This window comes from Bacteroides sp. 11BF (genome assembly GCF_019633765.1).
Classification (GTDB): Bacteria; Bacteroidota; Bacteroidia; order Bacteroidales; family Bacteroidaceae; genus Bacteroides; species Bacteroides hominis.
Window position 1 is genome coordinate 1 of the sequence record NZ_JAFKPJ010000024.1, and the last position, 56904, is coordinate 56904.

Genomic DNA, 56904 nt, shown 5'->3' on the forward strand with positions numbered 1-56904 from the left:
ATCTATTGAAAAGAAAAGAGTTATTAACGAAGCAGGATAACGGACAAGCCGTTCCCTGCTGAACCATTAGATATAAAGACATGAGAATATTTGTATTGTATTGTTTGTTCCTTTTCCCACTTAGCTATGTTATAGCGAAAAACGGCTATGTGGAACAAAATTCAGTAAAGTATCATTTTTTGACTGAACAAGATACCCTTTATATAGAAACAGAAAAAACAGAATTTGAAACTCTATATAGGCTGTGTTTTAATCAGCACGATGAAAAGAAGGTCATTTTTGAGTTGAAAGCGGTAGATGATAGCAATATTGACTTCGTGCAAAGCTATACAATCAATGGAGTGAGAAAGTTTGATTGCTTTGCTGTGTATGATAATGTGGCAGACGGAAACCGTTTCCTGTTCTTTGATTATGAAAATCAAGCAGCTTACATAACGCCTACTTGTTTTTCCGGTTTCTATCCGATATGCAGTTCTGTGGACTTTTCAAAAACGGAAGTTTTATTACAAAATGAGCACTCCCATTTGAAACAGCTAAACGACACATTAAGTATTGATAGTAAAGTGGCTTATGTACCATTTAACTGTAATAATCGAATTATAAAGGCAACTTTAGTTCCATATCCTCAAGCGAGAAAGGGCAATAGATATCTAATAACGAAAGATAGCATCTAACGATGCTCCTTTCTAAGCATTAGCTGTAATTATATGACATGAAAATCTATGAGAATAAAATATTGAGAATACTTGGATTTATTTTTATTTGGATTTATGTATTCGGTGTGGGCATTTGTTTTGCCGGAAGGTGGTATGCCATTGGAATACCGGGAGTGGTTTTATTGCTTGTATGGTTAAATCACAATCTTATAGGTGCTGCTATTCGTAGATATAGAGCAAGGCAGGCAATCAAACAGATAAAAAAGCATGGAACACGATTATCGGTTGATTTAAGCCAATGTAAAGTCAGTGCGCAGAAATGGAGTAGCAAGAAGTCAAGGATGCAAGAGCCAGTCTTTAAGGTATTCAATTCATGGGAAACCCAGTTTTGGAATGGTGTTAGCGGCTCTTTGTTTCCTGACATTTATCATAGTGAACAAGTAGTGTCCACTGCAATATGCACCGTGACGTACACCACCCCATACAAAGGAAAGACAAAAACATTTCGCAGTGATGCAATTTTGAAGGAAAAAGTTTCATTGGAAATGCTATTGCAATATTATGGAGTGGCAACGATTTACATAAATCCGAAGAATGACAATCAATATTATTTTGATTTGGATTTTCTAAAATAGATACAGCTAACAACGCAGGATAACGGACAAGCCGTTCCCTGCTAACCATTAACAATAGTGCGATGAATAAAACTGTTCAATCCATAATAGCATTGACAGCTTTCAGTGCTTTGCTGATAGCCATAACATTATTTTGTGGTGGCTTAGGCTTTGGTCGTCTGTTCGGAATATATGGCATTATGGAATATTGTCTTTTGGGTATGCTTGTAATAATAGATATACTGGTAATCTACAAGGTCTATAAACTATATGCAATGCAGCCTAAAACCATAATGTTATTGTTGGGTTTGGAATGTTGCTCTATCCTTTTGTGGCTTGCCTTTATCTGTATAGACCAAAGTTTATTGGATTGGCAAATTACAAACTTCATATTGCAAGCTGTTTGTTTAGACGGCTTCACGGGAGATGAACGAGGATTGAATATGCTTGCAGTCTTATGTGGCATTGTTTATCCCCTTATTGGGATTGGGTGTTTATTCACCGGATTGGGATTTGTAAATAAGTTAGTAACAACGAAAGATAGCATCTGACGGCGTTCCTTTCCAAGCCATTATGAATAAAGGAATAAAAAATACAGATAACTATTTTGAACGAGTGAAGCAACGTGCAAACCGGACGAATTACAGATACTATTTTTTTGACTACCTATATTTCAAGGGAGAGGTTTGGGGCAAGAAGATAGGGCGGATGTCAGGTTTTATACTGCTGTTTTGGTATTGGTGGTGGGTAGTAGTTCTGCCCGGCAACTTTCTCCTGATTAACAGTGTACCGGAATGGTCGTCCTTACATCTTGGCTATTTAGGTGCAATGTTTTTGCTTATTTGTGTATTTATTCTTGCACGATACAGGAAAGCCCGTGTACAGGCATTGTTGAACCGCTACCGCCGCTCTAAGCATATCAGCGCAGTACAGGCATATTTTCTGTTCCTGCTGCCCTTTGTACTTTTCTTCTTAGAAACATGGCTGTTCGATGAATGGGGTTGGACGGATTGCGTGAGGTGGAACAAATGATATGTCATTCATATATAAAACATCAGATATGGAACAACGGATTACATCATTATTGCTTCCCGCTCCCGAAGCGGAGTTGGAAGCGTCCTGCAAGGAACTGGACGAAAAGGTAACATGGCTGCTGCACAACAGCCGGAAAATGGACAACTACTTGGAACTTGAACCGTTCAGCAAGGACGTGCGGCTGTGCGCCCACGTATGCGACACGCTCAAAAGCCTGCCGGAAACGCCGACACTGGCGGCATACAAGGACTACAAGGCAATCATTATCCTGCTGGGTATGTCCACCACCCATTACGCCATACTGGACGAACTGGCGGAACAGCACCGCAAGCGGGACGAGATACCCGAACTGACCGCCTACTGCGATGCGCTCCACTGGATGCGACCGGGACGGCAGTACCTCTGCAACGTGTACAACACGGTATGCCACGCTTTCCACCTGCTACGGAGAAACCCGGTAAGGGACAACCGCCTGCTGGTGACGGAAAAGGAACTGCGCCACGCCGAACGGATGCTGCCGGAGCTGGGCAGGCAGACATTCACCGAAATGGTGCGTCTGAAAGGCTACATGGTCTATGATGCCGAGCAACTGGCGGACAAATGCGGCATGGAATACGGCTCGTTCCGACGGAAGGTAAAGAAAATGACCGGGTACACGGCTAAGGAATGGGTGATAAAGGAGCGTGCAAAGGACGTGGAACACTACCTGAAGAACACCAACCTCACACTTACGGAAGTGGCGTTCACCACGGGGTTCGCATCGACATCGAACCTGAACGACTTCTGCAAGGCTTACTTGCTGGACACACCGGGCGAGATACGCAGAAAAGCGCAGGAAACAAGAAAATGCACAGTTACAAGAACGTAATGTGAAAAATCAAGAATAAAACAGATTTTTTATGCCCGTAACTTTGTGCTTCATAAAAGATAAGCACAAGGTTATGGAACATAAGATACCGTTGGAAACATACTTCGCCGGACTGCTTCAAAAAGTGGAATGGCAGATACAGGAATACGAGGACACCGCAGCGGACACGCTGACGCTCTGCCGCCTGTGCGTGGACTACCTGCAAGAGATACTGGGCGAACTCAAAAACTTTATAATCTCCTACCCGTTCGCCAGCACGGAAGAGGAAATACACTTCTTCAAGGAACTGAAACCGCTTTTAGCGAGCAAAATCATCTATTACAACACCGTTTACAAGATAGAGGTGCGCTTCCCCAGCGGCAGCGAGGAAGTGCAAAGGGACTACCTGCTGTCGGAAACCGACCGGATTTCAAAGTCGTTCCAGCGGAACTTGGCGTTCTACCAGTACCACCGAACGAAAGCCACCTACTTGGACAGGCAGTATTTCATGCGTGGGAAGCCTGACATACAAATCATCGTGGACAGTTTCTATTACGAAACAGACCCACAGTTCAGCACCAGTCACGATTTCAAGGTAGCCAAGATTTTAGCCAACGAACTGCTGGAAATATACCTCACCAACCGTCTGCACGAGCTGGAACGCCGGGAACAACGCAAGCGGGTGAAGAACGGCTTCATGGGAAAGGTGTTGCGCTGGACGGGGACGAAAAGGGCGTTGGTGGAACTTATCTACGCACTGGACGCCTGCGGCTGTCTGAACAAGGGGACGGTTGATATTAAGGAGATTGTAGCCTACTTTGAATACGTGTTCGACATCGACCTCGGCGACTTCTACCACACCTACATGGAACTAAAAGCCAAGACCAAAGACCGAACGGGCTTCCTCTCCACCCTGAAAGACAGGTTGCTGATGCGCATGAGGGAGCAGGATTAGGCAACCGTGCTTTAACAAAATTTATTTCGCCACAGGTGGGTACATCTGTGGCGTTTTATTTTTCAGGACACCCGAACTTTGCGGCAAATCAATCAGTTACCGTTATGGAAATAATAACATTCGAGTCCAAAGCCTACAAGGAACTGGACAACAAGATTACCGCCATTGCCGACTACATCTTCAACCACATGGAAACGGCAAGGCAAAGCGAGGAAGACATGTGGGTGGACAGCTACGAGGTCTGCACGTTCCTGAAAATAAGCGAAAAGACCCTGCAACGCCTGCGGGTGTCGGGAACTATCGCCTATTCCAACATCAGGGGACGCTACTTCTACAAGGTCAGCGAGATACGCCGGATGCTGGAAGAACGCCTGATAAGGAGCAACAAGGAGAACATCGACAACCTGATAACCAACCACCAGTTGTATGCTAAGGAAAGAGGAAATCTTAGAAAGAACAAGTAACGGGCTGGCGGTGTTCAAACACTACCTGCCCGGCAATTGGCGCATAGGTCGCAACTTCCTTAACCCGCTGTACGAGGACAGCAAGGCTTCCTGCAACATCTATTTCGACCGCCGGGGCGGTATCTACAAGATGAAAGACTTCGGCAACGACAGTTACAGCGGCGACTGTTTCTTCCTCGTGGGGCAGTTAAAGGGGCTGGACTGCAACCGGGCGGCTGACTTCGTGGAGATACTGGAAATCATCGACCGGGATTTGGGCTTGGGGCTGGCTTCCGGCATTCCGGTTTCCGTTCCCCCGGCAACCGTCTGCCGGGCAGTGCCGGACAAACCCGAAGAAACGCCCGAAAAGCCCGTCAAGCCCTACCAGTTCCGGGAACAGAAGTTCCCGCTTGCCGAACTGGTGTACTGGCAACAGTACGGCATCACGCCCGAACTGCTGGAACGTTACAAGGTCTGTTCGCTCCGGGAATACAACAGTGAAACGGCAGAGGGCAAACCGTACACCTACACTTCATCGGTGGCAGAACCCATGTACGGCTACAAGGGCAAACAGCACATCAAGCTGTACCGCCCGTTCTCCACGCCCCGTTTCCTCTACGGCGGCAGCTTCGGTGAGAACTACTGTTTCGGGCTGGAACAACTGCCAGCCAAAGGCGACACGCTATTCATCACGGGCGGCGAGAAAGACGTGCTTTCGCTGGCGGCGCACGGTTTTCACGCTATCTGCTTCAACAGCGAAACGGTGACAATACCGCCCACGCTGGTTTATCGGCTGACATTCCGGTTCAAGCACATCGTCCTGCTCTTTGACATGGACAAGACGGGCAGGGAAAGTTCATGCAAACAGGAAAAACTACTGGAAGAATTTGGAGTGAAACGCCTGCTGCTCCCGCTTCCGGGAACGAAAGAGGAAAAGGACATATCCGACTACTTCAAAGCCGGGAACACCCGTGAAGATTTCCTGAAACTGTTTATCGAATTTTTAGACAACCTGTATAGCGACACATTGATTATGCTTAAATCGTGCGAAATAGATTTCAACAACCCGCCCGCCAAAGCGCAAGAGATTATTTCGGCGGGTGACGTTCCGCTGGGGACACAAGGCAACCTGTTCGGCATCACCGGGGGCGAGGGAACGGGAAAGAGCAATTATATAGCCGCAATCGTGGCGGGCTGCATCTGCCCGGCTGGTGCGGAAGTAGATACGCTGGGCATACAGATAACCGCCAACGGCAAACACAAGGCGGTCTTGCTCTACGACACCGAACAGTCGGAAGTGCAACTGTTCAAGAATGTAAGCAACCTGCTGGCACGTGCCAAACAGCCGGACAAACCCGATGAACTGAAAGCGTTTTGTCTTACCGGCATGTCACGCAAAGAACGCCTGAACGCCATTGTACAAAGCATGGACAAGTTCTACTACCAGTACGGCGGCATCCAGTTGGTCGTCATTGACGGCATCGCAGACCTTGTTAAGAGTGCCAACGATGAAGCGGAAAGCGTGGCGGTGATAGATGAACTTTATCGGCTGGCGGGTATCTACAACACGTGTATTCTGTGCGTGCTGCACTTCGTCCCCAACGGATTGAAACTGCGGGGACATTTGGGTAGTGAGTTGCAGCGTAAGGCGGCTACAATCCTTTCGATAGAGAAAGACGAAGAACCCGCCCAGTCGGTCGTGAAAGCCTTGAAAGTAAGGGACGGAAGCCCGTTGGACGTTCCTTTGATGCTCTTTGCATGGGACAAGGAAGCGGGGATGCACGTGTACAAGGGCGAGAAGCCCCGTGAGGAAAAGGAGAAACGCAAGGAAAGGGAACTGGTGAATGTCGCACATGACATCTTCGGGCGGCAGACACGCATCACCTACATAGACCTTTGCGAGCAGTTGCAGCAGGTATTGGACATCAAGGAGCGCACCGCAAAGAGCTATATCCGCTTCATGCGGGAAAGGGACATCATCACCAAAGACACGGCGAACCAAAGCTGTTTTGTCATCGGTTCATATCATCTTCAAAGGAACGCAAGCTGCCCGTAGGCGTATGGGCTGAACTTGTGTATTTTTAGGTGCTTGTGTCCTGCCCTGTTGTGATAACACGGCAGGATTTTTTCTGTTTGCACGTGATTTTTCAGGGTATTTGCTTAACTTTGCAGAAGTTACACGGAAAAGTAACGGCAGTTGGACGGCGGTTGCCGGAATATTGCCTTTATATATAACATATACGTTCGCCGAACGTCCCAAAGTAGAAAACTGGCACTTTTCAAAATGTGGGGATATTCAGCGCAGGATATGCTATGCGTTTGTCATAGCGTGGCTGCACTGTTTCCACATTTGGGTATGCCAGTACCTCTACTTTGAAACAGCGTCATGCCACGCTTTCTTTTTTGGGGTTGCGGCTAACGTGCCAAGACAGTAGGGATTTATATCACTTTAATACCTGACAATATGGAACAAATCAAAGCGCACATCGCCGTATCGCTGGACGGGCATACCGCCACGCCGGACTATGAACTGGACTGGATGCCCCGTGAGGTCAAGGAACTGGCGGCAAGGGAACACGCCGCCGCAAGCTGCCTGCTTATGGGGGCGAACACCTACAACTACATCTTTGAACACTGGGGCGGGTGGCCGCACAAAAGCAAACGGTCTTTTGTGGTGTCACACTACGACACCAACGTTACACCGGACTGCGGGGTGGAGTTCCTGACCGAAGAACCGCTGCAAAGGGTCTATGAACTGAAACAGGAAACCGACATGCTGGTGGTGGGTGGCGGCAAGCTGCTTACTTCATTGATTAAAGCCGGACTGCTGGACAGCCTGACAATCTACACCGTCCCGGTCATGGCGGGCAAAGGCATCGGTTTTGTCGGGGAAACATCCGGCTCGCTGTGGAAGCTCTCGGAAAGCAGGGTGCTGGATAACGGGGTGGTCTGTTCGACCTACCTGTTTGGCGGGAACATATAAAAAATGCGCCCGGTTTCCCTCCGGGCGCAACCACTAAAATTTCAATTATTATAAGCTGTAAAACCTATCACAATGAAATTTCAGCGGCAAAGATAGGCTATTTCTTCGGTTTCGCTTTCTTTTCGGGGAATGAAAAACCGACATTGAACTGCTCGTCCAGTACCAGCGAAGCATCGAAAGCCTTGCCGTTCTTGCCCTTGAAGCCCTTGATTAGCCCGGTCTTGCGTTTAGTCACCAGCTCGACAATCTGCTTGTCGGAAAGCTGCTTGTCGCACTTGTTGCGGAATATGGTAAGCGTGCAGTCCACGTTGGAACACTTCGCCACTTTCGGGTAGAACAGGATGCGCCCGCTGCCGCATTTCGGGCAGGGGCAGGTTTCACCAGTAGCGACAGATAGCTGCACCGATAGCAGTTCTGCGGTGATTTGCGTTGCGTACACCTCGATGCCCTTTCGGAACGTGTCGCCCTGCTGGGGCAATACTCCCGCTTTGCCGGGTGTGCCGTCCAGCCCGGCGGCATACCCGGCAAAGCGGGAGTATTGCCCCAGCAGGGCGACACGTTCCGGCATTTCATCGAAAACGTCCTCCGGGATATAGCGGCTTCCGGTTCGGGGATAGGACATCACTTTCTTTTCATACAGGCTTTGCGCTATGGAAAGCGTCTTGTCAGCCGAGAAGTTCAGCTTCGTGTTCGCTTCCTTTTGCAGCGTGGTAAGGTCGTACAAAAGCGGCGGTTCTTGGCAGGCTTCTTTCCTCTCAACGGATTTAACCACAAGTTGCCCGGCATCCTTTACCCGTTGCAGGGCGGCTATGGCTTCGGGCTGCTGTTCCCACTTGGCGGTCGATTGGGCGGTAAAATTTATTCCCCCGCTGGCGGTCACCGCTTTGAGTTGCCAAAACTTGGCGGGTACGAAATTCCTGTTCTCCAAATAGCGGCCGCATATCATCACGAGCGTGGGTGTCTGTACCCTGCCCAGCGAGAACACCCCCTGCCCGGCAGCTACGCTCAACGCTTGGGTGGCGTTTATCCCTATCAGCCAGTCCGCTTCGCTGCGGGACTTGGCAGAGAGGTAAAGGTTATCGTAACGCTCTCCCGGCTGCAAGTTATCCAGCCCCTCACGGATTGCCTTGTCGGTAAGGCTGCTTATCCACAGGCGCACAAATGGTTTCCGGCAGTTCAGGTAATGGAAGATATAGCGGAAGATTAACTCACCCTCACGCCCGGCATCGGTGGCGACAATAATCCGGTCGCACTGGTCGAACACTTCCTTTATCACTTTCAACTGTTTCAGCACGCCGGGGTCTGCCTTGTACCCTTTCTCCGCTTTCACCTGACGGGGGATTAGCTGGAAATCGGGCGGCAGTATGGGCAGGCTCTCCCTGCGGAAGTTCGCCACGCCGTAGGCTTCCGGCATGGCAAGCTGGATTAAGTGGCCGAACGCCCATGTCACCATATACCCGTTGCCGGAAAGATAACCGTCATTACGCCCGGTCGCACCGATGATGCGGGCGATGTCCTTTGCCACGCTGGGCTTTTCTGCTATCAATGCAATCATAATTCTTTACTTTTTAATGGTGGATATTACATTTTCATTCCTCTGGACTTCTTGGGCTTGTCAGCTTTCAGGCTCTTGTCCTGCGCTTTCTCCTGCTTCTCTTTCTGCTTGGGGGTGGGCTTGTCCTGACCCTGTTTCAACGGCTCTTTGCCCTGCTTGGTGGCTTCGTTGGTCTTGCCCCCGGAATTGACCGCTACCTGCGTCCGGTTCTCGGCGGCGGGGGTAACGTCTTTCGGCTGCACCTTGTCGTGGGATTTGCCCTGTGCGCCGGGCTGTACATGACCGTTGAACTCAACGCCCTTGCCGTCCTTTAGCCCGGCTACCTGCTGTTCTGCGGGCTGCTGCCCCTGCTGCAAGAACTGGACGGCGGCACGGGGCAGGAACTCCAAGCCACGCTCCACCGCACTGACCTGCAAATAGGCACTGCGCTTCGTGCCGTCCCTGAATTGCAGGTTTTCCATTTTCACCGCTTGCCCGGCTTCAAAGGCGGCTTTCTGTTCCGGGCTGACTTGCACGTTACAGATTGTATCGGGGCATTTCCATTTGTCAGCCCGCATGTATTCCAGTTCGTGCGTGTACCTGTCCCGGCTGACAAACACGGGGATTTGCTCGCCGCTTTTCGGGTCTTTGATTTCAGCGATGCCGCCCAAGTTGCCAGTGCCTTGCAAGTTGCCCTGTTCCTGCTTGGTGAACCCGTGTTCATGGAACGGGCGTTGCAACAGCTTTTCGTCCTGCTGCACGCCGTGCAGCTTGGGTACTACCGTGCCGTCCTTTGCCTGATAGAAAGAGAGCTTGACATCGGTAGGTTTGAGGTAGAAGCCGCCCACCGTCCCCGAAACGGTGTAGGTATTTCGGGACTTGTAGCCACGCATCACCCGGTCGAAGTCCTTCGTGTTTTTCAGGGTGTCGGCGGTGATGCCGACTTTTTTCAGGTTCTCCCAGTCGATTTTTGCCGGGTCGAAGCGGTAACCCTGCTTGAACTCGTGGAAGTCGGGCTTCGGAACTCGAAGCATTTCAGCCCGCTTGTCGCCCTCCGGTGTAGGGTTGCGGTGGTTTTCCTCGATTGCCTTTGCGTCCCGCTCCGCTTCGGAAGCCTTGACGCTGAACAGTTCCAGCCCGGAAGTGTCCTGATACTTGCGGTAGAAGTTGGAAATGAAGTTGCTGAACACATCGCTGTTCTTGTCCACCTGCATGAACTCGCCACCGTGTGTTGGCGGTACGGTCTGCAAATTGCCCTCCTTGTCAATACCCTTAACGGCACTCACCTTTCCCTGCTGTTTATCCAAGACCAGCAGCACGTCTTTTTCCTGCCCCTCTGCGGGCGGGGTCATTCTGTTTGCCATAAATAATTGAAATTTTAGCGGTTACGGGAATAGTCCCGCCCAAAGGTAGCGACTAAATATGCTATATTTGGACGGGCGGCAAGGGCTGTCCGAATTTGTCCTGCGGTGTCCCGATTTGTCCGGGTGGGATGAAATTCCGCAACCATTGGTTGCAGAATTGAAAAGGGCATAAAAAAAGAGAGTGAATGATTTCACTCTCTTTCGATGAACCCTTTGTGAACCCTTTGGTCGTTTTTTGAAATAGCTAAAACTCAAGTAATTTGCATATTTTGCAAAAGAAAATCATTCGAGTATGAACCATATGTGAACCCTTTAATGGATTAGCGGGGAACACTGTTTAAGCGTCATCGCGCTTCGTTAGTAATCTGTTATTGCACTCGTTTCAAATCCCCGATAGATTGGAGTGACATTTCTATGTAGGGAATAGTTTTTAGAATATGGATGTTATCTATTGCTTCTTTACCACCCAATGCCAATGCCGATACAAGACATGGAGATTATAGAATAAAAATAATTCATCTTTCTTATTATCAGTCATTTGAATATTTTCTGTTTTTCTCTATTTTTGCCATTTTCTGTTATTCAGTACACTTTGAAATATCATTTTCTTTTGTACCTTTGCATCCGCAAAAAACAAAAGAAAATCAACTATTTAGTGTAATTACCCGGTTACGGCACCTAAATCGAGATAAAACCTCTAAACAATGGCAATGTTAGAAAATAAAACGAAAGAAAACCCCAAGCTGGAGCAAAATAAGCTCTCGGACGGTAGAATAAGCCTTTACTTAGAGTATTATTTCCTCCTCAAATTATTAAAAGTAATACTGTCAAAAAGAAATACCTTTTATTCTTACTCTTTTCGCCAGTACTTATATCTTGCAGTCAACAGAAAAAAGTTTAGTACGGTTTGGATATATAGACAAAAAACAGACTAAACTCCAAACATGGAAATTCAGATATTTTTTATACATTTCTTTTATATACAAATGATAGCCGAATTCAATTCATATATGAGTAACATAGACATAGACTTCTTCAAGGAGTTGTGTCTGAAACATGGAGAGTTACGACATTATAAAAAGAATGAGTTTATTCTCCATGAAGGTGATGCCTGTTCTTTCTTCGGGTTTATCTTATCAGGCGTAGTCAAATACAGTTGCACCAACCGGACAGAAAACAAGCCGTATAATGTCGGTTTTTCCTTTCCAAATGAATTTATAGCCGATTATCCCACTTGCTTATATGGCATGAAATCAGAATTGAATATACAGGCGATAATCCCGTGCGAGATTTACATCTGTTCTTCTACATTCTTACAGCAAAAATTCAAGGAAAATAATGAAAACCAACGGATAGCCCGTATCGCAGCCGAACAGATGTTTTTCCAATCATATTCACGTTATTTGGATTTATTCAGATTCACACCGGAAGAGCGTTACCTCCAACTTTTAAAAAAATGCCCTGCAATCTTTCAAATGGTATCACTAAAAGAAATAGCATCCTACCTTAAAATTACACCCATACACATGAGCCGAATCAGACGCAAGCAAAGTTTTGACAACAAAAAATAAACATAGGTTTAGAAATTTACATTCATAACAATATTCCAAGAGTATCTTAATCTGCCAAAGAATTCTTCTTTTTATCTTTGTCTTATCTTTGGTTGGTTCAACGAAGAGACAAAATAAAGATTGAATGAGTTAAACAAGGGATTAAAAAAAAGAATATGAAAACAAAAGAAATTCTTGGAATACTTATGCTATTCCTCTGTACATTCAGCTTTATAAGCTGCGACGATGATAATGAACAGACAAATGAATTAACCCCCGAAGCACTTTATCAGACTTCATGGCGTGGAACAGGGCATTGTGAGGCTTGGACAGTACAAAATATGGGGGTCGGTATGCAATTTGTAGATACTCGGAAAGGGAAAGTAAATTGGGAAGGTTACGATGAAATTGATATTACTTATACAATAGAAGGGAAATATATCACATTTAATAGCAATGCTTTATATTTGGGTGGAGCCCCTTGGATTATCAAAAGCTATACCCAAAAACATATAACCATTATACAGAATGAAATTAGTCCAGATAAAGAGAAAGTAGCTACAATTGAATTAGAGAAAATAGATTAAACTGAATCATGGGAACATTAAGTTGCATAAATGTATGCTACAACAGAACAATGAGAACCGTGAGATTTGCAAATTGAGCAAAGAAAGTCATAAATACCTTGTAAATAAAGGAAAAAATGCAGATTCATCTAATATTCCTTTATGTGCTATTATCGGGCTGGTCTATGGGCTGAAACACAAGGAAAAGAGATTCACCTTGTTCTTTTGTATAGGATTGGTTATTGGGTTAGGATGAGCAATTTATATGCTACTGCTAATAAGGTCAATGTAAATCAAAGGAATATGAAACTGAAATATATATTGAATGCTATACTATTTGTTTTGGCATTATCTTTTTTGTCTATGTGTATATTTAAGACTACAGAGTTAAGTTTAAAATGTATACAATTTGCTGTATCTATCTCTTGTATAGGAGCAATGTTTTCTACAAAAAGATATAGATACATATTTGCATCTATTGCTTTAATCATTATAGGAATATCTTTTTCACTTTAAATGTCCATAATAACGATAATGATTTGATTATTGAATGGTATAATAATAGTCCAGTCTACAGATAGCGACTAAAAACGGGGGCAAGGGATGCCCGAATTTGTCCTGCGGAGCTTGAAATTATCCGGGTGCGGTAAATCTCCAACTGTTGGTTGGAGATTTAAAACGGGTACAGACCGAAGTTAATCGCTTGCTTTAGACGAGCCATTTGTGAGCCATTTGTATAGTATTGTTTTCGGCTTATAATCAGCATTTTACAAAAATCGCATTATACTTGTGAGCCATTTGTGAAGCGTTTGGCAAGCCTTTGATTGAGTTTCCGTTATTCTCCTATTATCAGGTGACACGACAAAAAGAAAACATCTTCGGCAAAATCTTTGTTATGTTTTTGCAGGTGATTACATAATATACTATCTTTGCAGATAGAAACAAAGGACATAAATATGGCTTCATTCAGGAAAGAGATACTTGGGCAGATTGAACGGATAGATACCGGGCGTATATTCACGTTCCGGGATTTGTCGTTTGAAACGGAAAAGACCGCCAATGTTGCGGTGCTACTTTCCGAACAGAGCCGCAAAGGGGTACTGGTACGGGTTGAAAAGGGGGCGTACTACCGTCCCAAGAAATCAGTGCTGGGGCTGGGAAAGCTGCCTGTCTATCAGGATGAACAGTTCCGCTACCTGACTGAAAAACTGAACGGCTATATCACGGGGGCTTACATCTATAACAAAATGGGGCTGACCGAACAGGTAGCCACAACCATAACGATAGCCACTCCTAACCCGGTTCGCCGTTTCCGTTTCAAGAACTTGGATATAGAGTGCGTGAAAGCCTACTGCATGGTCTATCCGGATGAAAGCCTTGTCCCGTACTTGCGGCTGCTCGATGCGATAAAGGACATGAAGCGCATACCCGGAACAACCGGGCAGGACATCTACAACCGGGTCAAAAGCCAATATTTCAACGGGTACAGCCTGCCGGAACTGGAAAAAATCGTATCTTTGGCGAAAAGTTACCCGCCACGTGTCAGAAAGGTGGTGGCGGATATACTGGGCGACATCAGACAAACCGTATTGCAAACGGAAATGGCAAAGACCATTCTTCCCACGACACGGTTCAACTTGGATTATAAAACAGCATAGGACAGAAATATGAATTTACATTCGGACAAGGAAGCGTTCAAGGAAATTATCGCACTGGCGGCTGACCATTTCGGCTACGAGCAGTCGCACGTGGAAAAGGATTACTGGGTATCGAAGATACTGCGGGATATTTCCATGTCCGAATATGCGGATAAGACCTACTTCAAAGGCGGAACTTCACTTTCCAAAGCCTACGGGCTGATAGAACGTTTCTCGGAAGATTTGGACTTGTTCGTGTTCACGGGTGATAAAGGTGCGTCCAAGCAGGCAGAAAAGACATTGAACAAGAAACTTTCCAAATACATAGCCGAACTCAATAGTGACATATACAAGGAAGATTTGTCGGAAACGGGCGGTAATTACCGTAAACTGTATTTCTCGTATGACAATGTATTTCAAGGCGTGGGACTGAAAGAACATTTGGAAGTAGAGATAAAATCCTGTGACCTGCCGGACAAAAAACTGATGTTCTACCCGGCGGACAAGCGGGTTATCAAACCGATTGTGACCGCCTTTCTTGAAAGCATCGGGCAAGAGGAACTGATAAGCACCTACGGGCTGGAAAGTTTTGAAACGCAGTGTATCAACCCCCGAAAGACTATCTGCGACAAGGTTTCAAGGCTGGTAAAGCTGTCTTACAATGAGGATGCAGCCGCACTGTTGGCAAAGCATATCCGTGACGTTTACGACTTGTCGGCACTCTACCACAATCAGGAATATAACGATTACCTACATTCGGAAGATTTCTTGGATGCCATGTACCGGGTGACGATAGAGGACGGACTAAATAAAAACTCCCGTTCGCACTTGTCGCTGGCTGATGCACCGATATTCAAGGATGCCGAAGCGGTCATGGCGTTACCCGAAGTGGCTACGGCGTACACTACCGATTTGAAGAAACTGACTTTCGACAAAAGCAAGATGCCGCCGATAGGCAAGGCTGTGGAAGCATTGAAGAACCTGCACGAAATATTAGTGCGTTTTGAAGCCTACCGCACCAAAAAGCAAAATGAAGAACAACCGTAAAGCTACATCGGCTGTTCTTCACTCCATACATTATTATATATAGCTATTCTTCCTCCTTAATCAAGTGGCATAACTCCGGGTCGTTCTTAATCCGGGTTATCTCGTCCTCGACTATCTGCCTGACTTCCTGACGGATGCGGTCATAGTTGGCTTGTATCTCCTCCTGCATCCGGTCGTTGCCGTCCTTGTCGGTGAAGTCGATAATCTGCGGCAACTTCACGTAACGGGCGGTTTCCCGCTTCACCTTTTCATTGTCCACCACGATTTCACAGTGGAAAATCTTCTGCTCTATCCGTTCATCGAAATTGTCCGCTATTGCCCCCACGAACATACCTTGCGTGAGGTTGGATATTTTGCTGGCGGGTATCAGGCTGTCCATTTGGGTGCTTATCGAGGTGGATTTTTCCCGTTGGTTGATTGTCATGCTCTGCCGTTTCTGCAACACCTTTCCGAAACGCTCGGAAAGGATTTTCGCCGTTTCACCGACTACCTGACCGCTGAACACGTTGCCCACAGTATTTTGGATTACCCGGCTTTCCTTGTCCCCGTAGTCACGGGTAAGCTGGCTGTAATCCTGAAAGCCCAGCAGAACCGCTACCTTGTTGCTTCGTGCCGTAGCAATCAAATTGTCAAGTCCACGAAAATAAATCGTTGGCAACTCGTCTATAATCACCGAACTTTTAAGCTGACCTTTCTTGTTTATCAGCTTCACGATACGGGAATTATACAGTCCCAATGCTGCCGAGTAGATATTTTGGCGGTCAGGATTGTTGCCGACAACCAAGATTTTAGGCTCTTTCGGGTTGTTGATGTCCAGTGAAAAATCATCACCTGTCATAACCCAGTAAAGGGCGGGTGAAATCATCCTTGAAAGCGGGATTTTCGCACTGGCAATCTGCCCCTGCAACTGTTCTTGGGCGTCCGATTCCCAAGCATCTACGAACGGGGAAAGGTAATTTTCCAGTTCGGGGTAGCTGCGCAAAATGGTGAATACATCGGCGTATTTCTTGTTCAACAGTTCTATGGCATGGGGGAACGTGCAATACTTACCGCCTTGATAGATACGGAGATACCAAATTATAGCCGCCAAAAGGATAATCGGACTTTCCACGAAGAAATCGCCCTGCTTGCTTATCCAACTTCGATTGAGGTTAAGCATTATCGTGTAGCTTGCTTCGTAGGCATCCGCAATGTCCGACATGAAGCTGGCATTTATCGGGTTGCATCGGTGGCTCTTGCGTGGGTCGTCAAAATTGATAACGTAAAATTTCGGCTTAACCTTGTAGCCGTCCAAGTGGTTAAGTAAATGATTGTAAGCGATTTCCGAAAGGTCAGGAAACTTATAATCATACAGGTAGAGCGCAAAACCTTTCTCGATTTGCTGTTTTATGTAATTATTTACTACTGCGTATGACTTCCCGCTGCCCGGCGTTCCTAACACGATGCTCGCACGAAAAACGTTTACAACGTTAATATAGCCATTGTTCCACTTCTTCTTATAGTAGAACCGGGTAGGCAGATTTACCGAATACTCGTTCTCGATAAGCCTTGTTTCCTGCTGGAAACTTTCGTTCTCGGTATTAAAGACATCATCCATGAGGTTGTTTTTCAACAACCGGGACATCCACGTACCCGCCATGAGCATACAGATATAGCCCACCGAAAGCGTGGCGATATAAAACACGGCATCCGCCGTATGTGGCAGCGGAAGTTCCAGCAGCCACCAGTTCAGGAAAAACAACACGACACCCGCCGCAAGGCTGCAATGTATCTTCGTCCACGTTATCTTTTCCTCTTTCACGCCCTTAGTGCCGATGCACGACAGGGCGAGGAACACCACCGCAAAAAGTTTTGTCCAAAGAACGGACGAGAACAGCCCGGTGGTGCGCTGGAAGTTCCACAGTATCTTGTCTATCACTTCAAAGGTCACTCCCCATTCTTTCAGGGTGGAGTAACAGAACCAGTACACGTTTATTCCCACGAATAGAATACTGACAGCCCGCATAAAGTCCATGACCCTTGCAAGCCCTCTCAAATCATCCTCTTGCTGCATAATTGTATGTTTTTAAGTTAGTCGATGTGCCTTGTGCGCTTCTTTTTCTTCTTTCTCTTTTGGCGGGCGGTGTCCTGCGGCTCGTCACCGCCTGATGCACCGCCGCCCAGCAAACCGCCGAAAGCACCCAGCACGGAAGCCACGCCCGAAACGATGTCGGCTTTCGGCGTGAAGCCCTGCTGTTCCTGATGCGTGGGCTGGTCTTGCTGCGGTGCTGCCACTTCGGGCTGGTGTATCTTTCCGGTTTCGCCCGAAAAACGTTCGTTGAACACGTTCGCCGAATACTCCTTGCCCAAGCGTGAACCGTTCAGCACCACCCGGCTGTCATGGTCGATGAACGTAACGCCATAGATGCGCCCGCTGTCGTTCTGACGGAATACCACGTCAATGCCCCGCTTCCTTAGCTGCTGTTCCAGTTCCTTGCGGCTGTGGGCGGTCTGCATGGCATTGGCTACAATCTTCCGGGTGCGTTCTTTCAATTTCCCGTTCTTGATTGCTTCGCCCGATTTCTCCATTCTGCGCTGCACCGCTTCATAACCTACCGACTTGCCGATGCGGGAAGCCTTTACCGGGTTGCCTGTCTTTTCGCCCTTGTCGTTCATGGCGGAATAGACAATGCCCTGATAGGGCTTGCCGTTTATCTCGCCTTTGACTTCCTCGGCGCACACGTTGTAAGCGGCAAGCAAAGCCTTATATTCCCCGAACGACTGGAAGCGGTAGCCGTAACAAGCCGCTTTCACGGTGTTGCCGATTTGGTGCTTCACGTCCCCGGCGGCATAGTCCACCTTTTTAAGTTCCGGACGTTCGGCACGTTCCTTTCGCTCTGCCGGGTGCAGCCCGTATTTCTTTTCCAGTTCACGGGTGATTTGCTTGCTGCGCCGATGCTCGAACCTGTCATTCAGCGGTCTGCCGTTCTCGTCCACCCGCAACCCCACGATGTGGATATGGTGGCGGTCGATGTCGGTATGCTTGTACACCAAATAAGGCTGGTCGCCATAGCCCAACTTCCGCATATACTCCCGTGCGATGTCGGAAAGCTGCTGGTCGGTCAGCACGTCTTCCGGGTGCGGGTTTATGGAAATATGAAGTATCGGCTTCTTGGTGGAAAGCTGGACGGGCATCTGCATTTCAAAGCTGCGCATACACTCGCCGATAGAGAAATTCCCGTCCTCGCTCAACAGCATTTTGTTGGAAAAAAGCACCTTTGCTTCCTCGCTGTCCACCTTGTTTTGGTTGTACGCCAGTGCGCCGAACATATTGCCGCCAGTGCTTATTTTGGCAACCATAGTTCCTTGCACTCGTTTGTCAGGTCGATAACCTGACGGTTTAACATAGATAATTCAGTGGTCGCCTTTTCCAGTTTATAGAGAAAAGCCAGTGCCTTTTTCTCCGAAAAATTGCTATGCAACGCCTTTACAACTTGGTTATAATTGACCGCCACGGCTCTGAACTGGGCGTAAAATTCGGTCAGCCGGGCGCAATACTCGACCGCCGACTTATCCACTTTCACCACCCGGAACGGCTCGCCGAATAGTCGGGCAGCGATGAACCGGGACTTGCTCGTGACGCCCGACTGCTCCCACTGCGAGAGGAAACGGGCGTTCTCCCGGTCGTTCAGGTAAAGGACATGGCGATGCTTCGCCGGGTCTGCGAGGGCGGGGCGACCGCCCTTGTTGGTTCTTCTTGTTTCCATGCTTCTTTGGATTAAAAAATTACGACTTCGGAGTGATTTTTACCCCCGCAAGGGGCAAGGCGTTTTCAGGCACGGAAAACGGTTTTGTATGCTACAAAACACACCTTGCTATTTTCTGACGAAAATCGAAATCCGTCACGGACGGATTGGGGTTAGCGTGGAACGGTAAGCCCAGCCATTCACCAGCCCTGTTTTACACCTGCGCCCCCTGCGGTTCGTTACTCCGCTGCAAAGTAACGGTGATTTATAATGCTGTAAAATAGGTGGTTGGTGGACAAAACGGGACAGCGCAGGACAAATCGGGACAAGGTTTTCAGGGGACGTTTTTTCTCCCTTTTTTTGCATCGGATTTCAATATTGAAAGCAAGATTGAAAGAAATATTCCAATCAGGAAAGAATGATTGAAAGCAGGATTTCAATAAAACATGATTGCAGGATTTCAATATTTCAAGAAAGAATGAAAGCAGGAAAACAAGATTGAAATAAAACAGTCTTTCAATATTTCAAGATTGCAATATGGAAAGAATGATTGAAAGCAATAAACAAATCTATCAACCAATAATGAACGGAAGCAATATGGAAAACGAGAAAACACCCCTTTATGTCGCCTTTTCCACACAAAAGGGCGGGGTCGGCAAAACCACCTTTACCGTGCTGGCGGCGAGTTACCTATACTACCTCAAAGGCTACAATGTGGCGGTGGTCGATTGCGACTACCCCCAGCACTCCATTGCCGGGATGCGCAAGCGGGATGCCGAGCAGGTCGGGGCGGATGAAGATTACAAGCGCATGGCGTATGAACAGTTCACCCGGCTGGGGAAGAAAGCCTACCCGGTACTGTGCAGTTCGCCCGAAAAGGCGATTGCAACGGCTGACGGATATATAGCCGCCGGACACGTGCCGGATATAGTGTTTTTCGACCTGCCCGGCACGGTGAACAGCGAGGGCGTGATAAACTCCCTTGCGGGCATGGACTACATTTTCACCCCCATTTCAGCCGACAAGGTGGTGCTGGAAAGCAGCCTGTCGTTCGCAATGGCTATCCAAAAGCTATTAGTGAAGAATGAAGCCTGCCGACTTGCAGGGCTGTACCTCTTTTGGAACATGGTGGACGGTAGGGAGAAAACAGACCTTTACACCGCCTACGACAAGACCATTAAGGAACTGGAACTGCCGCTGATGAAAACCTTTATCCCCGATACCAAACGCTACAAAAAGGAACTGGTGGCGGATAAAAAGGCGGTGTTCCGCTCCACGCTCTTTCCCGCCAGCCGCCCGTTGGTAAGGGGAAGCAACTTGGAAGAACTGATAACCGAAATAGTGTACTACATCAAATTAAAATGATATGGCAAAGCAAAGCGGCGGGATGCCGAAGATAGACGAGGATTTTATGCGGGAACTTATCTCGCAGGGTGTACCCGCCAAGCGGGAGAGCCAGCCGGATGATGAACCGCAGCCCGGCAGCGAAACGGAAACCGCCCACGAGGGACGGCAGGCTGAAACAGTGCAAGTAGAGAAACCGACACCCCGCAAGCGCAAGGGCGGTTCGGGCGACTACCGGGAAACCTACTTTCAGAAAGTGGAACTGGCAGACCGACAGCCCTTGTACGTGAGCCGAACCACGCATGAGAAGCTGATGCGTATCGTGACGGTGATAGGCGGGCGAAAGGTGACGGTAAGCAGCTACGTGGAAAACATTCTGCTGCGCCACTTCGAGCAGTACCAAGACGAGATAAACACCCTGTACGAAAGCCACTTCCAAAAGCCTGTCTGACTATGGTAATCTATTGCATACTTACCGGGCTTTTGGTGTACTACATCGCCCTGTGGCTGTGGTATCGCTACACGGACAGCCGGACATCACCGGGCAAAACGGATGATGCGCCGCTTCCACGAAACGGGGTTTCAGGCTACACGCTGATAGGTGAAAGCCGATACAAGAGCGGACAATTTCAGACAGCGCAGGACAAATCGGGACACCTCCCGCAAGCGGCTGAAAATGATACTATTTTTGCGCCGCAGGCTGACGGACTGCCGGAAGAAACGCCCGGTTACGAGAATGACGAACCCGACTACGAGGACGAGGAAATAGCCGGGTACATGGACGGTGACGATGATACCGGGCGGGCTACGGGCGTGAGCTTTGACGAACTGGGCGAAGCGGTACGCACGGCGAACGCCGACAACCCCACCGAAACGGAACAGCGGCAAGCCGCCGGGACACTGGCAAGGATTGAGGGGACGAACCTCTACGATGCGGTGGTGGAGAACATCAACGGCGGGCTGGCAAAGGTGGCGGAACTGCTGGGACGCAACGAAGCGGAACTGGCTGCGGCTGCTGTCCCTGCCGAAGCTGGCAATAAAAGCAAGGAACACGAAGCGTTCGACATGAACGATTTCCTATAATATAATAATGTATAAGCCTGACAGCATGAAACAGCGTGATTACGGTTGATTGGCAACCTGAAAACCAAACAGACAAACGGGACTATCCCCGACCACTAAAATTTCAAATTATTCACCAGCCGGGAAAGGCGGACTATCCACCCGCCGCCCGGCATTAAAAACAAATCACAATGAGAAAGAAAATCTTCTTGTCGGCGGCTATACTTGCCGCCGTGGTAAGTGCCTACGCACAAGGAAACGGGCAGGCGGGCATCACCGAAGCCACGAACCTAATCACCGGGTATTTCGACCCCGGAACAAAACTGGTGTACGCAATCGGGGCGGTCTGCGGCTTGATTGGCGGGGTAAAAGTATATAACAAGTTTTCAAGCGGCGACCCCGACACCTCAAAGACCGCCGCCAGTTGGTTCGGGGCGTGCATCTTCCTGATTGTAGCCGCCACTATCCTGCGCTCGTTCTTCCTCTAAACCTGCGGCTATGTCTGACGAGTTGTTGAGGGCTAAGCCCGAAAAATATCAGGTAAACAGGGGTATCGGGAAGCCCGTGGAGTTCAAGGGGCTGAAAAGCCAGTACCTCTTTATCTTTTGCGGCGGCTTGCTCGCCGTCTTCGTGGTGTTCATCGTCCTGTTCATGGCGGGCGTGAACCAGTGGCTATGTATCGGTTTCATCGTGTCGGCTTCGCTGCTGCTCGTGTGGCAGACGTTCCGGCTCAACGCCAAGTACGGCACGCACGGGCTGATGAAAGCCGCCGCACGCAAACGGCATCCACGCTTCATTATCAGCCGAAAGGCGATACCCCGATTATTCACCTACAAAAAAAGAAAGGAAGAAAGACCATGAGAAATATGTTAAAGGCTACCACGCTGGAAAGGAAATTCCCCCTTTTGGCGGTGGAGAACGGCTGCATCATTTCAAAGGATGCGGACATAACGGTGGCTTTCAGGGTGGAACTGCCCGAACTGTTCACCGTCACCAGTGCCGAGTACGAAGCCATACATTCGGCATGGTACAAGGCAATCAAGGTGCTGCCCGACTACTCCATAGTACACAAGCAGGACTTCTTCATCAAGGAGAACTACCAGCCCGACACGGAAAGGGACGAGCTTAGTTTTTTAAGCCGCTCCTTTGAACGGCACTTCAATGAACGCCCGTTCCTGAACCATTACTGCTACCTGTTCCTGACAAAGACGACAAGGGAGAGAAGCCGCCGACAGAGCGACTTCTCCACCCTATGCCGGGGCAGGATTGTACCGCAGGAGATAGCCGACAAGGAAGCGGCGGCAAAGTTCATCGAAGCGGTCGGGCAGTTTGAAAGGATTATGAACGACAGCGGGTTTGTCACCCTTACCCGGCTGGCGGCATCGGAAATCACCGGGCAGGACGGAAAGGCGGGCATCATTGAGAAATACTTCTCGCTATCGCAGACAGATACCACCTGCCTGAAAGACATCGGGCTGTACCCGGAAGAAATGCGTGTCGGGGACGACATACTGTGCCTGCACACGCTTTCGGACGTGGAAGATTTGCCCGGAAAGGTCGGGACGGACACACGGTTTGAGAAGCTGTCCACTGACCGGAGCGACTGCCGACTGTCATTCGCCGCCCCGGTGGGCGTGCTGTTGTCGTGCAACCACGTCTATAACCAGTTCATCTTCATAGACGACCACGCCGAAAACCTGAAGAACTTCGAGCAGACCGCCCGGAACATGCAATCGCTCTCCCGTTATTCCCGTGCCAACCAAGTGAACAAGGAATGGATAGACGAGTACCTGAACGAAGCGCACAGCAAGGGGCTTGTATCGGTGCGCTGCCACTGCAACGTCATGGCATGGAGTGACGACCGGGAAGAACTCAAACGCATACGCAACGATGTGGGAAGCCAGCTTGCGCTAATGGAGTGCAAGCCACGCCACAACACGGTCGATACGCCCACGCTCTTTTGGGCGGGCATACCCGGAAACGAAGCGGACTTCCCCGCAGAGGAAAGTTTCTACACGTTCTTGGGGCAGGCTCTCTGCCTGTTCGTGGAAGAAACGAACTACAAGAGTTCGCTTTCGCCGTTCGGCATCAAAATGGTGGACAGGGTGAGCGGTCGCCCGCTGCATATCGACATATCGGATTTGCCCATGAAGAAAGGCATCACGACCAACCGCAACAAGTTCATACTTGGGCCGAGCGGGTCGGGTAAGTCTTTCTTTACCAACCACATGGTGCGTCAGTATTACGAGCAGGGGGCGCACGTGCTGCTGGTAGATACGGGTAACAGTTACTTGGGGCTGTCCCAGCTTATCCACAACCGCACGCACGGCGAGGACGGGATTTATTTCACCTACACCAACGAGAACCCGATAGCGTTCAACCCGTTCTATGTCGAGGACGGGGTATTCGACATAGAGAAGAAAGAGAGCATCAAGACCCTTATACTCACCCTGTGGAAGCGGGATGATGAAGCCCCGAAGCGGTCGGAAGAAGTGGCGTTGTCAAACGCCGTGAGTGCCTATATCGAACTGACAGGCAAAGACCGTTCGGTAACGCCCTGCTTCAACACGTTCTACGAGTTTGTCCGGGATGATTACCGCCGACAGCTTGAACAGAAGAACGTCAGGGAAAAGGATTTTGACATAAACAATTTCCTGAACGTGCTTGAACCGTACTATCGTGGCGGTGAGTACGACTACCTGCTGAACTCCGACAAGGAACTGGATTTGTTGCACAAACGCTTCATTGTCTTTGAGTTGGACAACATCAAAGACCACAAGATTTTATTCCCGGTAACGACTATCATCATCATGGAAGCCTTTATAAACAAGATGCGCAAGTTAAAGGGAATAAGGAAGTTAATACTAATCGAGGAAGCGTGGAAAGCGATTGCATCGGCGAACATGGCGGACTATATCCGCTACCTCTACAAAACCGTCCGAAAATATTTCGGGGAAGCGATTGTAGTCACGCAAGAGATTGAGGATATTATTTCTTCCCCTATCGTGAAAGAGAGTATCATCAATAACTCGGACTGCAAAATCCTGTTAGACCAAAGAAAATATCTCAACAAGTTTGACAGCATACAGAACCTCTTGGGACTGACCGACAAGGAGCGTTCGCAGATATTGTCTATCAACATGGCGAACCACCCCGGACGGAAGTACAAGGAAGTTTTCTTCTCGCTGGGCGGCACGCAGTCGGCGGTGTACGCCACAGAAGTTTCATTGGAAGAATATTACACCTTCACGACAGAGGAAAGCGAGAAAATGGAACTGTTCGCACTTGCCGACAAGCTGGGCGGCAACCTTGAACTGGCTATCAAGAGGCTTGCAGAAAGCAAACGTAATCCCCAATCATCAACAACTTAAAAATCAGGAACATGAAAAGAACAATTCTCCTTATGGCGGTATGCCTTTGCTTCATCGGCAACGCATCCGCACAGTGGGTGGTGTCAGACCCCGGCAATTTGGCACAGGGCATCATCAACACCACCAAGCAGATAGTGCAGACTTCCACCACAGCCAAAAACACGCTGGACGGCTTCATGGAAGCGCAGAAGATTTTCCAGCAGGGAAAAGTCTATTACGATGCGCTCAAAGCGGTACACGATGTTGTCAAGGGCGGCATCAAGGTGAAGAAGTCCATTGAACTGGTGGCGGAAATATCCGAAATCTACGTGCGAAACTACCAGAACATGCTGGCTGACCCGAACTACACGCCGGATGAACTCACCGCCATTTCAGCCGGGTATGCCAAGCTGCTCTCCGAAAGTGCGGACGTGTTGCAGGACTTGAAGAATGTAGTGAACGTGACGGGTATGTCGCTGACGGATGCCGAAAGGCTGGCGGTAATCAACAACGCCTACAAAAGCCTGCTCAACTACCGCAACCTCGTGAACTACTACACCCGAAAGAACATATCCGTGTCCTACCTGCGGGCAAAGAAGAAGAACGACACAGACCGGGTGCTGGCTCTTTACGGCTCGGCGGATGAACGCTACTGGTAACATATAAATCGGTATGCCTATGTTATTAGCAGCGGTGGATTTTGACAACCTGCACCAAGTGTTGCGGGTGCTGTACGATGAAATGATGCCCTTGTGCAGCAACATGACGGGGGTAGCCAAAGGAATAGCCGGGCTGGGTGCGCTGTTCTATGTAGCCGCCAAAGTGTGGCAGTCGCTCGCACGTGCCGAACCCATAGACGTGTACCCGCTCCTGCGTCCCTTTGCGCTGGGGCTGTGCATCATGTTCTTTCCCACGTTCGTGCTGGGGACTATCAACACGGTATTGTCGCCAGTGGTGAAAGGGTGCAACCAACTTATGGAAACGCAGACTTTCGACATGAACGAATACCGGGCACAGAAAGACCGACTGGAATATGAAGCCCTGATGCGTAGCCCCGAAACGGCTTACCTCGCTTCGGACGAGGAATTTGACAGGCAACTGGAAGAACTGGGCTGGTCGCCCTCCGATATGGTAACTATGACGGGTATGTATATGGACAGGGCGGCGTACAATATAAAGAAGTCCGTCCGGGACTGGTTCAGGGAACTGCTGGAAATGCTCTTTCAGGCGGCGGGGCTGATTATAGACACGCTGCGCACGTTCTTCCTAATCGTGTTAAGCATACTGGGTCCGCTGGCGTTTGCGATTTCCGTCTATGACGGTTTCCAAAGCACGCTGACCCAGTGGATTTCACGCTATATATCCATTTACCTGTGGCTACCCGTGTCGGACTTGTTCAGCAGCGTGCTGGCACGCATACAAACCCTGATGCTACAAAAAGACATCGAGCAGCTTTCAGACCCGAATTTCATTCCTGACGGGAGCAGCACCGTGTATGTAATCTTTATGATTATCGGCATCGTGGGCTACTTCACCATTCCAACGGTGGCAAGCTGGATAGTGTCGGCTGGCGGTACGTCTGCCTATAACCGCAACGTGGCACGGGCTGGGTCAATCGCCGGGGCGGCGGTCGGTGCGGCAAGCGGGAAAGTAACCGGGAAACTACTCAAATAACCAACATCAATATTTAGTATATGGAATTTAAGTCATTAACGAACATCGAAACGAGTTTCCGGCAAATCAGGCTCTTTGCGCTGGTATTCATCTGCCTGTGCGCACTGGTGACGGGCTTTGCCGTGTGGAACTCGTACAGCTTCGCCGAAAAGCAGCGGCAGAAGATATACGTCCTCGACAACGGCAAAAGCCTGATGCTGGCACTCTCGCAGGACATGGCGCAGAACAGACCCGTGGAAGCCAAGTCGCACGTGCGGCGTTTCCACGAACTTTTCTTCACGCTCTCACCCGACAAGGGGGCTATCGAAAGCAACATCAAACGCTCGCTGTTCCTCGCCGACAAGACCGCTTTCAACTATTACAAGGACTTGGCGGAAAAGGGCTACTACAACCGGGTGATTTCCGGAAACGTCACGCAGACGGTGGAGATTGACAGCGTGAAGTGCGACTTCGACCAGTACCCCTACAAGGTGAACACGTATGCCCGCCAGTTGATTGTCCGGGAAAGCAGCCTGACGGTGCGAAGCCTTGTGACCTCGTGCCGCCTGCTCAACGCCACACGGAGCGACAACAACCCGCACGGCTTCATCATCGAAGCGTTCACCATTACCGAGAACAAGGATTTGCAGACCATTAAGAGATAGCCTTATGGAAAGAAAACGAAACTACATCGGAAAGGTGCGGGACTGGGCGGACGACCGCCTGCGCCGAATGTGCGGACGGATTACGCCGGGCAAAAGGCTGGCGGTTATCCTCGTGATGTTCTTCTTCCTTGGCGGCTTGTCTATCTACATTACCGTTTCATCAATCTACAACATCGGGAAGCGGGACGGCAGGCGGCTGCAAATAGAACACATCAGGCAACTGCCGTTGCACGGCAACGACACAACCAAAAGTATCAACCCCTTAAACAGACCGCAATATGGAAGAAGTACAGAAGAATGAGAACGGCACGACCGTACCGCAGGCGGACGGGAAGCCGAAAAAGGAAGATAAACCCAAACGGGAACTTACCCCGCAGCAGGTGCAGCAGCGCAGGAAAATGATAGTCTTCCCGCTGATGTTCCTTGCCTTTGCCGGGTGCATGTACCTGATATTCGCACCCTCCGGCAAAGAGGACGTGAACGTGGAAAGCGTGGGCGGCTTCAACGCCGACATACCCCTGCCCGCAGAGGACGGGATTATAGCCGACAAGCAAAAGGCTTACGAACAGGCGATGATAAGCCGCAGGCAGCAGGAGAAGATACAGTCCTTGCAGGACTTCGGTTTCACCGGGAACGATGAAGCGGAAGAACCGCAAGCGGAAATCGACCTGATGCCGGAAGAGGATGCGAAGCCCCAAAGGGGCGGCGGTGCTTCTTCGGCATACGCTTACCGGGACATCAACCGCCAGTTAAGCACGTTCTATGAAACTCCGGCGGTGGACGAGGAAAAAGAGGACTTGAAGCGGCAGGTAGCGGAACTGACCGATAGGCTGCAACAACAGAACGCCACACCCACCGCTGACGACCAAATGGCACTCTTGGAAAAGTCCTACGAGCTGGCGGCAAAGTACATGAACGGCGGGCAGGGACAAGTCGCACAAGTCCCGGTAACGGGCGACATTGACCGCAAGCCGGATGCGGTGGCGGTGCAGGCTGTCAGGGAAACGACCGTTTCGGGATTGCGGCAGCCCATGAGCGATGCCGACTTCATCCGGGCTTACAGCCAGCCACGAAACTACGGCTTCAACACGGCAGTAGGCACGGGGTACGCTATGGGAAAGAACACGGTAGCCGCCTGCATCCACCAAGACCAAACCTTGACGGACGGGCAGGCGGTGAAACTACGGCTGCTCGAACCCATGCAGGCGGGGAACATAGTCGTGCCGAAGAATACCCTCGTGGCGGGGACGGCAAAGGTGCAGGGCGAGCGGCTCGACATACTGGTGTCCTCGATTGAGTACGCTGGCAACATCATCCCGGTGGAACTCGCCGTGTTCGACACGGACGGGCAAAAGGGGCTGTCCGTCCCGTCCTCTATGGAGCAGGAAGCGTTCAACGAAGCTATGGCGAATATCGGAAGCGGGCTGGGTACAAGCATTTCCTTTGCCCAAAGTGCCGGGCAGCAGGTGGCTATGGACGTGACAAGGGGATTGCTGCAAGGAACGTCCGGCTACCTCGCCAAGAAGTTCCGAACCGTGAAAGTGAAGCTGAAAGCCGGGTACAGGGTGATGCTTTACGCCAAACAACAATAACCATTTTATCAACCGTTAAAATTTCAATTAGCAATGAAACAGATTTTTGTAATGTTCGCCCTCTTGCTGGGCGTGTGTGCGGCAAACGCACAAACCACTGACACCGTGAAGTATGCGGCTGGCAACGACTTGTACCGGGGGATTACCCGGAAACTCCCGTACCGCCAAATGGTTACGCCCTACGGCGTGGAAGTGACCTTTGCCAAGACGGTGCATATCATCTTCCCCGCCGCCGTCCGCTATGTCGATTTGGGAAGCAACCATATCATAGCGGGCAAGGCGGACGGTGCGGAGAACGTAATCAGGGTGAAAGCCACGACAGAGGGCTTTCCGGGAGAAACGAACTTCTCCGTTATCTGCGAGGACGGCAGTTTCTTTTCGTTCAACGCCAAGTACGCCCGTGAACCGGAAATGCTCAACATCGAAATGAAAGACTTCTTGGAGAATGAAGATACGTCCGACTTCTCACATACCCGGATGAACATCTATTTCCGGGAACTGGGGAATGAAAGCCCGCTATTGGTGAAACTGATAATGCAGAGCATCTACAAGAACAATGACCGGAAAGTGCGCCACTTGGGTAGCAAGCGTTTCGGCATACAGTTCTTAATCAAGGGGATTTACACCTATAACGGGATGCTCTATGTACACACGCAGACAAAGAACAGTTCCAACGTGCCTTTCGATACCGACTTCATCAAGTTTAAGATAACCGATAAGAAAGTACCCAAGCGCACGGCTATTCAGGAAACGGTGCTGGATGCGGTACGTAGCTACAACGAGGTGATAGAGATTGCAGGAAAAAGTACCGTGCGCACGGTGTACGCCCTGCCGAAGTTCACCATTCCTGACGACAAGCTGCTGGTCGTGGAACTCTACGAGAAGAACGGCGGGCGGCATCAGACCATACGGGTGGAGAACGCCGACATCGTGAACGCAGAAGTGATTGACGAACTAAAAATCAAATAGGGAATGAAAAGACACATCTTTATAATGATGCTCTTTGCGCTGTGCCTGACCTCGTTTCAGGCACATGCGCAAAGATACCTGCCGGGCATGAAAGGCTTGCAAGTCACGGCGGGCATGGCGGACGGGGTGCATTGGAACTCCGACACGGATTTTGCCTACCACATCGGGGCGGCGTACAGCGTTTACACCAAGAACGCCAACCGCTGGGTGATTGGCGGCGAATACCTGCACAAGAAGTATGACTACAAGGATATGCAGATACCCGTAGAACAGTTCACCGCAGAGGGCGGCTATTACCTGAAATTCCTATCGGACAGGCGAAAGACTTTTTTCCTTTCATTGGGATTGTCGGCTCTCGCCGGGTACGAAACAAGCAACCGAAGCGAAAAGCTGCTGCCGGACGGCTCTACCTTGCTGGATAAGGATTGCTTCATCTACGGCGGTGCGCTGACGCTGGAACTGGAAGCCTACCTGACCGACCGGATAGCCTTGCTTGTCAGTGCAAGGGAACGGGCGTTGTTCGGCTCGGACATAGGCAAGTTCCACACGCAGGTATCTTTGGGACTGAAATTCATTATCAACTGACCGCTATATAATAATGTATATGAAGAATGTAATGTATAAAATCATCATGGGCTGCTACATCGTGGCCGCCCTCGTGCTTGTCACCGCCTGTAATGACAACTTGGATATTCAGCAGGCGTACCCGTTCAGCATCGAAACACTGCCAGTACCCAAAAGGCTGAAAGTCGGGGAAACCGCCGAAATACGCTGCCGACTGGTGCGTGGCGGCTATTACCAGCCGACTACCTATCAGATAAGGTATTTCCAGCCGGACGGCAAAGGGAAGCTGGAAATGGATAACGGCACGGTGTTCCTGCCCAATGACCTCTACCCGCTGGAGAAAGAAACGTTCTGGCTCTACTACACCTCGGCATCGACCGACCAGCAGACGATTGACATTTATATCATCGACAGCTTCGGGCAGATGCAGCAACTTACACTATCATTTAATAATGACAACAGCGAAGAAGAAACGGAAACAATAACCCCCTAATAATAAAACGACATGGTAAAAATAGAATTGGATATAGAAGGCATCTCGTGGTACATAGAAACCACGTTGGAAACAGATACAGTTCCGGCAGTAGGTGACATCATCATTATGGACAAGGACTGTATTTCCGAACGTGACAGTGCTGAATTATGGAAAACGCCGTCCAATCAGGTTTTCAAATGGGCGGACGAAGAAGATGATGCGCCTGTAATGGAATGGTTCGATTGCGACACGGAAATGCTTGTCAATAAACGGACATGGAAATATGACATCGAGGAAGAAGAAACCGTGTGCATACTTGGTGTAAAATTTATTCACTATGAGGATTTATAGTTGCGACATTCGTTTTTATCATCCTCTTGGGAAACCGGGTATGGAATGATACGCAAAGCGTAAATATCGGGCAGACATCCCGCCGGGAAGCATCGGCGGGATGTTTCCATGATAGGGAAAACGAAAGGCTTCTTTGTTACTTTCTTCACCCGCTGGCAGGCTCACGGAAGAAAGTAACGGCGGCAAGCAGCCGCCGTTTTCTATCAACTGGTTTTAAGGCTCTTTATGGACGTGTATTTCTCTAACCACACCTTTACCTGCTCCATGTTATATTCGCCCGTGATGATTGCCGTATGGTCGTCTATAGCTACAAACCGGACACTTTCATAGCTGTTTACCCAGCCTTGCAGGGAACAGACACCCCACGTTGCAACATCTTCAAAAACACTGCGGTCTATCCGGCTGATTGGTTCGCCGAAAACTACCGTCATTATCTGAAAGTCCGGTTTATCCTCCAACAGTTGCAAATGGTGCAGCGTGCCGAACTCGTCTATTTTGCGCCCCCACGCCCACACATCATTATACAAATCATCGCCCCACTGGTGCGGGTGGTCGAAACGGACTTTTACCTCTATGGTGTGTTCGTTTTCTTCTGTGTCCTCGATAACGCCCGTTACCATTAAGCCCGTAAAAATGCACTCGCAACGCCTGCCGATAAGCTCCTTGTTTACTTCTGTTGTTTTCATGTCCCTAAAATTTACTTGTTTATTACTCCGTTCTTCTTCGCTATCCATTCGTCACGCCTGCGGCGGCACTCGTCCAGCGTTTTGGCTACCGTGCTGAAAAGTTCGCCGTCCGTGTGGCGGTAGTCATATTGATAATAAATTTGTCCCCTGAAAGCCCCTAAACAGCATTTCACGAACTTTTCTTCTCCCGGTGTTTGGGTAATGCTTACCCCGTTTTTGTTAAGTGACTGCATGATGTTCTATTTTTTTTAATGGTTATAATATCAGTAAAGAAAGCAACAGCAGGAAAAGCAGAGCCACGCCCAGCGCATAAAGGGCTGAAAGGCAGACCCGGAGCAGGAAACGGGCGGCACAAAACACGATATACGCCGTTATCGCCGTGCCTGCTCCGGCTACGCTGGTAAACCGCCATGCAAGGCAGAGCAGCAACACCCGCCAAAGGATTTTATAAATGCTTTTCCGTTTCATCGCTTGGTCGTTTTTAACGGGCAGGGCTTTGACACCCCGCCCGGATTGGTTGTTATGCCGCACGGAACACAAAACCGTCATCAAACCAGTAATCGCACATAAAAAGGTCACGGGCGAACTTTTCATAATCGAAATAGGTCTTTGCGAACTCCGGCAGGTCGTAGCATTCCTCGATAATTTCATAGGCGAAATCTTCTTCATCGTCATATTGACCCAGATACTCGTCCCGGAAATCACGTACAAGGTCGTCCGCATCTTCCTCGCCCAAATCATGGCTTTTATAGTTGCACCACACGAAAAAGGCTTCCTGCTCGGTGTCGCTCAAATCCTCCACCGCATCACGCAGGGCGAAGAAGTTTTCAGAAATCCAGCTTTCGCCGATTAAGCCCTCCGGCACGTTCTCCCAGTCCTGAAACATGTATTCCGCATCTTCCTCGTCCTTGTGAAGTTCCCGGCAGGCTTCATAAAATTCTTCCTTGTCCGAATAGTCCGAAAGGTCGAGCCATGCGCCGGACAATGAACCGTTGTTGTACTTGGCATAAGTGCCTACATAAACTTTTGCTTCCGATAATACCTTTGCTTCCATATTGCTGTAATTTTTTAAGTTTTTAATTTTATGCGGATTTGAGAGGTGAGGGAGTTGAAGTTTCACTGAATTTTTTTCCTGTTTCCCGTAAATCCGACTTTTTTTTTATGCGTCTTCCGGTCGGGTCGGTCGTTTTCGTTTCACATAGGCGTAAAAGGGTAGTGTTTAGAGTTTGCAAGGTTTTGGGCAAAAAATACCTCGCAAGGCAGGGAAGATTTTTTCGCCAAACCGGAACGGCTCGACCTTGCAAAATCGTGAAGAACACGTAACTACCTTTGCCTATTGAAATGATTAAAACGACTGTCCCGGCTGGGGGACTGCGTAAGAGGAAGATTTACAAATAGGGAAACTGGGGAAAAGTGCCTGTTCTCTTTCATCTTTTAGGGAACACTCCATGCGGGCGGGAAAGGCAAGGGTGTTGTGAGCTTGCTTGCAATACGCTTGTGCGGGTTTCCAACGGCTCTTTTCACGAAATACAGTCAGCCATGCCACGCACGGCTGGCGTTTCGGGAAATGTGCCAGTTGGAAAAGGATATAAAAAATGCGGGTAGTCGGTAGACTGCCCGCAAGGTGGAAGAATGTACAATGCTGGGATATAGGTTATTAAGTGGAATTTCGTTACCGAAATCGTTACCTATTCGTTCTTGCCACGGTTATAGGTAACGAAACCTACCGGACGGCGTTCTTTCTGTTGTTTCGACTGGCTCAAAAGCTGGGTAAGGGCTTGGTACAGTTCGTTGAACTGCGCATCGGTGCTTACCTCCAGTTCCTCGATGCGCCTTGACAGTTCCTCGTAACCGATTGCCATTTGGCGCATGAGGACAAAAGCCCGCATGATTGAAATGTTTACTTCTATGGCTACTTTGGAGCGGAGAACCGAAGAAAGCATGGCTACGCCCTGCTCGGTGAAAGCCATAGGCATAGCAACGCCGAAGTTGTAAGCAGGGGGTATCACATTTTGTGATACCCCTATGGATAACAGCAAGTTAGCTTCCTCTTGGGTGAGTACAAACATAAAATCACCCGGAAAACGCTCGATATTGCGCTTGACCGCCTGCTTCAAGGCTCGTGTTTCCACTTGGTAGAGTTCTGCCAAATGATAATCGAGCATCACCCGGCAACTTCTGACCTCAAAAATCTTGTTTTGGATAATCTGCAAATCCATAATCGTATATTTTAGGAGATTTAGCAATGTTGGAATAATAGTAAGGACTGGTCACAAATTGTGACCAGTTCCATATAATCAAGATTACATGGCAACTTCCTTGTAAATCTTCTCAATGCCGACAAACTTCTTGTCAAGCCCCTGCATATCGCTGCCTATCTTGCTGTTGGTGATGCGGGCGTAGATTTGCGTAGTTTCTATGTTTGTGTGTCCCAGCATCTTGGACACCGTTTCAATGGGTACGCCCTTTGACAGCGTGGTGGTCGTGGCGAACGTGTGCCGGGCAAGGTGGAATGTCAGGTTCTTTTTAATACCGCATATATCGGCAATCTCTTTCAAGTAGGCGTTTAGCTTCTGATTGCTGATTACGGGAAGTATCTTGCCGTCCGGCAACTTGCCCTTGTACTTCTTCAAAATCATCTTGGGAATATCCAGCAGGGGGACATTCACGTCCGTGTTGGTCTTTACCCGCTTGGTGATTATCCAAAGGTTGCCGTCAAAAGACTTTTGGATATTCTCCTGCCGCAAATTGGCGACATCGCTGTATGCCAGACCGCAGAAACAGGAAAAGACGAACAAGTCCCTGACGTGTTCCAGCCGTTCGGAAACCATTTTCTTTTTAAGGATAATTTTAATCTCGTCCTCTGTCAGATAACCCCTGTCCACTTTTTCCAGCCGGATTTTGTAGCTGGCGAAAGGGTCGCCCACCAGTATGCCGTTGTTACGGGCGATGATGATGATACGCTTGAAGAACTGCATGAACTTGGCGGTGGTGTTGTAGCCGCACTTGCAGGCGGTACGCAAATACAACTCAAAATCGGTAATGAACATCGGGCTTATCTCCTTTATGGATATGTCCGATACGTTGTACTTGCTTTGGATAAATTCAGCGAGGTGGCGGCGGGTCACTTCATACTTGCGGTAGGTCGCTATCGTCTTGGATATGCCTACAAGCTGCTTCACATCGTCATTGTGCTTTTGGAACAATGAAAGGATTGTTTCGTGGCTCTCGCTGTGTCCCAAGAACTCGTTTTTCACTTTCTCGGCGGTCACGTAATTGTCACGCCGCTGCATTTCGTGGTAAATGGTATTCAGGGAAGAACGTATGTCGTCCAAAAGGGCGTTTATCCTCCCGGCATCCCTGCCTTTGGCTTTGCCCGCAGTAATGCTCCAGTTGTCGGGCTGGATGCTCTGTTTCGTACTGAACTGGCAAAGTTTGCCGTCTATGGTGATGCGTGCCATAATCATAACCTCGCCGTTTTTCTTTTCAGAACCTTTCTTCAAATAAAAAAGAACCTTGAATGTCGATTTCATAACTCACTTTTTTTAGTTGCAAAATTAATTTTTACCTCTCGTTTTCGAGTTATGCAGACTATGGACTAATCAAGTCATTATCAGGTCATTTATGGACAAATCGTTACCGTTTTTGTCCGGCGGGGAATAGGTAACGATTTAGTAACGAAACTTTGTCTTTTACCGTACTTTTGAAGTCTTGGAAGCAGGACTTTCGGGCAATAAAAAAAGCCACAAATCATTGATTTGTAGCTTTTTGTCCGTTTGCTGACCATTTCTGTCCAGCACGTTCAGCGGAGAGACAGGGATTCGAACCCCGGGTACCTCGCAGTACAACGGTTTTCAAGACCGCCGCAATCGACCACTCTGCCACCTCTCCAAAACTATTTTTCAATAGTGCTTTTCTCTTAAAGCGCTGCAAAGGTACGAATCATTTTCAAATCTGCAAACGTTTCGGCATTTTTTTCGCGAAATAATCGTATTTTTGCAGCACATTTCAACTTAAAGCGTTATACAGATAAATAAGACAGTACATGATATATCCCCAGAATTTTGAGCAAAAAATAGGATTCGACCAGATCAGACAATTATTAAAGGACAAATGTCTCAGTACGTTGGGAGAAGAGAGAGTATCGGAAATGAACTTCTCCGATCAATTTGAAACTGTTGAAGAACTGCTGAACCAAGTCACAGAGTTTGTCCGCATCATACAAGAAGAAGATAACTTCCCGGATCAGTTTTTCTTCGATGTCCGTCCGTCATTAAAACGGGTACGGGTAGAAGGCATGTACATGGACGAACAGGAACTGTTCGACTTGCGGCGTTCGTTAGAGACAATCCGCGACATCGTACGTTTTCTGCAACGGAACGAGGAAGAAGAATCCGACCACCCTTACCCCAGCCTGAAAAGACTCGCAGGAGATATTGCCGTATTCCCGCAACTTATCACCAAGATAGATGGCATTCTGGACAAATACGGTAAAATCAAGGACAACGCCTCAACCGAACTGTCACGCATCCGCCGGGAATTGGCTAATACGATGGGGAGTATTTCACGCTCGCTGAACAGCATCCTGCGTAACGCTCAATCGGACGGATATGTGGATAAAGACGTTACTCCGACCATGCGCGACGGTCGATTGGTAATTCCGGTTGCCCCGGGTCTGAAACGCAAAATCAAAGGTATCGTCCATGACGAATCGGCCAGTGGTAAGACTGTATTCATCGAACCGGCAGAAGTGGTAGAAGCCAACAACCGCATCCGCGAACTGGAGGGAGACGAGCGTCGCGAGATCATCCGTATCCTGACCACATTTTCCAATACATTGCGTCCTTCCATTCCGGAGATACTCCAATCGTACGAATTTCTGGCCGAAATCGATTTCATTCGCGCCAAAAGTTACTTTGCCATTCAAACCAGCAGCATCAAGCCCAGTCTGGAAAACGAACAATTACTGGATTGGACCATGGCTGTTCATCCACTGCTGCAATTATCCCTTGCCAAGCACGGAAAAAAGGTAGTTCCCCTGGATATAGAACTGAGTACCAAACAGCGCATCCTCATTATATCCGGCCCTAATGCCGGAGGTAAATCAGTCTGCCTGAAAACCGTAGGACTGCTGCAATACATGTTACAATGCGGTATGCTGGTACCCATGCACGAACGCAGCCACGCCGGTCTGTTCGGCAGCATCTTCATCGATATAGGCGACGAACAATCCATTGAAGACGACCTAAGCACTTACTCTTCCCACCTGACGAACATGAAGATCATGATGAAGAGTTGCAATGAACGCAGCCTGATTCTGATCGATGAATTCGGAGGCGGTACAGAACCCCAGATTGGCGGGGCTATTGCGGAAGCTGTTCTGAAACGATTCAACATAAAGCATACTTTCGGCGTTATTACTACACACTACCAAAATCTGAAGCACTTTGCAGAAGACCATGAAGGTGTGGTAAACGGAGCTATGCTCTACGACCGCCACTTGATGCAGGCACTGTTCCAACTTCAAATCGGTAATCCTGGAAGTTCTTTCGCAGTAGAGATAGCCCGGAAAATCGGTTTACCGGAAGATGTCATTGCCGATGCTTCCGAAATAGTGGGAAGCGAGTACATCAATGCTGACAAATACTTGCAGGACATTGTGCGGGACAAGCGTTATTGGGAAGGCAAACGCCAAACCATCCGTCAACGTGAAAAACAGATGGAAGAAACCATCGCCCGTTATCAATCGGAAATGGAAGAGTTGCAAAAGTCGAGAAAGGAAATCATCCGCCAGGCCAAAGAAGAAGCCGAACGGTTATTGCAAGAATCGAACGCACGTATCGAGAATACCATACGTACCATTAAAGAGGCACAGGCTGAAAAAGAAAAGACACGCCTCGTCCGTCAGGAACTGGCAGAGTTCCGCGAGTCGATGGACAGCCTGACTTCCAAAGAACAGGAGGACAAGATAGCCCGAAAGATGGAAAAGCTGAAAGAAAAGCAAAACCGGAAGAAAGAAAAAAAGCAGAATGTTCCGAAAGAACAACAAGCTGCACAGCAAACTCCCCAAGTAGCTCCCATCACCGAAGGGTGTCCGGTACGCATCAAAGGGCAGAGTTCTGTCGGAGAAGTGCTTGAGATCAACGGAAAGAATGCAGTCGTAGCTTTCGGCAGTATCAAAACAACCGTAAAGCTGGAACGGTTGGAACGAAGCAATGCAACTCCTCAGAAACAGGAGCCTGCTAAAAGCACTTTTGTCAGCAACCAGACCCAGGACAGCATGTACGAGAAGAAGCTGAACTTCAAGCAAGATATCGATGTGCGGGGAATGCGGGGGGACGAAGCCTTACAGGCTGTTACCTATTTTGTGGATGACGCTATCCTGGTAGGTATGAGCCGGGTACGTATTCTGCATGGAACCGGAACGGGAATTTTGCGTACCCTAATCCGCCAATATCTGCAAACCGTACCGGGTGTCCGTCACTTTGCCGACGAGCATGTCCAATTTGGGGGAGCAGGTATCACGGTAGTCGATTTGGCATAAAAGAACAAAGAATATGAAGAATAACCTGTTAAGTGAAAGATTAGTTTATACCGGTGAGAGTCAGACTCCCACTCACCTGCATTTGTGTACCTACAATGCCCTCGAAATGCAAGAAGTATCGGGCACCGATTTCCAGGCTATAGCCAATGCGCTCAACCACGAAGAAATCAACTGGCTGCAGATACACGGGCTTCAGAATACCGAGCTCATCCGCGAAATATGCAGCCACTTCGAAATAGACTTTCTTACCCTTCAGGATATTTTGAATGCCGAACATCCCACAAAGATAGAAGAGCATGACAAGTATACGGTACTGATCATGAAAATATTCCGCTTCAACAACAGAGAAGAAACAAGCCCCGAAGATGAAATGGATGAATTGGAACAGCAACAAGTGTGTATCATACAGGGGAGCAACTTTGTGCTTACCTTTCTGGAAAACGAAACCGACTTCTTCGATGACGTTACCTCCGCCCTGCACAATGACGTACTGAAAATCCGGAGCCGGCAAAGTGACTACCTGCTCAGTGTTTTGCTGAACAGCGTGATGGGAAACTACATTTCCACCGTATCCACCATCGACGACTCGCTGGAAGATCTGGAAGAAGAACTACTCACCATCAGTGACGGAAACGACATCGGCATCCAGATACAGGCACTCCGCCGGCAATATATGCTGATGAAAAAAGCCATTCTTCCGTTAAAAGAACAATACGTCAAACTGTTGAGGGCGGAAAACTCCCTGATGCACAAAGTGAACCGTGCCTTCTTCAATGATGTCAACGACCATCTGCAATTCGTATTGCAAACAATCGAAATATGCCGGGAAACGTTATCGTCTTTGGTAGACCTTTATATATCGAACAATGATCTGCGGATGAACGACATCATGAAGCGGCTCACCATTGTTTCTACCATCTTCATCCCGTTGACTTTTCTTGTCGGTGTATGGGGAATGAACTTCAAGATTATGCCCGAATTGGACTGGCGGTATGGATATGTATACGCCTGGATATTGATGATATTGGTAGGCGCAGCCGTATACTGGTTTTTCCGTAAGAAGAAATGGTATTAAGTTACCAAAAATCTTGAAAAAACAATTACCTTTGCGCAACAACCTAATTAGCTAATATGAAATCAATAAAAGAACTCTATCGCATTGGAACCGGGCCTTCGAGCAGCCACACCATGGGGCCTCGCAAGGCAGCAGAAATGTTCCTCACCCGACATCCTGAAGCAGCATCGTTCAAAGTAACCCTCTACGGAAGCTTGGCAGCGACAGGAAAAGGGCACATGACGGATGTAGCCATCATCGACACATTGGAACCGACAGCACCGGTAGATCTTATATGGCAACCTAAAATATTTCTACCTTTCCACCCCAACGGAATGAACTTCATTGCGCTCGACGCTGATGGCAACGAACTTGAAAACTGGACCGTTTACAGCGTTGGCGGAGGTGCATTGGCCGAAGACAACAAACAAGCTTCCATTGAAAGCCCGGAAGTATATGGCATGAACAGCATGACCGAAATTCTGGATTGGTGCGAACACACCGGAAAGAGTTACTGGGAATACGTGAAAGAATGCGAAGATCCCGATATATGGGACTACCTGAGAGAAGTATGGAATACGATGAAAGAGTCCGTCCAGCGTGGTCTTGAACAAGAGGGTGTACTGCCCGGCCCGTTGAACCTGAGACGCAAAGCCTCCACATATTATATCCGGGCCACCGGATACAAAGCTTCCCTGCAATCCCGCGGACTGGTTTTTGCCTATGCACTTGCCGTAAGTGAAGAAAATGCCTCGGGAGGTAAAATCGTAACGGCACCAACCTGCGGCTCATGCGGAGTAATGCCTGCCGTTCTCTATCATCTTGCCAAGAGCCGTGATTTCAGTGAGATGCGCATTCTTCGCGCACTGGCAACGGCCGGACTAATTGGCAACATCGTTAAGCAGAACGCTTCCATATCCGGAGCGGAAGTAGGTTGCCAGGGAGAAGTAGGCGTGGCATGCGCAATGGCTTCGGCCGCAGCCAACCAATTGTTCGGAGGCAGTCCTGCGCAAATTGAATATGCCGCCGAAATGGGTCTGGAACATCACTTGGGCATGACCTGCGACCCGGTGTGCGGATTAGTACAAATCCCCTGTATCGAACGGAACGCATACGCAGCCGCACGTGCACTGGACGCCAATCTATACTCGTCATTCACCGACGGAATACATCGCGTCTCTTTCGACAAGGTAATACAGGTAATGAAACAAACCGGCCACGACCTCCCTTCACTTTATAAAGAAACAAGCGAAGGCGGACTGGCAAAGGATTACAAGCCGATGTAAAAGGCCATTCTCCATAAAGCGCAAGAGGGTGTGCATGACTCACCACAGATTGCACATCCTCTTGTTCTTTCTATTCACGTGCCTCGGTCGGCAGATTCAACCTTTAAGTTCTGGGCCAGTGAGTATCGTCACCGTTGGTCACATCTTTTTCGTGCAGCAAACCGCCACCTTCCGAAAAGTATAAATCAATCTTCTTACCCTGTTCCACGGTTACCACAAATTCCGTATAAGGTTCATTCGGATATTCCAGTATCGCTACATCATCCACCACCCAATTGCTGTAACTCGACTCCATAAAAGCCGTCAGCACTGCCGGGGGCAGATTATTGATGCTGTTCAACTCGGTTTCCGTCATCAGCCAGGTGGCGTTGGCATCAAACCATACTTCCTTTTCTCTGCCGTCAGCCTGACAATCGGCTACATAATAAACACCCTTCTGCTCCCACTTAATGGCAGTGGCATTGGGATAAAGCTTCTTCAGTGCATCCTGAATGGCCTGGCTCGGCGGAAGATATCCTGTATCGTCATCATCACCACACGAACTGAAAGCAAACACTACCGACAGCAGCACAGCTGCCAACAAACTAAATTTCAACGATTTCATAATCAAGGTCTTTTTTTAACAGGTTTATTCCAATTTATCAATATTCCGCTTTACGGAAACGGCCGTCTTTGGTAAACTTCAGACTCAAATCCGTATTAAGCTCGACTTCATAACCTCTGCGGTCACGTTCTATCTGAGTTACAAATTCAGAGTTATATCCATTGGACTTCAAATACTCCTTCACGAAGCCGGGGATAATCGATGCGGGAACAGCGGCTTTCTTACAATCCACTTCAATCCAGTTTCCCCGGTTATCGAAGTCGATCTCGGTTGCATTAGTCAACAACACATCGTACTTCTTTGTTTGCAGAATCTCATTTTCTATCTTAATATGCGAAATCTGCGGATTAGAAAAGTGCTGATTAATAAAGTTGCGTGCCGGAAGAGGCAGTGTCATCACGTCTTTCGTAATGATATCACCTGCAAACGCAAATTGAACGGCTATGATAGCCAAAACAAGAATAGATAGAATCTTTTTCATAATCGTTATTTTTAGTGTAAATAATAAGTTTCGGAATTATTTTACACTGCAAATAACGAGATAGAATCGGGAAAGATTTGGTAATAAACAAAAGGGTAAACTCTTTTTGTATTTTTTAACGGCCAGAAGTATCCTCCTCGTATACCTCTTCCAGAAGTTCTTCTTTCTTCATGCTGATCTTCCCATCGGTCGAGATCGTAATGGAGACGGGCACATACAAGTCCGTTTGCGGATAACAAATACTGGCGGCATAGACAAATCCCTCGGGAGTTGTTTTATCATAAGCAATTCCTTCCAGAATGGACTTTGCCATAAAGTCCTCTCCTATCAGAGACGCAAATTGTTTCTTGGTGAAAGTCCTGCTAAAAATACGTTCATTCCCGCGTGTCAGTCTCAGAACAATCTGATTGTCAACGTATGTATTTCCCATCTGGCTCACTACCCGGGGAAGTGAATCATTAGGGGTACGGGATATAAACGAATGGTACTCTTTGCCTTTGTATTTAATATCTATCTCACTCTTCCGGGCTGTCATCCGCTGCAAGCCATGTGCATCGGTGCTATCTTGCATCAAGACACGGATATCGCTCTGTTTCTTTTCAGCTGTACCGGAACACGCAACGATAACCATAAGCATTGTCAACCCAAGCAGATAAATAAGCTTTTTCATATTTGAATCATCTGTTTATTAAATCGTACGGCAAAGGAACAAAAAGCAGTGGAAATATACAAGTATTTCGGTAATTAGTAGCTGACAATTAGTGAGGAACCGGCGCCCTATACCGCTACGCCGGTCCATCACTGATCATCCATACTGAAATTTACTTTCTACCTCCTCTTTTCGGTCCGCGTTCGGCCTTCTGCTTGGTATAGGCCTCATACTGCTCCTTCGTCATTATTTTCTTCAGACTGGCATCGTAAGCCTCACGCGAAGCTTTCATCTCCTGCCGCATCTTTTCTCTGTCTTCTTTCGACATGCGGGGAGCTTTTCTTTTATCCTGTTTACAAGTGCAGCTGTCAGTAGCCTGACTCTGCCCCTCCTTACCTTGCCTCATTTCGGGTTTCATCTTTCCGGGACGTGTTCCCATCTTCTCCATCAGAGCCATATTGGCTTCCAACAGTTGTTTCTTCTGGGTTTCATTCAAAGAGTATTCTTTCGCCATACGTTCAGTCATGCGCTCGGCACGTTCCTTCGGATCCATATTCTGACCACCTCTGCGCGGACCTTGTGCCATCGCCATTCCCCCTACCATCAAAAGGGCCACTAACAAAAAACTTATTCTTTTCATTGTTCTTTTCTTTTTTAAATTATCAAATAATCATCTGTCTTTTTTGTTGCAACTGTCTATATGACTAAAAAGTCAGATAGAAGTTTAAACGTGAATACAACTTTAACAAAACGCAAACTTATTTCTATTTTGATTAGACTACACCTGTCTGCGCTCTCTTTGCTTTCATATCACCTTCTCTTCCAAGCACCCTTCCCTCCCTCTTTCCACAGCGAAGGCTTTAAAATGCCGTTCTGTCAAATTGATAATCGAATGGACCCAGATTTGCTTTTTTCCGGGCAAGAATGCAGTAGAACGTTTTTTTCGTCTCCTTTCCCGGTCAGCCTTTTCCGTTTTATCACCTTTAATCTCTATTTTCAGGCAAGAGAACACTTATTCTATAAGAATAAGAACAAAAAGGGTATTATTTAAGTCCGGCACTTCCCTTTTATCTGTTTCGGCACCTTCATAATCAAAGGTCAACCAGAAAAAAATCTCTCTCTTTTCATCTCTCAAACGGGAACAACATATGTAATGAGAGAAAACATATAGAGATATTCCAAAAAGAAGTAAGCATTTTTTCAAGTTGCTTACGTCTTTCGGACCAAATGCTTACTTCTTTTTCCGGAAACACCGGCTCTTTTGGATGAAAACACCGGCTTTCGCACCGCCCAAGCCTGCTTCTTGAGGAAGAAAAACTCAGTTTTTGCACTTCGCTCCCGCCGGTTTGATCCGAATCTCCAAAGGGCTTGTCAGCCAATCAGCGTTTTTACTTTCTTTCCGGAAGAGGACTAAAGAAATAAGTTACAATATGAACGTTCCGTCCTTATACCAGGCAAAAAACACATGGAGCTGCATACCCCATAAGATTTCATCTATCAGCCGATAAATATTATCAATGGGATTTTTTGTTGAAACGGGAAATTTTGCCATACTTTTGCAACGTAAACAAATAAAGAATGAATCTAAATAAGAAACAATTATGGAACCAATTATCAACTCACAGATGCCTGAATTCAAAGTACAGGCTTTTCAAAACGGAAGTTTTAAAACAGTAAGCAGCGAAGACGTAAAGGGAAAATGGGCTATTTTCTTCTTCTATCCGGCAGACTTCACATTTGTATGTCCGACAGAATTGGTAGACGTTGCCGAAAAGTATGAGCAATTCCAGGCCATGGGTGTGGAAGTGTACTCGGTAAGCACCGACTCCCACTTTGTACACAAAGCATGGCATGATGCTTCGGAAAGTATCCGTAAGATCAAATATCCGATGCTGGCAGACCCGACAGGCGTACTGAGCCGTGGCTTTGGCGTGATGATCGAAGAAGACGGAATGGCTTACCGCGGAACCTTCCTCGTAAATCCGGAAGGAAAGATCAAGATTGCCGAAATACAGGACAACAACATCGGACGTAATGCCGATGAATTACTCCGCAAAGTAGAAGCCGCACAGTTTGTGGCTACCCACGACGGAGAAGTTTGCCCCGCTAAATGGAAAAAAGGCGAAGCAACCCTGAAGCCGAGCATCGATCTGGTCGGTAAGATCTAAGCAGTAATTCTATGAAGACCGGCATCCCCCAATGCCGGTCTTTTTTACCCTAATCAATCTTCAATATAATGTTAGACTCAGCTATAAAAGAACAATTACGTACCATCTTCTCCGGATTGGAGGCGAAGTACACATTTGATATCACCGTCTCACCACAGCACGAAAGCCGCAACGAACTCCTGGACCTTCTGAACGACGTGGCATCTTGTTCAGAGAAACTATCTTGCCGGATCCATGAGGGCGAAGGACTGGAATTTACGCTTCTCAAAGACGACCAAAGGACGGGCATCACTTTCCGCGCCGTCCCCAACGGACATGAATTCAGTTCATTACTACTCGCCGTACTGAACGCAGACGGAAAAGGCAAAAACTTCCCGGACGAAGGGATTTGCAACCGGGTAAAAGCATTGAAAGGACCTATCCGCCTGACAACCTATGTGTCACTGACTTGTACCAACTGTCCCGACGTAGTGCAGGCACTCAATGCCATGACCACACTCAACGCCCGGATCCAGCACCAGACGGTGGATGGTGCCATCAATCAAGCCGAAGTAGAAGCCTTGAAAATACAGGGAGTTCCCTCTGTATTCGCAGACGGCAAACTGATTCATGTAGGCCGCGGCGACTTTGGCGAACTGTTGAGCAAACTGGAAGAACAATATGGAGTGGAACAAAGCCCCCGTGAAAGTTCTATCAGGAAGTATGACGTGATTGTAGTCGGTGGAGGTCCGGCAGGTTCCGCCGCTGCCATCTATTCGGCCCGCAAAGGCCTGAATGTAGCCGTTATTGCCGAAAGAATAGGCGGACAGGTAAAAGAGACAGTCGGCATAGAGAACCTGATTTCCGTTCCCTCAACCACCGGAAGTCAGTTGGCCGATAACTTGAAAACGCACATGGCACAATATCCTATCGACCTGCTCGAACATCGCCGGCTTGAAAAGCTCGAGCTTGAAGGCAAAGACAAAGTGCTCACAGCCAAAGGGGGCGAGCGTTTCTCTGCTCCGGCAGTAATCGTTGCCACCGGTGCAAGCTGGCGTAAACTGAATGTACCGGGCGAAGCGGAATACATCGGCCGGGGAGTTGCATTCTGCCCGCATTGCGATGGTCCGTTCTACAAAGGAAAACATGTGGCTGTCGTAGGAGGAGGAAACTCCGGAATCGAAGCTGCCATCGATCTGGCAGGCATCTGCTCAAAAGTCACGGTACTCGAATTTATGGATGAACTGAAAGCAGACCAAGTGTTGCAGGAGAAACTGAAAAGCCTGCCGAACGTAGAAGTCTTCGTCCATTCGCAGACCACCGAAGTGATAGGCAATGGCGACAAAGTTACCGGCATCCGTGTCAAAGACCGTCAGACGGAGCAGGAACAGGTGATCGGGTTAGACGGCATTTTTGTACAGATAGGACTGATGCCCAACAGCGGTATTTTCCGGGAGACGGTAGAAGTAAACCGTCCGGGTGAAATCATAATAGACTCCCACTGCCGCACCAATGTTCCGGGGATCTATGCTGCCGGAGATGTCTCCACCGTTCCCTACAAACAGATTATCATCGCAATGGGGGAAGGTGCCAAAGCAGCGCTCGCAGCATTCGAAGACCGGATGCGTGGGGAGATTTAAGACACAGAGTAACACAGAGCATTTATGTCAATAATCAATGACTTAAAATTCACTCTGTGTTACTCTATGTCTTCTGTGGTGAAACATCACTTCATCTTAAACGTTACCAACAGTCCTTTATGATCGGTCGGCCATACGTCCAACGGAAGCAGGAATTTGTCTTTTGAAGTCTCCTGTACTCTCTGGTTACGTACGATAGAGCCTTTCGGACCAAAGATCACCGCTTTCTTTGCTTCAATATCCTTTCCCTGATAGAAAATAAAATCAATGCGGTCACGTTCGTCCGCTTTCGGTGCCCATGTCAGTTTACCGGGTTCTTTCAGCGGATTATCTGCCGGATATGTAAATCCCGGGTGAGTCAGCGGATTCGGGTAAATATGGCGGTATGTATCTATAAATCCGTCCTTCTCCAACAATGTTGTCACTGTCCAGGGAATTACGAGACCATTATGGTCGTACAGATTCTTGTTTTCCTCAATCCAGTCCAGATGTGAAGGTTCGTTGAAGTCACCGCCTACAATCACGCTATATCCGTTTGCAATGTCCTTTTTTGCCTCAGCGATAAACATCTTGATGGCGTCATCGCGTTGAGATGCCACATTCACTTTGAGCACCTCTTCCACAGTAGTCGGAATAGGTATCTCTTTCCAACTGGAACCGTCATAACCACGTACATTGTAATATGCACAATCCAAATAGTCCAAATGCGCCGTATAAACAGCCACTTTATGTCCGTCCACCGAGCTGGTCAGTTTATAGATACTTCCGTGATCTCCGTTTTCCGGAAATACAGTCAGTGAATCCGTGATCGGATGTTTGCTCAGCAAGCCTGTGTCATAAGTATAGAAAGAGTAATAATCCAGCCCTTTCTCTTTGAGAGAAGCCACAATACGGTCGTTGAAACGAGTGTTATGGTAATTGCGTACTTCACTGAACGTCACAAAATCGGGTTGCAAACGTACAATCTCGTTAACGATTGCATCATATCCTCCCGGAACCATTGTACCTTCCTGCCATACATTCCATTGCAGAACCGTAAATTCACCTTTACCTTTACTTTGCCCCACCATAGTTACCAGCAGGAAAAGCGTCATAAAAAAAATCTTTTTCATTTTATCCAATTTATATTATGTGCATTGTTTTTCTTCGGGTTGTGACAGTACTGTTTACTTGAAAACCTGTATCATCGGACGTCCTGTCCAAACTTGCGGCTGTTTCACTCCAAAAACATATCCCATCGTGGCGGCAGTGTCATATCGCATCATGCTTTTGTGCAACCTTTATTCTTTAGTAAAATCGGCAGGATAGGTCACTTGTTGTACAATCCCTTCTTTCAGGCGTATCCATGTACGGAAGCTGCTTGCGTTTTCATCCAACTCTATCACCCTCGCACCGTTTGTCAGATGGTTATAGACTGTATTACCGCCAGTATAACGTCCGTATGCCAGCAAGATGCCCTTCCATGACACAGCATAGTCGTCATCATGATCGTGTCCCACAAATATACCTCTCACATCTCCCATCTCTTTCATGGCAGTAAACAAGCCCGAATTTAACTGGGGAGCACATGCTTTTTCTTTACGAATACCATAAAGTATTGCGCTTTCGGAAGAGGCTGCCTGATTATACTCCGGCAAAGCTATATGAAAAAATGCATACGACGAAACCGGAACGCCATTATTTTCCGCAGTAAACTTCTTACTGTTCTCACGATACCACTGAATCTGGTCAAATTTGATATAATCGTATCCGTTCACCCCTTTTATCTGTGAATAAGAATGGGAATCGATGCAATAAAGAACCGTTGCATTGCGTTTTCCGTCCGACGACTTCACAGGCAGGATAAAATTGGTCACCCCCGAGATTCCCGGAGTGGTCTGTGTCAGGTTGTAAGGAACGGACTGGATAATCTTCAGCAGTTCTTCACGGGTCAATCCCTGCTCATTATCATGATTCCCGAAAGTTACGGCAAAAGGAATCTCTCTTTTAGATACCAGATTCAATACCGTACGCATCCCTTCTTCCGCGGGTTTGCCATAAATCACGTCACCTGTGAAAAGAACAAGATCGGGTTTTTCCAAATCCAGTACCTGATTGATACGCTCAACCGATATGTCCGAACGGGGGTCATTATAGATATAATGAACATCGGTAAACTGGACAATCTTGAATTTACCGTCTTTGTTGAACCGGAGAGTTTGCTGCTGTGCACTTGCCAGCTGAAGGCTTCCCAACAGGATAGCCAGCAATAAATAAATTTGTTTCATGGTTATGATTATTTGGGTATAAAGAAGGACGCACAGGATATACCTGTGCGTTTACCTTCAAATGAGTAATAATTTACTGGAGAATCCACATTAACTTATTCACATCGTCCGAACCGTTGTACTGACGCTGAACAGCTTCGTTGGCGTTATCCGGATTATAACTGAATTCAGCCTCCGGATACATCCATCTTGTAGGGATCTTATCCTTTTCTGTATTCAGGTTCGTATTCGGATTGATAGGCAATACCGGATATCCTGTACGGCGGTAGTCATAGTAAGCGTCATACGGATGTTGCAGGAACGAGGCCAGATAACGTTGCAATAAGATCATCTCCAGGTCTTTTTCCTTATCACCGGATAACTGGATGACCGGTTGTGCCAAGTATTCCTGTATATACTCTTGGGTAATGGTACGTCCATGAGTATACTCTTCCTTATCAGGCGTGTTGTCCGCTATAAAATTCATGCTGGCTTCTATACCTTTCTTATAATAAGTAGAAGCATCTCCCGAAATCCAGCCGCGTACAGCTCCCTCAGCCAATATAAAGTTCTGCTCCGCATAGCTCAGGCGCATCAGAGGTTCCCCCTCCGGAATACGGGTATAGCGAAGGTTAGCCAGGCAGAATTCACCTTTTCCGTACAGAACGGAGATATTTGAATAGCTGTCCGAAGGATCTACCGAAAGATAAGCATCCCACTCGGACTCTTTCACCCCTTTGTCTGTCTGGGCTTTCGAAGGAGAAGCATAATAGAACATGCGGTAGTCATTGAACTTTTTCAGGTTATCGATAATCACGCTCGACATCATCAGATAGTCAGAATGCTTGTTTTGTGTATAGTAGAACGGATAAAGCTGTCCGGCCTTATTAGAATATACCAGTTGGAAGTTATCTGCATTCGATGTCATCAGTGAACCCGAGGCAGCCAGTCGGGCAAAGCGTTCTTTCACTTTCAGGTCTGCGTCCGCCTCTTTCTTACACAAGTGGGTCAGTACCTTCAGTTCGAATGCAACCACGGTCTTTTTCCAGTTTTCAGTGTCACCGCCAAAGATAGGGTCACCGTCAAAGTCATCACCCGATGAGAATAAAGTGTAAGCCTCTTCCAAATCTTCCAATACCTGACGCATCACCTCTTTCTGTGTATCGTATTTAGGCTTCTGAACTCCCTCTTCGCCTTTCAAAGCATCACTGTAAGGGATATCGCCCACTTCCAATGATTTATAAAACAGCTTATAGGCCTTCATAAACTTAGCCAAAGCAGCATACGAGTCCTTATCTCCATCATTGGCCGCATCAATCATCTTCTGGCAGTTTGTGAGAATGGTATAACCGTCAAAATCGGTTCTGCCAAACAGATTGTACTGTTCATCCGAAGCATTCTCCGACCATGCGATCTGCTTACTCAGCATACTGTGGTATACAAAATTCTTTGCAGCACCCTGTTGTGTGATATTCAGGATAAGTTTTGTCGCCAACATGGGGGCTGTCACCTTGGTTGCGGCATCCGGGTTCGTATTCAAATCATCAAACTTGTTACAAGATGCCAGGATAGCGGCACTTGCTGTAAGTAAAAGCAACGTTTTATTTATTAGTTTCATAATTTCCATTTTTACAAATCAAACTTAACATTAAATCCGACATATCTCATAGAAGGTGAATTCAGGTCGTCCGAATCCACATCCGGGTCAGCATACTTAAACTCTTTCATCCAGATCAATAAGTTCTGTCCGATCAAACCGAGTGTAACGCCTTTCATATGCAGTTTATCACATACTGATTTAGGCATTGTGTACAACAATGAAAGCTCACGCAATTTCAGGAATGTACAGTCGTGAACGTTCTGGTAAACCTTGCCACCCGACCACGGATTGTAGTTCTTGATATAGCTTTCATACGAAACCTGTGTATCGTTCGGTGCAAACACACGCGTATCACTGATAATCTTTCCGGTTGTGTCGTATTCAACCTTACCCGATACCACTTTCACACCCTGGCCCACATAGTTCTTTTTGCCGTTCACCACTTCATCATAACGCCATTTGTTATCACTATCGGGGTGTACACCGGTGTTCCACATGGTCTGCTCCGTACGAGAATAAGCCATACCGCCTACACGTCCGTCCAGCGAGATTCCCAAAGTCCATTCTTTATAGCGCAAGGTAGTGCTAAGCCCCCAGATCCAGTCCGGATATTCATTACCCATTACCGACTGGTATTTGCTTTGTACGGGATAACCGTTTTCATGAATGATGTTTCCCTGAGGGTCACGTTCCCAATCATAGATGCCATACCAGTCCCAACGTTTACCGGCAGCTACCCAAGGTTTCTGTGTAGAGTACACCGGGTCAACCTTAGCATAGAAGTAACGGTCACGGGCCCAGTTAGCATTCACTTCCCAATTCCAGTCTTTTGATTGGATCAAAGACGCTGTCAACGAAACTTCCACTCCCCGACGAACCTGCTCTTCATCATAGTTCACCAATGTTTTGGTAAAACCGGACGATCCACTGATTGTAGCTTCACGTGTCAGGTTGTATTTCAGCTTGTTATAATAAGAAATATCAAAGCGCAAACGGTTGTTCCATACATTGAAAGCAGTACCGATTTCGTAAGAACGCGCAGCAGTCGGTTCAAGGGTTGTACTGCGAATCATTTCCGGATATACGGCAGTATTCATTCCGTCCCATACGTTGGTGCTTACACTGTAAGCCTGATTCGTATCATAAATGCCCAAGTCGCTCTTCGTTACAGTCCAGGCACCTCTCAGTTTCCAGAAGTTCAGCCATTCGGGCATCTTCAGTAACTGCGACATGATGATACTTCCCGATACAGCCGGATAGAAATAAGAACGTGTTTCCGAGGGCAAAGTAGACGACCAGTCATTACGTGCCGTAACATCCACAAACACGGTGCTCTTCCAGGAAGCAGAGAATTTTCCGTAAATAGAATTCACCTGTTTTTGCTTGTATGAACTTGAGGAAGCAATCGGGTCAACCGATGCTTTCAGCGAATAATAGCCCGGAATGCTCAATCCGTTACGGGTATTCGATGATATGGCATCATCATAGTAATAATAGATGGTACCTCCGACAAAACCATCGATGGCAAAATCGCCAAAACTGTGGTTGGCAGATAACAAGGCATCACCATTGAAACTGAATCCGGTAGATTTGGATGTATAGAAGTATCCGTTCTTGTCCCATCCGCCGCGGGCACTCATTGCGTTTTTCTTTTCCGTACGGCTGGCATAAGCATCGGCACCGGCTCTCATTGAGAAGTTCAGCCAGGGCATGATGTCATATTTACCCGACAAGTAAGCGTTTACTTTATCATAATCATTCGATGAAGTCATTTCATGCGCCAGATAATAAGGGTTATCATACCACACGTCATTCATCCAGTTCTGTTCTTCGTCTTTCTTTCTCCAATAGTTTTTATAGTCGCGCACATCATAATCGGTACCTGTCCATACCAACAGGTTGTAGATGTAACCGCCGCCGCCATAACCGGCTCCTTCACCATTGGGATAGAAACGCTTGTTGTAGATCGCCCCTCCTTCGAAACTCAGTTTGCCGAACTTCATGTCTCCACCTACCGAATAAGTAATCTTATTCAATCTCTGGTTCGGATATTGTCCCTTGTTATAAACATGCGACAAAGAAGAGCGGAAACTACCGTATTTACCGGTCTGGCTGATACTGATATTGTTATTGGTGATGAAACCTGTTTCCAGGAAGTTCTTAAAGTTGTCTTTACCTTTCGAAACCAACGGCATCTCTTTCCACTCATAAGTATACGGGTCATACTGTACGGCTGTACGGCCGATATCCAATTTATCACCCCAAACAAAGTCGGCAGCGGTATATTTACCTCCCTGACCGGTACTGTATCCGTGTTGCACTTCCGGCAACACCAGATAGCCGGCATTGAACATCGTACTACTGTTTACCGAAATATTCAGTCCTTCCTGGCTACCTTTCTTTGTAGTCACCATGATAGCTCCCGAACCTCCGCGGGCACCATACAAAGCCGATGCAGTAGCTCCTTTCAATACGTCAACAGACTCAATGTCATCCGCCGCGATATCATTCAGAGAGATATTGCTATACGGCACACCGTCCACAACCAATAACGGAGTCTCACCACGCAGTTTGAGGGTCGGAGCCGTATTGAACTCCGTACTGTTGGTTACGTTCAGACCGGCAACCTTACCGGTCAGTGAAGTAGCGATGTTAACAGGTTTCACAGTGGACAACTTACTTCCACCCACCTTCTGGACAGCATAACCCAATGCCTTTTCTTCGCGTTTGATACCCAAAGCTGTTACCACCACTTCATCAAGCACTTCTGCGTCTTCCGCCATTTTAATTCTCAGCATGGTTTTTCCGTTCACCGGCACTTCCTGCTGTTGGTATCCGATAAAGGAAACGATCAGTACACCATTGGTAGGCACTTCCAATTTAAAGTTACCCTCCACGTTCGTAATCGTTCCGGTTCCCTGAGCACCTTTCAATTTGATGTTAGCCCCGATTATAGGCTCACCTGCTGTATCTACGATGGTTCCCGATACTTGAATTGTATTCTTTTTCTGTTGGGGAGATGCAGCCAAAGACTGTGCTTCAGCCTCTTTGCGTACATGAAGAGAAATATAATTATCTGCGAAATTATAAGAAATATTATTCTTAGAGAGCACCTCGCTCAGTAAATCGGCCACCCTATGAGTACCTTTCTTCACACTTACCTGACGAGAAGCATTGATTTCTGCATCACTATAGATAAACAGATAGTCTGTCTGTCTTTCAATTTCCGCCATAAACTCCTTTAACGGAAGTTGGTTTCGAGACATGTTTACCCTTGCATTTTGCGAGCTTACACCGGCATGTGCCTGAAGGATAAGCAGAAATAATAGCAAGACTGTGCATTTCATAATTCGCAAGATTTGAATAATTTCACGTTGTTTAATTGCATAAGATAACAGCAATAAGTTTTTTTTCATACTTTTGCAATGTAATAAGGTTAATACTTTGTTGTTTTTTATTAGGACCAGCCAAATGTGTTGACTTTATCGGGAGGGAAAGGTGTACCAGACCATTTCCTCCTTTTTTTCACTTCATACTGTTTTTCTATTTCATAGGCATCTGTTTTTAGTTAGAGTATCATCCGTATTTATCAATAAATAATAATTTCTTCTTCACTAACTATCTTGTATTTGAAAGGCATGGCACCTTGCAAAGCTTTTAAGATACTCTCCAAAGAATCACTTTGCCGGAATTTACCGGAAATGCGTTGGGTTGCATTGACCGAACGTTCTATCTTGAAATTTACGTCATTCCATAAAGCGACGCTGTTCAGCACTCTCCCGAAAGGTTCCGACAGGAAACTCACTATTCCGTTCTTCAGGTATTCTTCATTATCAAAGTCCGATTCCCGCTTCATCAGACGGTCTCCCCACAGCACCGCCTTCTCTTTGGGTTGCAGAAATACTTCATTCCTTATATCTGCCGGATCATAAATATGAACACAGCCTTCTACAAGGTCCGTCTCAAATTCAGCACTATTCTTATAGGCCGATATATTGAATTTAGTTCCGAGCACTCTGATCCGATAGCCCTTGGCCGAAACGATAAACGGCTTTTCAGGATTCTTTGCCACATCAAAATAAGTAGCACCATCCAATTCAACTTTACGGTCCGACTCATTAAAAGATGCCGACAGGCGGAGACTGCTGCAAGGACTCAGCCAGGCAACGGTTCCATCCGGTAAATCCACTTTTACCCGCTGTCCCTTGGGAGCTGTAATCATAGTATAGTTTTTACCGAATTCCTCTGACAAGTATTGCTTTGTGACGTAGAAAGTACCTGCAATCAACACCGCGAAAACAGCGGCATATTTCAAAGATACGGTAATTGTCCGCTTCAATCTTTTACGAAACAGGAGTTGCGCGAAATGCTGCTTCCCTTTTCGGCTGACTTCAGGATCGTCCTGCCGGGAAAGTATTCCGGTCAACGCCACTACATTCTGCATCCGGAGAAATTCTTTCTTCAAAGTTTCATCCGTCTCTATCCGGTCGAAAAGGTCTTTTTTCTCCCAGTCAGTCATTTCTCCTGCAAAATATTTATCTATTAGTTCATTCATTTTTTAGGGTTTCTATTAATAAGGCGTAACAGCCTTTAAAATCCACTAAAAGAAAAACAACTTTTTTTCAAAAAACTTTTTTTCTTTGCAATCAGACCCATGCAGCCAGAATAAAACATCACAATCCCCTGTCCCACCCTTTTCATCGGTTTATACCTCTCCCTCTCCGGAAACCTCTTCTGAACAAGCCCATCACAAGATTAAAATCAAACACACAAAAGTCTCTGGTCAAAGTTCGTCAGAATACTAAAGAAAATGGGATTCTTCATATCATACTGTCCATCTCAGCACTCAAGATGTGTATCTTAGCCGCCAAGATGCAAATCTCGGCAGCCAAGATGTCCATCTTAGCGGCTAAGATGAACTTTACATGCAGACCAGAAGATTTTTCAGTCATGACTTCACCACTTCATAAAGAAGCACATCCCATCAAACAATGGACTTCTTAATGCACTTTCTCACTCTTAATGATCACCATATTCGCCCGAAGATACCCTACTGATCCCAAACAATAAAACGGCCTCAGATGCAATTTCAAATGTCATCGACAGTTTGAAAAAGTCAGCATCTGCGGCCGTTTACAAAACCAGCTTTGTTCATGTGCCATTCTGTTTCCGGCACATCTCCCAAACGATTTCCTTATTTCTTCTTGATCTTCTGTGGAGGTACACCCTCAAAAGTCATCTTCACAGGTTTAATAAATCCGTCTTTGTCAAAAGTCATTTTGTCAATGCAAGTCGCGCGGTGATCGCGCGCATTATCATTCAGCGGACGACGATGATAAACAATATAATAATCATCCGACCCGGGAGCATGCAACACCGAGTGATGTCCGGCACTGGTTGCCACTGAAGAATCCTGCTCCAGAATTTTGGCTACACGTTTAAAAGGACCGAACGGAGAATCGGAAATAGCATAAGCTACAGAGTAATCAGGGCTTCCCCAACCTCCTTCACTCCACATAAAATAATATTTGCCGTCTTTCTTGAACATAAACGGTCCTTCGACATAATTTTCCGGAGTCACTTCTTTATAGATAGTACCGTCTTCGAAAGGTACCAATCCTGTAAAATCATCGTTCAACTGCACTACATTACAATGTCCCCAACCACCATAATACATATAATAACGCCCGTCATCATTGTACACAAACTGGTCGATCGGTTGCGCTCCATTCACTATCTCATTAATCAACGGCTTGCCCAGCAAATCTTTGTACGGTCCTTCCGGACGATCGCTGACTGCCACGCCAATGCCACCAATCTCTCCTTCGTGAACATCGTTCGCTCCAAAAAAGAAATAATATTTTCCATTTTTACTAATCACCGAAGGAGCCCACATCGCTTTCTTAGCCCATTTAACGGCTGTAGTATCCAGAACCGAAGCATGTTTGGTCCAGTTCACAAGGTCTTTGGAAGAGAAACAATCAAAGAAAGTCTGTTTTTCGTAAACGTCGCTCCAAGTTGGAAAGATCCAATAAGTATCATCATAAATAATGCCTTCCGGATCGGCATACCACCCCTGGAGTACAGGATTACCACTCGTGGCCTTATGGGCAGCCACTTTCTTTTGCTGTGCAAAGCAGCAAGCACCGCCCACCATCAGGACGATGCAAATAACTAAGTGTTTCATTGTTGTGTTTTGAATATAAAATAAGTAATTCCTAATAACTTGACAAAAATAGGGATTCTTTTTCAGATAATGAAAACAAAAAGGGGAAAGTAGTCTTTCAGTTCTTCTTTTAACTTGCGCAATGCGATGGCAATCTGATTCTCAACCGTATTGGGAGAAACATTCAGCCGTATAGCTATCTCTTTATAGCGGAGATTCTGCAAACGGCTCATAATAAATATTTCACGGCAACGCTCCGGCAAGCGATTGATGGCATTATTCAATATCTCCTCAATGTCAGCATCCGAAAGGCGATCGTTGTCAAATGCTTCCAATGAATATAGTTTCAGTTGGAGTTCCCTGTTTTCTATCTCCGAAAGCGAACCTTTACGGATATCACGAACCATCTCTTTACGAAAATAGTCGATACAACGGTTTTTTGCCAATGTAAATAGATAGGCATTCAGGTTCTGAAGTGTTTCGATGATATCTCTGTGTTCCCATAAATAGATAAAGATTTCCTGGACAATATTCTCCGATTCATCCTCTGAAATCAGATACGTTTGGGTAAAACGCAGTAACTTCGGAAAATAAACATCATAAATTTCTGAGAAACCGTCTTTTTTCATACTATCATCTGTTGTAACTAAAGGAACGATAATTATTGCACAGGTTGCAAAGATATAAAAAGATTTAAAATTCATTATTACGAATATATGAATATTACTCTTATCTTTGTGAAAAACTAACATAAACCCGTTGGCGGAATTAATTTAAGTTGATAAATATGAGTAAAAAGTTGTACATGTCGCTGATTTTT

The 56904-nt window shown here is 47.4% G+C and carries 56 protein-coding genes, 1 tRNA gene and 1 pseudogene; 33 read left to right on the forward strand and 25 right to left on the reverse strand.

The window, feature by feature from the left end:
• The first annotated feature begins 80 nt into the window (after positions 1 to 80).
• From JZY04_RS18780 to JZY04_RS18820, 9 genes are all read left to right on the forward strand, one after another.
• Positions 81 to 674, forward strand: a complete 594-nt coding sequence (locus JZY04_RS18780) for a hypothetical protein (protein ID WP_007482659.1) — start codon at positions 81 to 83, stop codon at positions 672 to 674.
• A gap of 38 nt (positions 675 to 712) precedes the next feature.
• Entirely contained in the window at positions 713 to 1291 is a 579-nt protein-coding gene (locus tag JZY04_RS18785; protein WP_007482658.1) for a hypothetical protein, read from the forward strand.
• 62 nt (positions 1292 to 1353) lie between these two features.
• The gene (locus tag JZY04_RS18790) at positions 1354 to 1821 is read left to right on the forward strand and encodes a hypothetical protein (protein ID WP_007482656.1); all 468 of its coding nucleotides are present in this window, start codon (positions 1354 to 1356) and stop codon (positions 1819 to 1821) included.
• A gap of 22 nt (positions 1822 to 1843) precedes the next feature.
• Positions 1844 to 2302, forward strand: a complete 459-nt coding sequence (locus tag JZY04_RS18795; protein WP_032535952.1) for a hypothetical protein — start codon at positions 1844 to 1846, stop codon at positions 2300 to 2302.
• A gap of 28 nt (positions 2303 to 2330) precedes the next feature.
• Complete coding sequence (locus JZY04_RS18800; protein ID WP_033572530.1) at positions 2331 to 3173, forward strand: AraC family transcriptional regulator; 843 nt, start codon at positions 2331 to 2333, stop codon at positions 3171 to 3173.
• A 31-nt stretch (positions 3174 to 3204) separates the two neighbouring features.
• Positions 3205 to 4107: an RteC domain-containing protein gene (locus JZY04_RS18805; RefSeq protein WP_004326095.1), complete on the forward strand. Its 903-nt coding sequence runs from the start codon at positions 3205 to 3207 to the stop codon at positions 4105 to 4107.
• Positions 4108 to 4142: 35 nt separating this feature from the next.
• Positions 4143 to 4571, forward strand: coding sequence for a helix-turn-helix domain-containing protein (locus JZY04_RS18810; protein WP_007845709.1), 429 nt, complete (start codon positions 4143 to 4145; stop codon positions 4569 to 4571).
• Entirely contained in the window at positions 4534 to 6606 is a 2073-nt protein-coding gene (locus JZY04_RS18815) for a bifunctional DNA primase/helicase (RefSeq protein ID WP_220577441.1), read from the forward strand. The genes JZY04_RS18810 and JZY04_RS18815 overlap by 38 nt, the downstream gene beginning before the upstream one ends.
• 408 nt (positions 6607 to 7014) lie before the next feature.
• Positions 7015 to 7533 carry a dihydrofolate reductase family protein gene (locus JZY04_RS18820; RefSeq protein WP_004326099.1) on the forward strand — a complete coding sequence of 173 codons (519 nt, stop codon included), beginning with the start codon at positions 7015 to 7017 and terminating at the stop codon, positions 7531 to 7533.
• A gap of 97 nt (positions 7534 to 7630) precedes the next feature.
• Here the strand turns inward: JZY04_RS18820 and JZY04_RS18825 are convergent, their stop codons facing one another.
• On the reverse strand, positions 7631 to 9088 hold the full coding sequence (locus JZY04_RS18825) for a type IA DNA topoisomerase (protein WP_220577442.1): 1458 nt from the start codon (positions 9086 to 9088) through the stop codon (positions 7631 to 7633).
• 26 nt (positions 9089 to 9114) lie between these two features.
• Complete coding sequence (locus tag JZY04_RS18830) at positions 9115 to 10431, reverse strand: DUF4099 domain-containing protein (RefSeq protein ID WP_007482643.1); 1317 nt, start codon at positions 10429 to 10431, stop codon at positions 9115 to 9117.
• Positions 10432 to 11375: 944 nt separating this feature from the next.
• On the opposite strand from JZY04_RS18830, the gene JZY04_RS18840 reads away from it, so the two are divergent.
• The 4 genes from JZY04_RS18840 to JZY04_RS18855 all read left to right on the forward strand — a co-directional run bounded on the left by JZY04_RS18840 (position 11376) and on the right by JZY04_RS18855 (position 15231).
• Positions 11376 to 12002 (forward strand): Crp/Fnr family transcriptional regulator, encoded by a 627-nt coding sequence (locus JZY04_RS18840; RefSeq protein WP_220577443.1) that lies wholly within the window; start codon positions 11376 to 11378, stop codon positions 12000 to 12002.
• A gap of 155 nt (positions 12003 to 12157) precedes the next feature.
• Positions 12158 to 12568: a hypothetical protein gene (locus JZY04_RS18845; protein ID WP_004309979.1), complete on the forward strand. Its 411-nt coding sequence runs from the start codon at positions 12158 to 12160 to the stop codon at positions 12566 to 12568.
• A gap of 935 nt (positions 12569 to 13503) precedes the next feature.
• Positions 13504 to 14205, forward strand: coding sequence for a DUF6088 family protein (locus JZY04_RS18850; protein ID WP_004309978.1), 702 nt, complete (start codon positions 13504 to 13506; stop codon positions 14203 to 14205).
• Positions 14206 to 14214: 9 nt separating this feature from the next.
• On the forward strand, positions 14215 to 15231 hold the full coding sequence (locus JZY04_RS18855) for a nucleotidyl transferase AbiEii/AbiGii toxin family protein (protein ID WP_004309977.1): 1017 nt from the start codon (positions 14215 to 14217) through the stop codon (positions 15229 to 15231).
• Positions 15232 to 15274: 43 nt separating this feature from the next.
• Here the strand turns inward: JZY04_RS18855 and mobC are convergent, their stop codons facing one another.
• Genes mobC through mobA form a run of 3 tightly spaced genes read right to left on the reverse strand, consistent with a single transcriptional unit; the run spans position 15275 to position 18977 of the window.
• Positions 15275 to 17284 carry a conjugal transfer protein MobC gene (gene mobC, locus JZY04_RS18860; protein ID WP_032535948.1) on the reverse strand — a complete coding sequence of 670 codons (2010 nt, stop codon included), beginning with the start codon at positions 17282 to 17284 and terminating at the stop codon, positions 15275 to 15277.
• Between the two features lie 17 nt (positions 17285 to 17301).
• The gene (gene mobB / locus JZY04_RS18865) at positions 17302 to 18570 is read right to left on the reverse strand and encodes a conjugal transfer protein MobB (RefSeq protein WP_080714515.1); all 1269 of its coding nucleotides are present in this window, start codon (positions 18568 to 18570) and stop codon (positions 17302 to 17304) included.
• Positions 18555 to 18977: a conjugal transfer protein MobA gene (gene mobA, locus JZY04_RS18870; protein ID WP_032535946.1), complete on the reverse strand. Its 423-nt coding sequence runs from the start codon at positions 18975 to 18977 to the stop codon at positions 18555 to 18557. Before mobA ends, mobB begins: the two co-directional genes overlap by 16 nt.
• Before the next feature lie 561 nt (positions 18978 to 19538).
• Between mobA and JZY04_RS18875 the strand changes: the two genes are divergently transcribed.
• From JZY04_RS18875 to JZY04_RS18945, 15 genes are all read left to right on the forward strand, one after another.
• Positions 19539 to 20321, forward strand: a complete 783-nt coding sequence (locus JZY04_RS18875) for a ParA family protein (protein WP_028728951.1) — start codon at positions 19539 to 19541, stop codon at positions 20319 to 20321.
• 1 nt (position 20322) lies between these two features.
• Positions 20323 to 20751: a DUF3408 domain-containing protein gene (locus JZY04_RS18880; protein ID WP_007478184.1), complete on the forward strand. Its 429-nt coding sequence runs from the start codon at positions 20323 to 20325 to the stop codon at positions 20749 to 20751.
• A gap of 2 nt (positions 20752 to 20753) precedes the next feature.
• Positions 20754 to 21383, forward strand: a complete 630-nt coding sequence (locus JZY04_RS18885; RefSeq protein ID WP_007478186.1) for a hypothetical protein — start codon at positions 20754 to 20756, stop codon at positions 21381 to 21383.
• Between the two features lie 170 nt (positions 21384 to 21553).
• Positions 21554 to 21850 carry a DUF4134 domain-containing protein gene (locus JZY04_RS18890; protein WP_004308755.1) on the forward strand — a complete coding sequence of 99 codons (297 nt, stop codon included), beginning with the start codon at positions 21554 to 21556 and terminating at the stop codon, positions 21848 to 21850.
• Positions 21851 to 21860: 10 nt separating this feature from the next.
• A complete protein-coding gene (locus JZY04_RS18895; protein ID WP_007566699.1) occupies positions 21861 to 22223 on the forward strand; it encodes a DUF4133 domain-containing protein in 363 nt (120 codons plus the stop codon).
• Positions 22220 to 24733: a TraG family conjugative transposon ATPase gene (locus JZY04_RS18900; RefSeq protein WP_007566701.1), complete on the forward strand. Its 2514-nt coding sequence runs from the start codon at positions 22220 to 22222 to the stop codon at positions 24731 to 24733. Before JZY04_RS18895 ends, JZY04_RS18900 begins: the two co-directional genes overlap by 4 nt.
• An 11-nt stretch (positions 24734 to 24744) precedes the next feature.
• A complete protein-coding gene (locus JZY04_RS18905) occupies positions 24745 to 25371 on the forward strand; it encodes a DUF4141 domain-containing protein (protein WP_007566703.1) in 627 nt (208 codons plus the stop codon).
• Positions 25372 to 25390: 19 nt separating this feature from the next.
• On the forward strand, positions 25391 to 26386 hold the full coding sequence (gene traJ, locus JZY04_RS18910; RefSeq protein WP_028728967.1) for a conjugative transposon protein TraJ: 996 nt from the start codon (positions 25391 to 25393) through the stop codon (positions 26384 to 26386).
• Between the two features lie 20 nt (positions 26387 to 26406).
• Complete coding sequence (gene traK, locus JZY04_RS18915) at positions 26407 to 27030, forward strand: conjugative transposon protein TraK (RefSeq protein ID WP_004325451.1); 624 nt, start codon at positions 26407 to 26409, stop codon at positions 27028 to 27030.
• Positions 27031 to 27034: 4 nt separating this feature from the next.
• Positions 27035 to 27331: a TraL conjugative transposon family protein gene (locus JZY04_RS18920; protein WP_007754134.1), complete on the forward strand. Its 297-nt coding sequence runs from the start codon at positions 27035 to 27037 to the stop codon at positions 27329 to 27331.
• Positions 27309 to 28622, forward strand: coding sequence for a conjugative transposon protein TraM (traM, locus tag JZY04_RS18925; protein ID WP_007754131.1), 1314 nt, complete (start codon positions 27309 to 27311; stop codon positions 28620 to 28622). The genes JZY04_RS18920 and traM overlap by 23 nt, the downstream gene beginning before the upstream one ends.
• Before the next feature lie 33 nt (positions 28623 to 28655).
• Positions 28656 to 29591 (forward strand): conjugative transposon protein TraN, encoded by a 936-nt coding sequence (gene traN / locus JZY04_RS18930; protein ID WP_007754128.1) that lies wholly within the window; start codon positions 28656 to 28658, stop codon positions 29589 to 29591.
• A gap of 3 nt (positions 29592 to 29594) precedes the next feature.
• Positions 29595 to 30176 (forward strand): conjugal transfer protein TraO, encoded by a 582-nt coding sequence (locus JZY04_RS18935; RefSeq protein ID WP_007754126.1) that lies wholly within the window; start codon positions 29595 to 29597, stop codon positions 30174 to 30176.
• 13 nt (positions 30177 to 30189) lie between these two features.
• A complete protein-coding gene (locus JZY04_RS18940) occupies positions 30190 to 30648 on the forward strand; it encodes a DUF3872 domain-containing protein (RefSeq protein WP_007754124.1) in 459 nt (152 codons plus the stop codon).
• 12 nt (positions 30649 to 30660) lie between these two features.
• Positions 30661 to 30981, forward strand: coding sequence for a hypothetical protein (locus JZY04_RS18945; RefSeq protein ID WP_007754121.1), 321 nt, complete (start codon positions 30661 to 30663; stop codon positions 30979 to 30981).
• A gap of 203 nt (positions 30982 to 31184) precedes the next feature.
• On the opposite strand, the gene JZY04_RS18950 is transcribed toward JZY04_RS18945, so the two are convergent.
• From JZY04_RS18950 to JZY04_RS18980, 7 genes are all read right to left on the reverse strand, one after another.
• On the reverse strand, positions 31185 to 31667 hold the full coding sequence (locus tag JZY04_RS18950; RefSeq protein ID WP_028728958.1) for a hypothetical protein: 483 nt from the start codon (positions 31665 to 31667) through the stop codon (positions 31185 to 31187).
• Positions 31668 to 31678: 11 nt separating this feature from the next.
• Positions 31679 to 31900, reverse strand: coding sequence for a DUF3873 domain-containing protein (locus JZY04_RS18955; RefSeq protein WP_007754116.1), 222 nt, complete (start codon positions 31898 to 31900; stop codon positions 31679 to 31681).
• 22 nt (positions 31901 to 31922) lie between these two features.
• Positions 31923 to 32135 carry a hypothetical protein gene (locus tag JZY04_RS18960; RefSeq protein ID WP_007754115.1) on the reverse strand — a complete coding sequence of 71 codons (213 nt, stop codon included), beginning with the start codon at positions 32133 to 32135 and terminating at the stop codon, positions 31923 to 31925.
• A gap of 52 nt (positions 32136 to 32187) precedes the next feature.
• Positions 32188 to 32721: an antirestriction protein ArdA gene (locus JZY04_RS18965; RefSeq protein ID WP_007754113.1), complete on the reverse strand. Its 534-nt coding sequence runs from the start codon at positions 32719 to 32721 to the stop codon at positions 32188 to 32190.
• 634 nt (positions 32722 to 33355) lie between these two features.
• Positions 33356 to 33886 carry an ORF6N domain-containing protein gene (locus tag JZY04_RS18970; RefSeq protein ID WP_032536632.1) on the reverse strand — a complete coding sequence of 177 codons (531 nt, stop codon included), beginning with the start codon at positions 33884 to 33886 and terminating at the stop codon, positions 33356 to 33358.
• Between the two features lie 84 nt (positions 33887 to 33970).
• Entirely contained in the window at positions 33971 to 35200 is a 1230-nt protein-coding gene (locus tag JZY04_RS18975) for a site-specific integrase (RefSeq protein ID WP_007478215.1), read from the reverse strand.
• 273 nt (positions 35201 to 35473) lie between these two features.
• Positions 35474 to 35558, reverse strand: a tRNA-Ser gene (locus JZY04_RS18980).
• A gap of 154 nt (positions 35559 to 35712) precedes the next feature.
• On the opposite strand from JZY04_RS18980, the gene JZY04_RS18985 reads away from it, so the two are divergent.
• From JZY04_RS18985 to JZY04_RS18995, 3 genes are read left to right on the forward strand one after another with little or no spacing between them, the layout of a single operon-like run.
• The gene (locus JZY04_RS18985; protein ID WP_022011902.1) at positions 35713 to 38211 is read left to right on the forward strand and encodes an endonuclease MutS2; all 2499 of its coding nucleotides are present in this window, start codon (positions 35713 to 35715) and stop codon (positions 38209 to 38211) included.
• A gap of 13 nt (positions 38212 to 38224) precedes the next feature.
• Positions 38225 to 39286 (forward strand): magnesium/cobalt transporter CorA, encoded by a 1062-nt coding sequence (corA, locus tag JZY04_RS18990; protein WP_122143473.1) that lies wholly within the window; start codon positions 38225 to 38227, stop codon positions 39284 to 39286.
• Positions 39287 to 39342: 56 nt separating this feature from the next.
• Complete coding sequence (locus tag JZY04_RS18995; protein WP_005775976.1) at positions 39343 to 40551, forward strand: L-serine ammonia-lyase; 1209 nt, start codon at positions 39343 to 39345, stop codon at positions 40549 to 40551.
• 103 nt (positions 40552 to 40654) lie between these two features.
• Here JZY04_RS18995 and JZY04_RS19000 read toward each other — a convergent pair whose 3' ends face one another.
• The 5 genes from JZY04_RS19000 to JZY04_RS21385 all read right to left on the reverse strand — a co-directional run bounded on the left by JZY04_RS19000 (position 40655) and on the right by JZY04_RS21385 (position 43837).
• The gene (locus tag JZY04_RS19000) at positions 40655 to 41155 is read right to left on the reverse strand and encodes a PepSY-like domain-containing protein (protein WP_005775975.1); all 501 of its coding nucleotides are present in this window, start codon (positions 41153 to 41155) and stop codon (positions 40655 to 40657) included.
• Between the two features lie 37 nt (positions 41156 to 41192).
• Positions 41193 to 41636, reverse strand: a complete 444-nt coding sequence (locus JZY04_RS19005; RefSeq protein WP_005775974.1) for a PepSY-like domain-containing protein — start codon at positions 41634 to 41636, stop codon at positions 41193 to 41195.
• A gap of 115 nt (positions 41637 to 41751) precedes the next feature.
• Entirely contained in the window at positions 41752 to 42306 is a 555-nt protein-coding gene (locus JZY04_RS19010; protein ID WP_005775973.1) for a DUF4738 domain-containing protein, read from the reverse strand.
• 151 nt (positions 42307 to 42457) lie between these two features.
• The gene (locus JZY04_RS19015; protein ID WP_005809744.1) at positions 42458 to 42925 is read right to left on the reverse strand and encodes a DUF4890 domain-containing protein; all 468 of its coding nucleotides are present in this window, start codon (positions 42923 to 42925) and stop codon (positions 42458 to 42460) included.
• Between the two features lie 783 nt (positions 42926 to 43708).
• A complete protein-coding gene (locus JZY04_RS21385; protein WP_255504458.1) occupies positions 43709 to 43837 on the reverse strand; it encodes a hypothetical protein in 129 nt (42 codons plus the stop codon).
• Between the two features lie 49 nt (positions 43838 to 43886).
• On the opposite strand from JZY04_RS21385, the gene ahpC reads away from it, so the two are divergent.
• Together ahpC and ahpF are read left to right on the forward strand one after the other, a co-directional pair.
• The gene (gene ahpC, locus JZY04_RS19020) at positions 43887 to 44453 is read left to right on the forward strand and encodes an alkyl hydroperoxide reductase subunit C (protein WP_005775969.1); all 567 of its coding nucleotides are present in this window, start codon (positions 43887 to 43889) and stop codon (positions 44451 to 44453) included.
• Positions 44454 to 44521: 68 nt separating this feature from the next.
• Positions 44522 to 46072, forward strand: a complete 1551-nt coding sequence (gene ahpF / locus JZY04_RS19025; RefSeq protein WP_032543323.1) for an alkyl hydroperoxide reductase subunit F — start codon at positions 44522 to 44524, stop codon at positions 46070 to 46072.
• A gap of 86 nt (positions 46073 to 46158) precedes the next feature.
• Here ahpF and JZY04_RS19030 read toward each other — a convergent pair whose 3' ends face one another.
• From JZY04_RS19030 to JZY04_RS19065, 8 genes and pseudogenes are all read right to left on the reverse strand, one after another.
• The gene (locus tag JZY04_RS19030; RefSeq protein ID WP_005809750.1) at positions 46159 to 47166 is read right to left on the reverse strand and encodes an endonuclease/exonuclease/phosphatase family protein; all 1008 of its coding nucleotides are present in this window, start codon (positions 47164 to 47166) and stop codon (positions 46159 to 46161) included.
• A 72-nt stretch (positions 47167 to 47238) separates the two neighbouring features.
• Positions 47239 to 47343: pseudogene (locus tag JZY04_RS19035) on the reverse strand (alkaline phosphatase); the annotation flags it as partial.
• 9 nt (positions 47344 to 47352) lie between these two features.
• Entirely contained in the window at positions 47353 to 48339 is a 987-nt protein-coding gene (locus JZY04_RS19040) for a metallophosphoesterase family protein (RefSeq protein ID WP_122143475.1), read from the reverse strand.
• Positions 48340 to 48412: 73 nt separating this feature from the next.
• Positions 48413 to 49936 carry a SusD/RagB family nutrient-binding outer membrane lipoprotein gene (locus JZY04_RS19045; protein WP_005809757.1) on the reverse strand — a complete coding sequence of 508 codons (1524 nt, stop codon included), beginning with the start codon at positions 49934 to 49936 and terminating at the stop codon, positions 48413 to 48415.
• Between the two features lie 11 nt (positions 49937 to 49947).
• On the reverse strand, positions 49948 to 53334 hold the full coding sequence (locus JZY04_RS19050) for a SusC/RagA family TonB-linked outer membrane protein (RefSeq protein ID WP_122143476.1): 3387 nt from the start codon (positions 53332 to 53334) through the stop codon (positions 49948 to 49950).
• Between the two features lie 173 nt (positions 53335 to 53507).
• Positions 53508 to 54473: a FecR family protein gene (locus JZY04_RS19055; RefSeq protein ID WP_122143477.1), complete on the reverse strand. Its 966-nt coding sequence runs from the start codon at positions 54471 to 54473 to the stop codon at positions 53508 to 53510.
• Between the two features lie 639 nt (positions 54474 to 55112).
• On the reverse strand, positions 55113 to 56105 hold the full coding sequence (locus JZY04_RS19060) for a glycoside hydrolase family 43 protein (protein ID WP_005818850.1): 993 nt from the start codon (positions 56103 to 56105) through the stop codon (positions 55113 to 55115).
• A 62-nt stretch (positions 56106 to 56167) separates the two neighbouring features.
• Positions 56168 to 56713, reverse strand: coding sequence for an RNA polymerase sigma-70 factor (locus JZY04_RS19065; RefSeq protein WP_032529786.1), 546 nt, complete (start codon positions 56711 to 56713; stop codon positions 56168 to 56170).
• Between the last annotated feature and the right edge of the window lie 191 nt (positions 56714 to 56904).

Coding starts and splice junctions, on each gene's coding strand:
- JZY04_RS18805 (WP_004326095.1), top strand. CDS start 3,205: ATGCCCGTAACTTTGTGCTTCATAAAAGATAAGCACAAGGTTATGGAA.
- JZY04_RS18880 (WP_007478184.1), top strand. CDS start 20,323: ATGGCAAAGCAAAGCGGCGGGATGCCGAAGATAGACGAGGATTTTATG.
- JZY04_RS18970 (WP_032536632.1), bottom strand. CDS start 33,886: ATGGATTTGCAGATTATCCAAAACAAGATTTTTGAGGTCAGAAGTTGC.
- mobA (WP_032535946.1), bottom strand. CDS start 18,977: ATGGAAACAAGAAGAACCAACAAGGGCGGTCGCCCCGCCCTCGCAGAC.
- JZY04_RS18795 (WP_032535952.1), top strand. CDS start 1,844: ATGAATAAAGGAATAAAAAATACAGATAACTATTTTGAACGAGTGAAG.
- JZY04_RS18815 (WP_220577441.1), top strand. CDS start 4,534: ATGCTAAGGAAAGAGGAAATCTTAGAAAGAACAAGTAACGGGCTGGCG.
- JZY04_RS18960 (WP_007754115.1), bottom strand. CDS start 32,135: ATGAAACGGAAAAGCATTTATAAAATCCTTTGGCGGGTGTTGCTGCTC.
- JZY04_RS19005 (WP_005775974.1), bottom strand. CDS start 41,636: ATGAAAAAGATTCTATCTATTCTTGTTTTGGCTATCATAGCCGTTCAA.
- JZY04_RS19050 (WP_122143476.1), bottom strand. CDS start 53,334: ATGAAAAAAAACTTATTGCTGTTATCTTATGCAATTAAACAACGTGAA.
- JZY04_RS18890 (WP_004308755.1), top strand. CDS start 21,554: ATGAGAAAGAAAATCTTCTTGTCGGCGGCTATACTTGCCGCCGTGGTA.
- JZY04_RS18920 (WP_007754134.1), top strand. CDS start 27,035: ATGGAAAGAAAACGAAACTACATCGGAAAGGTGCGGGACTGGGCGGAC.
- JZY04_RS18905 (WP_007566703.1), top strand. CDS start 24,745: ATGAAAAGAACAATTCTCCTTATGGCGGTATGCCTTTGCTTCATCGGC.
- JZY04_RS18780 (WP_007482659.1), top strand. CDS start 81: ATGAGAATATTTGTATTGTATTGTTTGTTCCTTTTCCCACTTAGCTAT.
- JZY04_RS18800 (WP_033572530.1), top strand. CDS start 2,331: ATGGAACAACGGATTACATCATTATTGCTTCCCGCTCCCGAAGCGGAG.
- mobC (WP_032535948.1), bottom strand. CDS start 17,284: ATGCAGCAAGAGGATGATTTGAGAGGGCTTGCAAGGGTCATGGACTTT.
- ahpF (WP_032543323.1), top strand. CDS start 44,522: ATGTTAGACTCAGCTATAAAAGAACAATTACGTACCATCTTCTCCGGA.
- traM (WP_007754131.1), top strand. CDS start 27,309: ATGGAAGAAGTACAGAAGAATGAGAACGGCACGACCGTACCGCAGGCG.
- JZY04_RS18900 (WP_007566701.1), top strand. CDS start 22,220: ATGAGAAATATGTTAAAGGCTACCACGCTGGAAAGGAAATTCCCCCTT.
- JZY04_RS19065 (WP_032529786.1), bottom strand. CDS start 56,713: ATGAAAAAAGACGGTTTCTCAGAAATTTATGATGTTTATTTTCCGAAG.
- JZY04_RS18855 (WP_004309977.1), top strand. CDS start 14,215: ATGAATTTACATTCGGACAAGGAAGCGTTCAAGGAAATTATCGCACTG.
- JZY04_RS19040 (WP_122143475.1), bottom strand. CDS start 48,339: ATGAAACAAATTTATTTATTGCTGGCTATCCTGTTGGGAAGCCTTCAG.
- JZY04_RS18940 (WP_007754124.1), top strand. CDS start 30,190: ATGTATATGAAGAATGTAATGTATAAAATCATCATGGGCTGCTACATC.
- JZY04_RS18850 (WP_004309978.1), top strand. CDS start 13,504: ATGGCTTCATTCAGGAAAGAGATACTTGGGCAGATTGAACGGATAGAT.
- traJ (WP_028728967.1), top strand. CDS start 25,391: ATGTTATTAGCAGCGGTGGATTTTGACAACCTGCACCAAGTGTTGCGG.
- JZY04_RS18785 (WP_007482658.1), top strand. CDS start 713: ATGAAAATCTATGAGAATAAAATATTGAGAATACTTGGATTTATTTTT.
- mobB (WP_080714515.1), bottom strand. CDS start 18,570: ATGGTTGCCAAAATAAGCACTGGCGGCAATATGTTCGGCGCACTGGCG.
- JZY04_RS19030 (WP_005809750.1), bottom strand. CDS start 47,166: ATGACGCTTTTCCTGCTGGTAACTATGGTGGGGCAAAGTAAAGGTAAA.
- JZY04_RS19045 (WP_005809757.1), bottom strand. CDS start 49,936: ATGAAACTAATAAATAAAACGTTGCTTTTACTTACAGCAAGTGCCGCT.
- JZY04_RS18845 (WP_004309979.1), top strand. CDS start 12,158: ATGAAAACAAAAGAAATTCTTGGAATACTTATGCTATTCCTCTGTACA.
- JZY04_RS18875 (WP_028728951.1), top strand. CDS start 19,539: ATGAACGGAAGCAATATGGAAAACGAGAAAACACCCCTTTATGTCGCC.
- JZY04_RS19000 (WP_005775975.1), bottom strand. CDS start 41,155: ATGAAATCGTTGAAATTTAGTTTGTTGGCAGCTGTGCTGCTGTCGGTA.
- JZY04_RS18965 (WP_007754113.1), bottom strand. CDS start 32,721: ATGGAAGCAAAGGTATTATCGGAAGCAAAAGTTTATGTAGGCACTTAT.
- JZY04_RS18995 (WP_005775976.1), top strand. CDS start 39,343: ATGAAATCAATAAAAGAACTCTATCGCATTGGAACCGGGCCTTCGAGC.
- traK (WP_004325451.1), top strand. CDS start 26,407: ATGGAATTTAAGTCATTAACGAACATCGAAACGAGTTTCCGGCAAATC.
- traN (WP_007754128.1), top strand. CDS start 28,656: ATGAAACAGATTTTTGTAATGTTCGCCCTCTTGCTGGGCGTGTGTGCG.
- JZY04_RS18895 (WP_007566699.1), top strand. CDS start 21,861: ATGTCTGACGAGTTGTTGAGGGCTAAGCCCGAAAAATATCAGGTAAAC.
- JZY04_RS18985 (WP_022011902.1), top strand. CDS start 35,713: ATGATATATCCCCAGAATTTTGAGCAAAAAATAGGATTCGACCAGATC.
- corA (WP_122143473.1), top strand. CDS start 38,225: ATGAAGAATAACCTGTTAAGTGAAAGATTAGTTTATACCGGTGAGAGT.
- JZY04_RS19055 (WP_122143477.1), bottom strand. CDS start 54,473: ATGAATGAACTAATAGATAAATATTTTGCAGGAGAAATGACTGACTGG.
- JZY04_RS18885 (WP_007478186.1), top strand. CDS start 20,754: ATGGTAATCTATTGCATACTTACCGGGCTTTTGGTGTACTACATCGCC.
- JZY04_RS18790 (WP_007482656.1), top strand. CDS start 1,354: ATGAATAAAACTGTTCAATCCATAATAGCATTGACAGCTTTCAGTGCT.
- JZY04_RS18935 (WP_007754126.1), top strand. CDS start 29,595: ATGAAAAGACACATCTTTATAATGATGCTCTTTGCGCTGTGCCTGACC.
- JZY04_RS18820 (WP_004326099.1), top strand. CDS start 7,015: ATGGAACAAATCAAAGCGCACATCGCCGTATCGCTGGACGGGCATACC.
- JZY04_RS19015 (WP_005809744.1), bottom strand. CDS start 42,925: ATGAAAAGAATAAGTTTTTTGTTAGTGGCCCTTTTGATGGTAGGGGGA.
- JZY04_RS18975 (WP_007478215.1), bottom strand. CDS start 35,200: ATGAAATCGACATTCAAGGTTCTTTTTTATTTGAAGAAAGGTTCTGAA.
- JZY04_RS18955 (WP_007754116.1), bottom strand. CDS start 31,900: ATGCAGTCACTTAACAAAAACGGGGTAAGCATTACCCAAACACCGGGA.
- JZY04_RS21385 (WP_255504458.1), bottom strand. CDS start 43,837: ATGGCAAAATTTCCCGTTTCAACAAAAAATCCCATTGATAATATTTAT.
- JZY04_RS18945 (WP_007754121.1), top strand. CDS start 30,661: ATGGTAAAAATAGAATTGGATATAGAAGGCATCTCGTGGTACATAGAA.
- JZY04_RS18825 (WP_220577442.1), bottom strand. CDS start 9,088: ATGATTGCATTGATAGCAGAAAAGCCCAGCGTGGCAAAGGACATCGCC.
- JZY04_RS19060 (WP_005818850.1), bottom strand. CDS start 56,105: ATGAAACACTTAGTTATTTGCATCGTCCTGATGGTGGGCGGTGCTTGC.
- JZY04_RS18830 (WP_007482643.1), bottom strand. CDS start 10,431: ATGGCAAACAGAATGACCCCGCCCGCAGAGGGGCAGGAAAAAGACGTG.
- JZY04_RS18840 (WP_220577443.1), top strand. CDS start 11,376: ATGGAAATTCAGATATTTTTTATACATTTCTTTTATATACAAATGATA.
- ahpC (WP_005775969.1), top strand. CDS start 43,887: ATGGAACCAATTATCAACTCACAGATGCCTGAATTCAAAGTACAGGCT.
- JZY04_RS18950 (WP_028728958.1), bottom strand. CDS start 31,667: ATGAAAACAACAGAAGTAAACAAGGAGCTTATCGGCAGGCGTTGCGAG.
- JZY04_RS19010 (WP_005775973.1), bottom strand. CDS start 42,306: ATGAAAAAGCTTATTTATCTGCTTGGGTTGACAATGCTTATGGTTATC.